The organism is Phytohabitans aurantiacus (assembly GCF_027923225.1).
GTDB lineage: Bacteria > Actinomycetota > Actinomycetes > Mycobacteriales > Micromonosporaceae > Phytohabitans > Phytohabitans aurantiacus.
Genome location: NZ_BSDI01000082.1, coordinates 1 through 57671 on the forward strand (window position 1 = coordinate 1; position 57671 = coordinate 57671).

Below are 57671 nucleotides of genomic sequence, written 5' to 3' on the forward strand. Positions count from 1 at the left end.
ATGCCAAGACGACCGCTCCTATGTGGACCCCCACCCCCGAACACGACAAAAATCACAAACAGATCCTTAAATCCCCAGCGCCCGCCGATCAAGGGCAAACACACGTGGTTCGATCTCATTTCCGCGTGCATTCGCCCTTGATCCATGCACATGCCCTTGATCGGCGGCCTTCTGCGGGTCAAGTTCAGAACCAGGACCAGGATCTGAGCTACCGCGACGTCCGCCGCGCGGCAGACCGCCGCTCCCACGGCCTCGCCGTCCGCGATCCACGACCCGACCCCCGTGCCATCATCCGATGTGGACGGACAAGTCCCCCGAGGAGCTACGGCGCCAGTTCGTGCCCGGTGGTGCTGTCGACATGATCGGGTATGTCGCCCTCATGCCGGTCGCCGGTCGTCGACGTACCGGTCGGCTCGAACATCAGAATCGACCCGCCGGGCGACGACGGCTTGTGCTCGGTGCCACGCGGCACCACAAACGTGTCACCCGCCCGGAGCACGACCGTCCTCTCGGTACCGTCGGCGTCGCGCATCGCCACGTCGAACTGCCCGTCGAGCACCAGGAAGAACTCGTCGGTGTCCTCGTGCACGTGCCAGACGTGCTCCCCCAGCGTGTGCGCGATCCGCACGTCGTAGTCGTTGACCCGCGCCACGATGCGAGGACTGTAGATGTCGGTGAAGGACGCGAGCACGTCGGTGACATTGACTGGTTTCATACCCATGCCCCCAATTGTCCACCAGCCTCTCCACGACCGTCTTGACGATCTTGATGTGGGCGAGGAGATACCCGACTCCTGCCGGGTCGTGGCCTGGCGCCCACCGTTCCCGGGGATCTCCGAGGCCTGACCACCGGCACCGCTGCGCGCTGTCGCCCGGACCGCGCCCTCAGCGACGTCGATCAAGGCGATGTGCATCGATCAAGGGCAAACGCACGCGAAAAAGAGATCCAACCACGTGCATTCGCCCTTGATCGGCGCGCACGGCGGGGCGACACACCGGGCAGGCGCGGAGCGTGGATGCGGCGCGGCGGGCGGCGGCCGGCTGAGTGTGGGACGTCTCGGCCCTACAGGACAACGATTCCGTCGTCGTCGCTGTGGAGCTCGGCGCCGGGGGTGAAGGTGCAGCCGCCGAATGACACGGGCACGTCCCGCTCGCCGGCGCCGGTCTTGCCGCTTTTGCGCGGGTTGGAGCCGAGCGCCTTGACACCCAGGTCGAGCGTGCGCAGTACCGCCACATCGCGGACCGCGCCGTTGATGACGACGCCGGCCCAGCCGCTGTCGCGGGCGATGGCGGCGATGACGTCGCCCATGAGTGCGCAGTGGACGGAGCCGCCGCCGTCGACGACGAGAACCTGGCCGGCGCCGGGCTCGGATACGACGGACTTCAGGAGGGCGTTGTCTTCGTGGCAGCGTACCGTCACGATCCGGCCGTGGAACTCGGCGCGCCCGCCGTACTGGCGGAACTGAGTGTCGCAGGACTGTAGCTTCTCCCCGTACTCGTCGTACAGGTCAGCGGTGTTAGGCACGGTTTTCTCCTCCTGTTGGCGGGTTCTGGTGCAGGCGCCGGGCGGCCACCCCGACAGCGGCGAGACCGGCGGCGGTGACCGCGAGTACGCCCGCCGCCCCGGTGCCGGCGGCGAGGAGGCCGGCGGCGCTGGGCAGCAGGACCTGGCCGGCGCGGTTGCCGGTGAGGCGCAGCGACATCGCGCGGCCGCGCATGCCGGGCGGGGCGGACTCGGCGAGCCACGACATGGTGAGCGGCTGGCCCGCGCCCAGACCCAAGCCGGCGACGGCGACGGCCACGGCAAGGGCCCACAGCGGCAGCGGCACCGGCATGACGGCCAGGCTGGCGGCGGACAGCGCGACGCTGCCGACGAGCAACCGGCGCCGGCCGAGGGCGGCGGCGAGGCGGCCGAGGAAGAGGCGGGACGCCATCGAGGTGACCGCGCGCAGGGTCAGCAATGCACCGATCGCGCCCGAGGCAATGCCCCGTTCCGCACCGAGGGCTGGCAGGTACACGAGCGTGATGTCGACCGCGGCGAGCACCACGCAACTCACCGTGAGGGCTCGGAGCAATCCTGGGCGGCGCAGCAGTTCGCGTACACCTGATTGCGCGGAGCTCTCCGACGCCGGACGCCGCGCGGTCCGCGGCAACAGCAGCGCCGCCACCAGCGGCACCGCGGTCAGCGCCGCGGCACCGGCGAAGATCGCGCCCGTGTGAGGAATGGTCCTGTCGCCGCCGAAGGCGAAGATCAAGCCGGGCCCGAGGGCCTGCCCGAGCGAGGCGGCGAAGGTGTAGTACCCGAAGGCCGCGTCGTACTTGTGCGCCGGGCTGTTGTTGGCCACGAGGGCCTGCTGCCCGACGACCGAGCAGAGGTGGCCGGTGCCGAGCACGACGCTGGCCGCCACCAGGCCGGCGACCGCGTGCCCGAACAGCAGGAACGTGGCCGCGCTCGCGCACAGCAGCAGCGCGCCGGCGACCATCACCCGGCGTTCGCCGAGGCGGTCGACCGCCTGCCCGGACGGCACGGCCAGCAGCAGCGGCGCGACGGCGAAGCTGGCGGACAGCACGCCGAGCCACAGCGCGGGCACCTCCAGCTCGATGGCCCGGTAGGTGGCGGTCGGCCGCAGGACGAAGGTGACGGACTGGACAAGTACCGTATGTGCCAGCAGCGCCGCGCGCGTCGCGCCGGTCACGGCTCGTGGCGGACGGTCGCCGAGCCGGCGCTGAGCCGCGAGGCCGCTTTCGCGCCGAGGCTGGCGTCGACGTGGCGTCGCATGACCTCGGTGGCACCGGCGGCGTCGCCGGCGGCGACGGCCTCCAGGATGGCGGCGTGCTCCGCCGAGATCCGGGCGCGTTCGTCGGCGCCGCGCTCGACGACCAGGCCGAGGCGGCGGTACCGGTCGGACCTGTTCCACAGCCCGTCGAGCGTGCCGATCAGTAGTTCGTTGTGCGACGCCAGATGGATCGCGCTATGGAAGCGCCGATGCGCCGCGAGTTCACCGACCGTTGGCTCGGTGCGCAGCGGCTCCAGCTCCGCGAGTGCCTCGCGGATTGCACGGATGTCGTCGTCGGTGCGGCGCTCGGCGGCGAGGGCGGCCGCGAGCGGGTCGAGCGACCGGCGCACCTCGAGCAGGTCGCGCGCCTCTTCCGCGCTCAGCTCCGTGACCCGGGCGTCGCGGTGGGCGTCGAGCTCGACCAGCCCTTCCGCCTTGAGGCGGCGCAGCGCCTCGCGCAGTGGAGTGGTGCTGACCCCGATGGCGGGTGCGAGGGTCGCCTGGTTGAGGACCGCGCCCGGCGCGAGATCACCGGAGAGGATCCGGTCGCGCAGGGTGAGGTACGCGAACTCGCTTTTGGTAACGAACAGCTCCACGGGAACAGCTTATAACCTACAAAGTTAGGGCCGTTCCTTCCGGTATCTGCCGGGGGCGGTGCCGTGTTGGCGTTTGAAGGCGTTGGCGAAGGCGAACTCGGACGTGTAGCCGACGTTGGTGGCGATGGCGCTGAGCGGTGCGTCTGATTCTTGGAGGAGCCGGGCGGCGGTGGTCATCCGCCACCAGGTCAGGTACGTCAGCGGCGGTTGGCCGAGCAGGGCGGTGAACCGCCGGGCGAACGGTGCCCGAGACAGTCCGGCCTGCGCGGCGAGGGTCGCGACGGTCCATGGCCGTGCCGGTTCGCGGTGGATGGCCTGTAGCGCGGCGGTGGTGGCTGGGTCGTTGAGCGCCGCCGCCCAGCCGGTGGTGGTCGCGGGTGTGTGCTGCTGGTCTAGCCAGGCGCGCAGGATGTGCAGCAGCAGCGTGTCCAGAAGCGCGGGGACGATGGCGTCGGTGCCGAGGCGGGGTCGTTCCAGTTCGGTGGCGAGCAGATCCACGGTGGCGCGTAGCTCGGGATGCCTGCCGAGGTGTGCGGGCAGGTGGATGAGCTCGGGCAGGTCGTGAAGCAGCGGATGAGCGCGGGCCGGATCGATCTCGTAGGCGCCGCAGAGCGTTACGGTGGCCGGCGCGCCGGTGGGGGTCCCGACGGTGTCGGCGGCGTAGCGCTGGAGTACCTGCGGGGCGTTCGGGGCGCACGTGGGTGCGGTCGGCGTTGTCGATGGGTTGTCGGCCAGCGCGTGTCCGCGTCCGTGAGGGCGGAACACCACGTCTCCGGCGGCCAACGGCACCGGGTCGGCTTCGGGCAGGAGGAGCCAGCACGGTCCCTGCAGGATGATCTGGAAGCCGGCGGCTCCGGGAACGGATGCGAACTGCTGCGCCCACGGGGCGTGCCACGCCACCCGCGCTGAGCGTGGTTGGCCGGTTCGCATGACCGTGATCACGTCGCTGAGTACGTCCACGCGGCCACAGTATCGCGGCGAAGACGATCAGATATGAACAAGGGACTCTGGCGCATGGTTCGTCTCCCCGCGTCGCCCTAAGTTCGTGGTGTGAAAGAACTCCCAACGGCCACGCGGATCCAGCGCGGCGCACTCGCAGGCGGCGGCGCTGTTCTGGCCACGGCGCTTCTGTGGACCACCGCCCAGATCCTGGACGTCGACCTGCGGGTCGACCCCGGCAACGGTCAGCCGCCCCAGGTCATCGGACTGCCGTTCGCCGCCGCCGTCACGCTCGCCGTCGCCCTTCTCGCCTGGGGCACGCGCGCGCTGCTGGAACGGCTGACCCGCCGCGCCGCGGTCGCCTGGACCGTGCTCGCCGCGATCGTGCTCCTGGCATCGTTTCAGCCCTTGTTCTACGTCGAGGCGACCGGCGCGACCAAGGCCATCCTCGCCCTGATGCACATCGCCGTCGCCGCCGTGCTGATCTCGGTTTTGGGTCGGCGGCGGCGGTGACCATGTAGCCCGGGACTATTGACATATATCGATACTGAGCGTGACGATGGCAGGGTGAACCTGACTCGGTTGGCGCTCGTGGTGACAGTGGCGTTGGCTGCGGCCCTCCCGGCCCGGGCGGCCGCCGCTGACACCCCGGACACCGTGCCACCGGGTCCGCCCGGCCGGCCCGTCGTCACCGGCATCACCTACACCGACGCCACGATGACGTGGGCGCCGGCCGTCGACGACCGGGGCGTCGTCCAGTACGGCATCTGGCAGCGCACCCCGGACCGCGGCGACATGTTCTACAACGCGACCAGCGCCACGACGTTCCGCTTCAGCGGCCTGGCGCCCGGCACGGCGTACACGTTCTTCGTCGTCGCCTCCGACGGGCGCAACAACGGTCCGGCGTCGCCGTCGGTGACCTTCCAGACCCGCACCGCGCCAGTCGAGTCCCAGCCGCCCAGCCGGCCGGGCACGCCGACCGTCACCGCGATCTCGCCCACCACCGCCGAACTGGCCTGGACGCCGTCGACCGACAACGTCGCCGTCATCAGATACCTCGTCTATCGCGTGGTCGGCACCACCCGCACCCTGTTCACCTACGGCGACGCGTCGGCGACCACGCGGCTCCAGTTCCTGGTGCCCGACCGCGACTACACCCTCGTCGTGGTCGCCGAGGACCCGGCGGGCAACCGCTCCGAGGCGTCCGCTCCCGGGCGCCTGCGTCCGCCGCCCGACCCGGGCGCGTCGTGCCGGGTGAGCTTCGCCGGACCAAGCCCGGGAGCGCCGGGCATGCACCGCGTCGCCGTCACCTACACCGGCGCCGCCGCGGTCATGCACTGGTCGGCCCGCTTCGCGCTGCCCGCCGGCACGACCGTCAGCTGGGCCTGGACGGCGTGGGAGCACACCGGCGGCGACCTGGTCTTCTACTACGAAGGCTGGGCCGACACACTCGTGCCCGGCGAGACGATCAACCTCGACATGGCCTTGACCGGTCCGGGCCGGCCCGACCCGGCGACCGCCCGCCTCAACGGCGTCCCCTGCACCTAGCGGATCCGGTTCCAAAGCACGAGCTGAGCTACCGCGATGCCCGTCGTGGCCCAGACCGCTGCTCCCGCGGCCTCACCCACCGCGCCCAGTCACGCTCACCCCAACGCCGCGCCGCGTACGCGACGACAAAAACGCTGATTTTGCCGCCTCAACCGCACCCGGAAGCCGCAGTATCAGGGATTTCGCCGCTACGCCCCGCACGGGTCGTGAAACCGCGGAGGGTGAGGCCGCGGGAGCAGCGATCCGGCGCCCGACGGACGTCGCGGTAGCTCAGCCCTCGATCCTGGTTCTGACCTCGCCCGCACGGACCGTCGATCAAGGACATGTGCGTGGATCAAGGGCAAACGCACGCGGAAATGAGATCGAACCACGTGCATCCGCCCTTGATCGGCGGGAGAGGGCCCCGGGTGTGAGGCGGCGCGCCGTCGTCGCCGGGGCCAGCCGTCGGGTTTGAGGGTTGGCGGCGGTGTGCGCCGCGTCCTGCGCGGTGTGTCGCCGCGCCCTGCGCGGTACGCGCCGCACCCTGCGCGGTACGCGCCGCACCCTGCGCGGTGTGTCGCCGCGTCCTGCGCGCCGATCAAGGGCATTCGCATGGATCAAGGGCAAATGCCCGCGGAAAAGAGATCCAACCGCGTGCGTTTGCCCTTGATCGGCGCAACCGGCGTGGCGACACGCCGCACCGGGCCGGCCTGGGAGCGGACGCACGCGGAGATAGAGATCCAACCACGTGCATTCGCCCTTGATCGGCGCGCAGGGCGCGGCGGGGCGGGAGAGCGGCGCGCGGGCGAGGGTCAGGTGTAGTAGCCGTCGACGGGTACGCGGGCCTCGTCGAACAGCGCCGGCCCTTCCTGCGGCACCGGCGGGAACCCGCCGGACGGCTTGAGCGTCGACAACTGGTCGCCCGACAAGGCGAACACGACGCGACCGAGACCGGAACGCGCCAGGGCGCCGCCGCACATCGGGCAGGGCTCGCAGCTCGTGTACATAGTGGACTTCGCCGCCGCGTCCGGTGCGAGATGCTGCGCCGCCCATCGCGCGATCTTCAGCTCCGGATGGGCCGTGATGTCGTCACCGGTGATGGTGGTGTTGCGCTCTTCGAGGAGCACGTCGCCGTCCGGCCCCACGAGCAGCGACCCGAATGGCGGGTTTCCACCGGCGCGCGCCTCGGCGGCGAGCGCGATGGCGCGGCGCAGGTGGCGTTCGTCGTCCTGGTTCATGACTGCTCCGTCCGGATGTGTGAAAGGTGTGCGGCTACGGTGGCGAGTGCCTGCCACGCGGTCTCGGGATGGCGGGTCTCCTCCGGGTCGCCGCCGAACGTGTCGAGTACGACCGCCTCCGCACCGAGCTCGCGCAGCGCGTCGAGGTCGCCGATGACCTGTTCGACGGTGCCTTCGCCGGCGACCCGCCCCGGATCGCTGATCGGCGAATCGGTCAACCGCAGCACGATGCGGGGCGCCAGCGCCGGCGTGGGCCGCTGCCGCTCGCGGGCGATCACCGCCATGCGGTCACCCGCCGCGCGCAGGTCCGCGACGGTCAGCGAGCGCAACGGATGCCAGGCGTCGCCGAGCCGCACCGCGCGGCGCATGCCGGCCTCGCTGTTGCCGCCGACCCAGATCGGGATCTGTCCACTGTGGTAGTCGTCCTTGTCGCTCCACGCGGCGCGTATCGTGCGCAGGTACTCGTCGGTCAGCGCGCCGCGCTTGTGAAACGGTACCCCGAGCGCCTCGAACTCCTGCTGCGCCCAGCCGACACCCACACCGAGCACGAGCCGGCCGCCGCTGAGGGCGTTGAGGTTGGCGGCCATGCGCGCGACCAGCAACGGGTGCCGGTACGGCACGATGAGCACCGTGGTGCCGAGCTGGACCCGTTCGGTGACGCCGGCCAGGTACGACAGCGTGGTGAACGGCTCGTAGAACGGCGCCGGGTACTGCTTGGCCACGTCCGGGGTGATCGCGACGTGGTCGGAGACCATCAGCAGGTCGTACCCGAGCCCCTCCACGGTGCGCGCCCAGGCCCGCAGCGCGTCGGGGTGGGTGCCGGGCCCGAAGTTCGGGACGTTGACGCCAATCCGCATGACTACAGGCTATCGACCGGAGAGGCTCTTCCGAAGGGACTTCTCCCGGCCTTGGTGGCGATCCGCCGGGGATCTGCCGGTATCTTGGCAGAATGGCCGAGAATCTCGATGACGTCGATTGGTCGATCCTCACGGAGCTCCAGCGCGACGGCCGCGTCCCGTTCACCGAGCTGGCCCGCCGGGTCAACCTCAGCGCCTCCGCGACCACCGAGCGCGTCAAGCGCCTGGAGGCCATCGGCGTCATCAGCGGGTACCGGGCCGACGTCGACCTGGGCAGGGCGGGATACGCCGTGCTGGCCGTCGTGCGGCTCAAGTACCCGGGCAACCAGCACCAGCCGCTGCACAAGCTGCTCGCCGAGCGCACCCAGATCCTGGAGTGCCTGCGCACGACCGGCGACGACTGCTACACGCTGAAGGTGGCGGCGACCTCGATGGGCCACCTCGAGCAGATCGTCGACGAGCTGGCCCAGTTCGGCAGCACCACCACCAACGTCGTGTACAGCCAGACCCTCCCCTACCGGGGCCCGCGCCCGAGGTGAGGGAGCACCTCGCTCGCCACCTTCTCGACGACGGCCTCGCTGCCCGCGTACCAACTGCTCTCGCGCGGCCAGTGCGTGACGACGTCGGTGAAGCCCAGGTCGCTCGCCCGGCCGACCGCGTCAGCGAAGAAGTCCACACTGGACAGTGAGAAGACCGGCGCGGCGTCGAGCGAGAGCACGCGGTCGATCTCGCCGGGCCGGCGCCCGGCGCCGGCCTCGGCCGCCGCGAACCGCTCGGCGAGCGCGGCGACCGACCGCCACCAGCCGTCGAGGTCCTCCGCCTTCTCGCCGGTGGTCACCCACCCCTGCCCGTGCCGCGCGGCGAGGCGCATCGCGCGTGGACCGTTCGCGGCGACGATGAACGGCGCTCGCGGTGCCTGCACGCATCCCGGTGTACTGCGGGCGTCGACCGCGCTGTAGTACTCCCCGGCGAAGTCGGCGCGGCCGTCGCGCAGCAGCTCGTCGAGGAGCCCGAGAAACTCGCCGAACCGGTCGACGCGCTGCCGTGGCGTGAGCGCGGGCCGCCCGAGCACCGCGGCGTCGTACGATATGCCGCCCGCGCCAAGCCCGAGCGTGAGCCGCCCGCCGGACACGTCGTCGAGCGCGGTCACCTCGCGGGCGAAGTGCACCGGGTGGCGGAAGTTGGGCGACGCGACCATCGTGCCCAGGCGGATCCGCGACGTGACCAGCGCGGCCGCGGTCAACGTCGGCACGGCGTCGAACCACGGGCCGTCGACCAGGTCGCGCCACCCAATGTGGTCGTACGTCCACGCCTGGTCGAACCCGTACTCCTCCGCCAGCCGCCACCGCCGCGCCGCGACGGACCACCGCTGGTCAGGAAGGATCACAATCCCCACCCGCATGATCACTACGGTACTCAGTGCGGGGGTAGTTCAGTGCGCGACCGCCAAGGCGAACGGCACCGGGCCCAGTGCGGCGACCAACGGCCGCACCATCAGCACGAACGACTCCGGCCACCACGCGTTCGCCACGCCACCGAGGTCGATGATCGACCGCTCCGGCCAGCCGAGGTCGGCGAGCAGGCCCGCCACCACCTTCTTGGCGGCCGGGTCGTCCCCGCACAGGAACGTCGAGGGCGGCGCCGCGAGGCTGCCCGGGTCGGCCATCAGGGGCGCCGGCCCCACGGTGTTCAGCGCCTTCACCACCCGCGTCTCCGGCAACGCGCGCTGGAGCTCCTGCGCGAGGTTCGGGTACCGCAGGCGCGCGGCGAAGCCGTCCGGTCCCTGCTCGACGGCGTTACCGACATCGACGAGCACTTTGCCCGCCAGTGCCCCGCGCATTGCTCCGAGCACGTCCACCGACACCGCTCCGGGCAGCGCGTTGACGGCGATCTCCGCCGCGGCGGCCGTCGAGGCGAGGCTGTCGCGGGTACCGATGGCGACGCCGTGACCGGCGGCGGACAGTGCGGGAGCCAGCGCGCGGGCGACGTTGCCGGCGCCGAGGATTCCGATCATGCTCATGCCCCGACGGTAGGCTGGCGGCCGGCATCACCGGCAGTACGCACTTTGAAGTGCCTGGAGGTCTCATGGCGCCCAGCGCGGCGGTCCAGCGGCGGGCGCGCGCCCGCACCACCCACCTCACGGCCATGGCCGGCTGCCCGACCCACCGCGTCCTGGACCGGATGGGTGACCGGTGGGTCAGCCTCATCCTCAAGGAGCTCGCCGCCGGGCCGCGCCGGCACGGCGAGCTGGCACGGTCGGTGGCCGGCGCCACCCAGAAGATGCTCACGCAGACCCTGCGCGTCCTGCAGCGTGACGGCCTGGTGGCGCGGACCGCGACCGACTCGGTGCCGCCGTCCGTCCACTATCGACTGACACCGCTGGGCGAGAGCCTGCTTCCCGTGCTCGCGACCGTGACCCGTTGGGCCGAGCGGCACATCGATGACATCGACGCGGCCCGCGCAGCCTACGACCGGACGCCGTAGGCCGCGCCGCGCGCTACGTCCGCGCACGCGAACCGCCCGGCAGCGCGTCCGCGCCGCGCCGTTCAAGGCCATGTGCGCCGATCAAGGCCCTTTCCGTCGATCAAGGGCGAATGCACGTGGTTGGATCTCTTTTCCGCGTGCGTTCGCCCTTGATCGACGCACATGGCCTTGATCGACGGGCCTTCGCGGGGCAAGGGCAAGCCCAGAACCAGGGGCGAGTTCCGAGCTACCGCGACCTCCGCCGTGCGCAAGGCCGTCGCTCCCGCGGCCTCACCCTCCGCGACTACACGACCCGCCCGGCGCGTAGCAGCGAAATCCCGGATGTTGCGGCCTCCGGGCGCGGCCGGGGGGGACAAGAACAGGGATGTTGTTGGGTGGGCGGCGAAAGGGGTGAGCGTGACCAGCCGCGGTGGGTGAGGCCGCGGGAGCTACGGTCGTGCGCACGGCGGGCGTCGCGGTAGCTCACATTCGTCTAGATCTACCGGTGCGGCGGCGGGTCCATGTTCGCTGCCTGAGCACGACGCCGCCGGTGGGCGCAGGCCGCGGCTGCGTGCGGGCGTGCCCGCGCCGCGCCCGCGCCCGCGCCCCCGCCCGCGCCCCGCCCCCGCCCGCGCCCCGCCCGTGCCCGCGCCCCCGCCCGTGCCCGCGCCCGTGCCCGCGCTCGTCGATCAAGGCCATTCGCATCGATCAAGGGCAAACGCACGCGGAAAAGAGATCCAACCACGTGCATTCGCCCTTGATCGGCGGGAGAGAGCGGGCGGGAGAGAGCGGGCGGGCGACGGCGGCAGCCGGCGCGGGCAGCCGGCAGGCGGGCGGCGGGCGCGGGAGCGGGCGGGTGGGGGCGGGGTGGCAGGAATTCCGTGCTTTGTGGCGGGGCTACCTCTGGTTGGTGCGGCGCCCCGGTGGCGAGTCTTGTCGTGGATGTGGGTGCGGATGTGTCCACAATGGAAGATGGGGGAAACGTTGCGCAAGTTGACGATGCGCGCGGCAGCCGTCACCGCCGCTCTGATCGGGGCGATGGTCGGCACTCTGGTCGCGGCCGGTCCGGCTCAGGCGGCGCCCGCTGACCGGATCAGCGAGTATCAGGTCACTCAGACCACCGGCCGGTTCAGCCCGGTGGGCGGGGTCTGGTTCGACAACTCGTTCGTGGAGTTGCGCGCCGGCCGGTACGGGGGCTACCAGTACGGTTGGGCGGAGCTGACGGGCGGCCTCCAGAACTGGGGGGACGGCGACGCGATCGTGCTGCAGATCAACCGGGGCGACGGCAACGGCTGGCAGTGGGGGCCGTCGCGCGCCTACACCGGTGACGGCGTGCAGCACACCGGCGGCGCCCTGACCTACGCCTCGACGTCGTACCGGTTCCGGGCCTGCCTGTTCACCCGCGCGGGCTACGGCTGCACGAATCCCTGGTAGGAGACGGTAAGTGATGGGGAAGGCCCGCGGTGGCCTTCCCCATCGGCGTCAGCGCCGTGAAAGTGAGATGTAAGCGCGCCGATCTAGCGTGCCTATCCGTGACCGGTTTCTCCTCCATCGCCGTCTACGTGCCCGATCGGGTGCATACCTCGAGTCTCGGCCAGGTGACAGACGTCTTCGGGGACGCCGGCGCGCCGGGCCTGCCCGCGTTCGACCTGGTGTCGTGCACCGATCGGCCCGGCCGGCTGGCGACCGATCTCGGCATGTCGTTCACGGTGACCGAGGGTCTGGACCGGCTGGTCGAGGCGGACCTGGTGGTGGTGCTGCCCTCGGATCGGCCGGCCGAGCCCTCCGGCGCGCTCACCGCCGCGATCCGGGCCGCGCACCAGCGTGGTGCGATCGTGGCGAGCCAGTGTGTCGCCTCGTACACCGTGGCCGCGACGGGCCTGCTGGACGGCCTGCCCGCCACGACGCACTGGAGGTACGTCGACGACTTCGCGTCCCGGTACCCGGCGGTGGAGGCGGTGCCGCACGTTCTGTACGTGGACGCGGGCCAGCTGTTGACGGGCGCCGGCGGAGGCGCGGGCATCGACCTGTACGCGCATCTGGTCCGCCGGGAGCACGGCTCGACGGTGGCCAACGCCGTCGCCCGCCACATCGTCGCGCCCTATCGCGATGGCGGTCGGGCCCAGTTCGCACCGGTGCCAGCGCCCGCGGACGGCGACGAGGAACAGGTGTCCGCCGTCCTGACGTGGGCGACCGCCAACCTGCATCGACCGCTGCCGGTCAGCGAGCTGGCGCGGCGCGCGCTGATGAGCACCCGCACGTTCAGCCGCCGGTTCAGGGCGGTGACCGGCACGACGCCGCACGCGTGGGTGCTACACCAGCGACTGCTCCGCTCCGAGGAACTCCTGGAGTCGACGACACTGCCGATCGAGGAGGTGGCCCGGCGGGTTGGGTACGCCAATGCCACCGTGCTGCGCGAGCAGTTCGTCAGGCGGCGAGGCGTCCCGCCGCGGGCCTATCGTCATGCCTTCCGCCGGTGACGCGGCCGCCTATCCTCTGTCGATCTGCTGCATGATCACCGTGTCGGGCGCGTAGTCCTTGACCGACACCGTCAGGACCATCCGGTCGTCGACGGTGTTGTTGTCGGGGGCGCCGCCGAGATAATAGGTCTGCGGCAGGTTCCAGTTCGATGAGTTGAAGTAGTAGACGATGGGCTGTGTGATCCAGATGCCGCTGCCCGTTCTGGTGAAAATGGCGTAGTGGTCCGGCCCGACGGGCGGCTGGCTCAACCGCATCGTAAACGCCGCTTGCATGCTGGTGTTGCTCTCGGAGTACGTGACGAGATCGGGTTCGACGATCACGTGCGGCTCGCCGGCAAGCGCGCAGTAGACGCCGTTGACCTGGATGTTGGCCGGCGTGCTGGTCGTGCCGGTGTGACGGCCGACGAAGCCGAGCCGGACGGACCCTCCGGTCGGCACCGGCCGCGCGCCCGCCTCGCTGCTGATCGTCACGTTCGGTCCACTTTGGACGAAGCCGTGCTGCCACGCCCTCGTGACGGTCTCGCCGCCCCGGAACGAGAACCGAAGAGCGTAGCTGTCCCAGGCGTCGCCCGGGTTTGTGAGCCGGATGGACGCGGCGAACCCGTCCGACCAGGCGCTGGTCCGGTAGGTGACCTCGCAGTTGACCGCGGCGTGCGCGGCGGTCGCGGGCACGACCACGGTGATCGCCCCCGCGAGCACCGCGACCATCGCGCGGCGCACAATCCTTAGAAACATGGAAAACAATATATGTTTGCCCAACCCGGAACGGCCAGCGAATTGCGCTTTTCGGCAAAGGGCAACTGATTCCGCCGGCTCGGGCGTTCTTATCGCATGGGTCGTTATGTGCTCAGGCGGCTGCTCGAACTGATTCCTGTCTTCTTTGGAACGACGCTTCTGATCTACTGGCTGGTCTGGGCCATGCCGGGTGATCCTTTCGCCGGCAAGTGCGGCGACCGCCGGTGCCCTGACGACTACATCAGGCAGATGACGGAGAAGTACCACCTCGACGAACCACTGCCCATCCAGTACGGCCATTACATGGCGAACCTGCTCACCGGTGACTTCGGCGAGACGTACGGGGGGCGGGACATCGCCGGCATCGTCACCGCCGCGTACCCCAACACGGCGAAGCTCGCCGTCGTCGCCATCGCCATCGAGGCGGTGATCGGCATCGTCGCCGGCGTGCTCTCCGGCCTGCGCCGCAAGGGTTTCCTCGACAACCTCGTATTGGTCTCCTCACTGTTCCTGATGTCGGTGCCGCTGTTCATCCTCGGCTACGCGCTCCAGTTCCTCCTGGGCGTCGAATGGAGAATCATCTCGCCGACGGTCTCCCCCGAGGTGCCGCTGCACCAGCTGCTCCTGCCCGGGTTCGTGCTCGCGAGCGGCTCGATGGCCGTGGTCTCGCGGCTCACCCGCACCAGCATCGCGGAGAACTACCGGTCGGACTATGTGCGCACCGCGTTCGCGAAAGGACTCCCGTTACGCCGGGTCGTGGGCGTACACCTCCTGCGCAATTCGCTGATTCCGGTCGTGACGTTTCTGGGTATCGACTTCGGCGGCCTGCTCGGTGGCGCGATCATCGTCGAGGGCATCTTCGCCATCAACGGGGTCGGCAACGAGCTGTACCGGGCGGTCGTCACCAAGGAAGGCGCGACGGTGGTGGGTTTGACGGTGATTCTGATGATGGCGTATCTGTTGATGAATCTGGTGATCGATCTGCTCTACGCCTGGCTCGATCCGCGGATCCGCTACGAGTGAGCGCGGGTCACGTCGTCGAGCGCCACGTCGGGATCGGCGAGTTCGGCCAGGTCGACGGGCACGCCGTCGCGGATGAGCTGTTCGATCGGTTCGTTGACGTCCCAGACGTTGACGTTCATGCCGGCCAGTACGCGCCGGCCCGCGGTCCAGAACGCGATGAACTCGCGCTTGCCGATGTCGCCCCGCACGACGACGCGGTCGTAGGAGCCGGGCGGGGCGTGCCCGGTGTACTCCATGCCCAGGTCGTACTGGTCGGTGTAGAAGTACGGGAGCCGGTCGTAGCTGACGGTCTGGCCGAGCATCGCGCGGGCGGCGGCCGGTCCAGAGTGGAGCGCGTGGGCCCAGTGCTCGACCCGCACCCGGGTGCCGAGCAGGGGGTGGTAGGCGTTCGCGATGTCGCCAGCGGCCCAGATTGCGGGGTCGGCGGTACACAGGCCGTCGTCGACGAGGACGCCGTTGTCCACCGCGAGGCCGGCCTCGGCGGCGATCTCGGTGTTGGGTTGCGCGCCGATACCGACGATCACCGCGTCGGCGGTCAGGACGCTGTCGTCGGCGAGTTCGACGGCCGAGACCCGGCCGGTGCCCATCATCCGCCGCACCTGTGCGCCGAAGCGGAAGCGGACGCCATGGTCACGGTGCAGGTCGGTGAAGACGGCGGCGATCTCGTCGCCGAGCACATGCCGCAGCGGGGCGGCGGCCGTCTCCACGACAGTGACGGCGGCGCCGCGGGCGCGGGCCGCCGCGGCCACCTCCAGGCCGATCCAGCCCGCGCCGACGACGACCAGGTGGGCACCCTCGCTGAGAGCGGTGCCGATGCGGTAGCTGTGGGCCAGGTTCCGCAGGCTCAGCACGCCGTCGAGGTCGGCACCGGGTACCGGCAGGGCGCGGGCGCGCGACCCGGTGGCGAGCAGCAGGCGGTCATAGTCGAGGTGCCGGCCGCCGCCGAGTTCGAGCCGGTGGCTGGCCGGATCGATGGCGACGGCGCGGGTGCCGGTGCGCAGGTCGATGTCGTGCTGGGCGTACCAGCCGGCCTGGTGCAGGTAGACGTCCTCGGGCGCGGTGGTGCCCAGCAGCAGCCCCTTGGACAGCGGCGGCCGCTCGTACGGCGGCTCGGTCTCGTCGCCGATCAGGATGACCGGGCCGTCGTGGCCCGCCTCGCGCAGGGTCTGCGCGGCCCGGCCTCCCGCCAGGCCGGCTCCGACAATGACGAACGGTCGATGCGTGCTCATGGCTACTCCAGGTTCATGTCCGGGGGCTTATGCCGGCGAGAGTGAAGAACTCGGCGCGCGAGCGGGGATCCTCCCGCAGGGTGCCGAGCAGGGTGGACGTGATGGTCCTGGCACCGACGGCCTGCACCCCGCGCAGCGTCATGCACAGGTGTTCGGCCTCGATGACCACGCCGACACCCGTGGGCTGCAGGTGCAGGGTCAACCAGTCGGCGATCTGCTTGGTGAGGCGCTCCTGCACCTGCGGTCCGTTGGCGAACAGCTCGACGACCCGGGCGAGCTTGGACAGGCCCAGGATCCGGTCGCCGGGCAGGTAACCGACGTGCGCGACGCCGACGAAGGGCAGCAGGTGGTGCTCGCACACCGACCGGATCGGGATCGAGCGCGCCATCACCAGCTCGTCGTAACCCTCGTCGTTGTCGAAGGTGGTGAGCCGGAACTCGCGCGGCGTGAGCAGCTCGGCGTACGCGCGCGCCATCCGCCCCGGCGTATCGGCCAGGCTGTCCGAGCCGAGGTCGACGCCGAGCGCGGTGAGGAGCGCCGCGGCGGCCTGCTCGGCGGCCGGCAGATCGGGGCGCGGCCGCTTCCGGGTCACGCGCAGCGGGGTGACTGACACGTCACCTGTCTCCCGCCCCGAGCGCGGCCAGCAGCACCAGTACGAGGGTGGTGGCCGCGAACAGGCCGTGGGCCGCGACGACCGGTACGGGCAGGCGCGAGTCGACGGTGCCGGCGCGGCGGGCCGGCAGCCACCGGAACAGCATGGTGAAGCCGAGCAGCGCCACCGGCAGCAGTACGGCGAACGCGGCCCACGCCAGGCCCGCCTCGTCGGTCGCGAGGAAGCCGATCCACAGCAGCAGGCCGGCGACCGCCAGCGCGAAGTGCCCGAAGACGAGCCCGGGCGCGAGGCGGCTGCCCCCGCCCGGCCGGTGGCCGCCCTTGGACAGCCAGATTCCCAGCATCACGAACCCGCCACCGGCGGTGACCAGCCAGGTGATCAGTGCGGCGACAGCCATCAGGAGTCCTCCTTCTTCGAAAATCCGGTTACTCGCGTCTCGTCGTCGGCGACGCGGACGCCGTAGCGGTACGCCAGTTCACCGCCGAGGTAGCCCGCCGCGGAGAGCGCGGCCAGCGCCGTCACGGAGAGGACGAGCGGACCAGCCGGTACCGGCGCGGTCGGCTGGTCGCCGCGGATGGCGAACCCGATCGCGTACATGACAGTCGCCGTCAGGTTGAGGGTCATGTGCACGAGCGCGACGCGGAACGCGCGGGTGCCGGTCGGGATCGCGAACAGGTCCACGAAACCGACCGAGGCGGCCGCGAGCGCACCGAGCACGCCGAGGCCGATCAGCCACCGCGAGCCCTCGGCCAGGAACCGCCCGTCGGCCACGACGTGCGACGCCACGTCGAAGACGATGCTGGCGATCCAGGCACCGATCGGCACCGCGACCAGGGCGGGGTGCAGCGGGTGCCGGTACTTCGCGCGCTCCATATTTTTACCAATCGGCGTTGTTGTTATTCGCCCATCCTGTACCCCGTCACCGAGAATTTCAACAGCCCATGTTGGTGATAATCTGGCTCGAGTGGAGGACCGCTGGAACGCCGTGACCGCGCTGGCCGACCCGTCACGCCGCGCGCTGTACGACTACGTGCGGCGCCAGGCGCACCCGGTCAGCCGCGAGGAAGCCGCCGACGCGCAGGGCATCTCACGCGGCCTGGCAGCGTTCCACCTGGACAAACTCGTCGACGCCGGGCTGCTGCGCGCGCACTACGAGGCGCCCGCCGACCAGCCGCGCGGCCGCGGGCGGGCGCCGAAGGTGTACCAGCTGGCCGGCGACGGCCTGTCGGTGACAGTGCCGGAACGCCGGTACGAGCTGATGGCACAGATCCTGGCCGACGCCGTCGCCAGCGACCCCGGCAACGCCAGCGACGCCGCCCACCGCCACGCCGGGCAGCGGGGCCGCGAGATCGGCACTCAGCTGGCGGGCGAAGGCTCGGACCTGACGACGGCACTTGACCTGCTGGGCTTCGAACCGCAGCCCGACGGCGCCGGCCGCATGCTGCTGCACAACTGCCCGTTCCACGCTTTGAAGAACCGGCACACGGCGCTGGTGTGTGGCCTCAACCGCACGTTCGTGGCGGGCCTTGTCGAGGGGTTGGGCGCCACCGGCGTAGAGGCCCACCTGGTCCCCCGCCCGGGCGCCTGCTGCGTAGAACTATCCCCGTAACTCCCGTCCCCGCCCCGCACCGCTGCGCGGCCTGCCGCGGCCTCCGCCGGCGGCGCGGCCTCCGCGGGCGGCGCGGGCGGCGCGGGCGGCGCGGCCTCCGCCGGCGGCGCGGCCTCCGCGGGCGGCGCGGGCGGCGCGGGCGGCGCGGCCTCCGCCGGCGGCGCGCTTCCGCCGATCAAGGGCGAACGCACGTTGTTGGATCTCATTTCCGCGTGCATTTGCCCTTGATCCACGCAATCGCCCTTGATCGGCGAGCGCCGACCGCGCCGCCCGCCGGGGTAAAGCCGGACAACGCCGCGCGCGCGACCAGGGCCCGGGTCGTGGTCGCCGCCGACGACGCGCGGGCGTCCCGCGCCAGTGGCCGGGCCGCCCTACGCCGAGGTCGCGGGCGCTGGCTCGGGGACCGCGGCCGGGGTGCTCGCCCTGTAGTGGTCGCTCAGGCGGCGGTACGGGCGGCTGCGCAGCGCGATGCTCGTGGCGATCAGGCCGATGACGCCGGTCAGCATGAACACGAGCGCGATGCCGCGGTCGACGCCGGTGCCGAACCAGTCGCCGACCGCCCGCGCCCCCGCGCCATCGGTCATGAACGGGATGAACAGGAACTGCGCGATCGGCGAGATCAGAAACGCGGTCAGCGGCGACGCGGCCTGCTCGACGCTCTGCGCGAACCCGAACACCCGGCCCTGCCGCTCGTACGGCACCACCTTCTGCAGGACCGTCTGCTCGGCGGCCTCCGCGTAGGGCATGAGAATCATGTACGCGTACATGCCCACCATCAGCATGATGATCGAGGATCGCAGCGGGAACAGCACCATCACCGTCCACAGCACCACGTTGATCAGCAACAGCAGCCGGATCGGATTGCTGCCCAGACCGGTGCGCGAGATGAGCAGCCCGCCGACGATGAAGCCGGTGCTCAGAACGCCCCACAGCAATCCCCACGTTTGCACCGACACAAGTGACAGGCCATACGCGTCCATCAACGCCATGAACACGCCACCGAGGAAGTTGTTGAACGCGGAGAACAGGATCAGCGCCATCAGGCCCGGCACCTCGCGCACCACCCGCACGGTGCCCTTCAGATCGACCCGGCGTCCGCCGGCCTCGCCCGAATCGTCCGGCGCCGGCTCCGCGGGCCGTTCATTCACCGGTACTAGCGCCATGTGCACCACCGCGACGGTGAGCACCACGATTGCCATGACCAGTACCCAGAACATGCCCCCGATTGCTACGAGCACGCCGCTGATGACCGACGTGACCAGGAAGGTCACGCCCGACGTGGTGCCGACCAGCCCGTTTGCCTTGTCGCGCGTCTCCTCGGCGATCAGCACGGTCACCAGCGTCGGCAGCGCGATCGTGCGAATGTTGCCGGCGATGACGCCCACCATCAGCAGCAGGATGAGTAGCCACAGCGAGACGCTCGTCGGATCCTTGAAGGACTCTTTGGGAGTGGCCTGGTAGGCCACGAACGCCACGGCGTACGCCACGAGCGAGACGGTCGCCGACGCCTGCATCATCGTCTTCTTCGAGTGGTGGTCGACCAGGCTGCCGAACCAGATGCCGGTCAGCGCCGTCATCACCAGGAAGAGCCCGGAAATCACACCGGTCGCGAACACCGACTTTGTCTGGAGGTACACGTAGAACGTGATCGCGAACCAGACGGTGAAGTTGATGACCGATACCAGCAGCGTACTGACCAGCAGCTGGAAGAACGTCCTCCGGTCTCCCTGAATCCCCATGGATCACGACACTACGACGTGAACCGTGCTTCAAGTCCAACGAAAATCGCGTGATGCGGCCGACGCCGGCGTGGGACCATCGCACGATGATCAAGGTCGAGCGGCACACCGAGCATGGTGACCGGGAGGCCGCCATGGGCGGGGTGTACGCGCCGGACGACGCCGTAATGGTTCGCCGCCCGCTGGGCGAGCAGCTGCGATCCCTCGCGCCGTCGCTGCTGTCGCAGCGGGCGGTGCACCGGTTCATCGGGTACATGGACGCGCAGCGCCAGCGGTTGACCCGCGAGGGCCGGCGCGGCCGGATGCCCAACCGCCCCGAGCTCGTGGCTCGCTACGGATACGACGTCAAGTACGCCTCGCACGCGTTGCGCCTGGCCTACCAGGGACTGGAGATCGCCCGCGACGGCCGGCTCACGCTGCCCATGCCCGAAGCCGAACGGCGGCGGGTACTGGAGGTCAAGCGCGGCGGCGTGCCCGTGATGGCCGAGGTGCTGGCCGAGATGGACAGCGTGCGGCGGCAGATCGAGGACATCCTGGGAGCCGGCCGCACGCCGCTGCCGCCCGAGCCGGACTGGGCCCGGATCTCCGCGTGGTCGACCGGCGCCCACCGCGAGCACTGGGGCTGGGCGGCGATGCCCGGTCAGCGCAGCCAGGCGGCGTAGACGCGCGCCGGACCCGTGGCGTACACGGTGTCGCGTTCGTGGCTGAGGCCAATCTTCTCGGCGACGCGCTGGGATGGCACGTTGTCGGGATGGATGATCGCGATCAGGCGCGCGATGCCGAGTACGTCGCGGGCGTGGTCGCGGCAGGCGGCCGCCGCCTCGGTGGCGTACCCGTGGCCCTGCAGGTCGGCGCGGACGTGATAGCCGACCTCGACGTCGACGGTGCCCTCGACCTCCTGGGGCGTCAGGCCGCAGTCACCGACGAACTCACCCGTCTCCCGCAGTGCGATCACCCACAGGCCGAAGCCCTCGCGCCGGTACAAGTCTTGGTTCCATTCAATCCAGCCACGTGCCTCGGAGCGGTCCTTGGGGCGCGGGTAGTAGCGCATGACGTCAGGGTCGCCGAGCAATCCGGCGATTGCGTCGAGGTCTTCGTCGGTCATTTCGCGGAACACCAGCCGGGCAGTGCCTGGCGGCGGGCCGGTTTTGCGGCTCACGCGCGCCAGTCGGCCGGGCCGACGCCGCGGGTGGCCTCGATGACGCGGACGGTGGCGCGGGTGAGCGGCACCAGGCCCGCCCGGTCGACCTTGTCGAGCGTGTCGGCCCTGTCGAACAGGTAGAACGGCGCCGCCAGGAAGTTCACGATGGGCACGCCGGCAGAGTAGTAGAACGCCGCGTCGGTGGGCGGCCTCTCCCCCAGCGCCGTCGGCGTCAGGATGAGGGATCGGTGCACCCGCTCGGTGACCAGCGCGGAGCGCACCGCCGCCTCCAGCGCGGGCACCTGACTGGTGAAGAACCAGCGCGGCACCGGCAGCCCGGTCGGTGCGATCGTGCCGTCTCGGTCGGTGAACTCGCGCGCGGCATGCTCAAGGTGCACCTCGAGCACCGTCCGGTCAATCTCGGTGCGATGCGCCGCGATGAACCCCAATTGCCCCGTGAACCCGGCGACGTGTGCCGCGTGCAATACGAACACCAGCCGGTGGGGACGTTCGTTCGCCGGTCGGGACGCCCAGTACCCGGCCTGCGCCAGCACGAGTGCGATCCCGCTGGCGTCTTCGACCGCCGATGACCACGGGCCGTCGTGGTGCGAACCGACGATCACGAGGTCGTCGTCGGCACCCGGCAACTCCCCGACGACGTTGTGCGTCGTGACGGGGTCGACGGTCGCGGTGGCCGTGAGTCGGATCCGCACCAGCCCGGCGGCGAGCCGCTCGCGCAGCCACTGCCCGTCACTGCCACTGATCCAGACACCCGGGATCGGTCGCCGCACCGCGTCGTACGGGACGAAATAATGATGGGAGTCGCCCGGGTAGCCGGGAAGTGCCCCGATGAACGCCGCCGCACCCGCCCCGATCGACGGCTCCATCACCGACAGCAGCTCCGCCCCGAACGGCAACACGTGCTCGGCTCCCGCCAGCGTGCCGCCGGGATCCACCACCCGCTCGGGCGCGACCGCGCTGAGCCCGAGGTCGGCGGGGAGCCGCAGCAGGCGTAGGTCGTAGAGGGATGCCTTGCCGGCGACGGCGGCCGGCGCGGACGCGTCGAAAGCGGCCAGGTCCAGCTCCAGGCCATCGGCCGGCGCCGCATACGGTACCGGATAGCAGCGCACCATTGTGGACGGTCCGTCGGCGGGGGTGACCCGAAGTGACCACCGGTGCGGCCGCCAACGCAGCGCCGTGACCGGCTCCAGACGGACCCGCTCCAGCCCGAACCGGCGGAACCGCCCCGCGATCCACCGCTCGACCCACACATCGGCCGGATATCCGGGCCGGCGCACTCCCCGCTCGTACACGGTGCGGATCCAGCGAAACATCGTGCCTTCATCGGGAATGCCGCCGGGCCGGCCGACCCGAATCGGCAGCGCGGCGCCCAACCCGGCGTACCCGCCGGATCGCAACAGGCGGCGCCGCGTCCACCGCATGCATCGACTATAGTCACTCCCCTTCGTGCGGCGCACCATGCCACTCACCCCCACCCCCGCCGCTCAAGGCCGAACGCACGCACTTTGATCGCAAACCACGTACGTTCGCTCTGACGACGAAAGAGGTCCCAGGGTGTGAGGCGGCGTGCCGTCGTGACCTGGGCCAGCCGCCGGGGTTTGAGGGTTGGCGGCGGTGTGTCGCCGCGCCCCTGCGCGTCGATCAAGGGCAATCGCATGGATCAAGGGCGAACGCACGCGGATCTGAGATCGAACCACGTGCGTTCGCCCTTGATCGGCGCAGGCCGGCGCGGCGCGGGCGGGCGCGGCGCGGCGCGGGCCGGCGCGGGCCGGCGCGGCGTGGGCGCTGTCAGCGGGCTGGCGCTGTCAGCGCACCGGGCGGAAGCGGCGTAGGCGCAGGCTGTTCGCGACCACGAAGACCGAGGAGAACGCCATCGCCGCGCCCGCGATCATCGGGCTGAGCATCCCCGACGCCGCCAGCGGCAGGGCCGCCACGTTGTAGGCGAACGCCCAGAACAGGTTGCTCCTGATGATCCGCAACGTGCGCCGGGAGAGTCGGATCGCGTCGGCGGCGACCGTCAGGTCACCGCGTACCAGGGTCAGGTCGGATGCCTCGATGGCCGCGTCGGTGCCGGTGCCCATGGCCAGTCCGAGGTCTGCCTGGGCGAGCGCGGCGGCGTCGTTGACGCCGTCGCCGACCATCGCGACGACCTTGCCGTCGGCCTGTAGCCGTTTGACGGCGTCGACCTTGCCGGCGGGTAGCACCTCGGCGATCACCTCGTCGATGCCGACCTCGGCGGCGACCGCGCGGGCGACGGTCTCGTTGTCGCCGGTCAGCAGCACCGGGGTCAGACCGAGGCGGCGCAGTGCGGCGACCGCTTCCCGGCTGGTCGGCTTGACCACGTCGGCGACGGCGAGCACGCCGCGCACCTCGCCGTCCCACGCGGCGAGCACCGCGGTGCGGCCGGCGGCCTCGGCCTCCGCCTTCGCCCGGGCGAGATCGTCGGGCATCGCGTACTCGCTCAGCAGGGCGCCGCGCCCCACCGTCACCTCGCGGCCCTCGACGGTGCCGCGGACGCCGAGGCCCGCCACGTTTCCGAACCCGGTCACCGCCGGAAGCGCGCCACCACCGGTCTGCGCGACCGGCACTCCGGTCAGGGTCGGCTGCGGGTCGGCGGCGGCGCGGACGATGGCCTGGGCGATCGGGTGTTCCGAGGCGGCTTCGACGGCGGCGGCCAGCCGCAGCGTGTCGGGGTCGCCGGTCACGTCGAGCAGGGTCATGCGGCCGGTGGTGACGGTGCCGGTCTTGTCCAGCAGCACCGTGTCGACGCGGCGGGTCGACTCCAGTACCTCGGGTCCCTTGATCAGGATGCCGAGCTGGGCACCCCGGCCGGTACCCACCAGCAACGCCGTCGGCGTCGCCAGGCCCAGCGCGCACGGGCACGCGATGATCAGCACCGCCACCGCAGCGGTGAACGCGGCGGTCCAGCCGCTGCCGGTGCCGAACCACCAGCCCAGGGTGCCGACCGCCAGCGCGATGACGATCGGTACGAACACGCCGGAGATCCGGTCGGCGAGCCGCTGCACTGCCGCCTTGCCTGCCTGTGCCTGCTCCACCAGCGTCGCCATCTGCGCCAGCTGGGTGTCCGAGCCGACCCGGGTGGCCCGTACGACCACGCGGCCGCCAGCGTTGACGGTGCCGCCCACCACGTCATCGCCGGGGCCGACCTCGACCGGCACGCTCTCGCCGGTCAGCATGCTCTGATCGATCGCCGAGGAGCCGTCTTCGACCACGCCGTCGGTGGCGATCTTCTCGCCCGGCCGGACGACGAACCGGTCGCCGACAATTAGCTGCGCGATCGGCAGGCGCACCTCGGTGCCGTCTCGGAGCACCGCGACGTCTCTCGCACCGAGTTCGAGCAGCGCCCTCAGTGCACTGCCGGCGCGGCGCTTCGAGCGTGCCTCGAAGTACCGCCCCGCGAGGAGGAACATCGTCACCCCGGCAGCCGCCTCGAAGTAGATCGCGCCGGCGCCGTCGGTGCGGGCGATGTCGAGGCTGAACGGGTGCGTCATGCCGGGCTCGCCGGCGGTGCCGAAGAACAGCGCCCACAGCGACCAGCCGAACGCGGCGAGGGTGCCCATCGAGATGAGCGTGTCCATGGTCGCGGCGCCGTGGCGCAGGTTGACGGCCGCCGCCCGGTGGAACGGCCAGCCACCGTAGACGACCACCGGAGCGGCGAGCGTGAGCGACAGCCACTGCCAGTACGTGAACTGCCACGACGGCACCATCGCCAGCACGATCACGGGGACGGTGAGGACGGCGGAGACCACGAGGCGTGTGCGCAGGCCGTCCGAAGCCGGTTGAGGAGCCACGGGGGCGGGCAGCGCTGCCGAGTACCCGGTCTTCTCGACCGTCGCGATCAGGTCCTTCACGGTGACGCCGCCCTCGACGGTGGCCGTGGCCTTTTCGGTGGCGTAGTTGACCGTGGCGGTGACGCCGTCCATGCGGTTGAGCTTCTTCTCGATCCGCGAGGCGCAGGAGGCGCAGGTCATGCCGCCGATCGCGAGCTCGATCCGCTGGGGCGCGCTCTGGAGCGCCATGATGACCTCCTGCTACTCGTGGCTGTGGCCGGGCGCGCCGTGCCCGGTGGGGCTCGGCGAGGCGGACTGCGCGGGCGTGGTCGTGACGGGCTGCGGCCCGACCGTGACGGTGAACTCGGCGGTGCGGACCTTGCCGCCGTGCTGGAAGTCCAGGTACAGCCGGTAGGCGCCGGCCGACGGGACCTCGGCGAAGAAGGTGACCGCCGGTCCGGCGGCCGTGCGGCCGTCGCCGGGGGCACCGTCGGGGTGCACGTGCAGGTAGGCCAGGTCGCCGTCGCGCAGCGCCACCAGGTGCCCGTAGGCGCCCAGGTACGGCTGCAGGTCGGTGACCGGCGCGCCGCCCTTGCTCACCGACAGGGTCAGCTTCGACGAGGTGCCCGGCGTGAGGTCGCCGGCCAGGGTGACGGTGTATCCGTCGACCTCGGCGACGCGGTCCGGCGCCGGCAGCGGCCGCGGCTGGTAGTCGCCGGCCGCCGGCACGTCCACGCCGAGGGTCAGGCCCTCATCGCGGGCGGCGGGCTGGAAGTCGGCGAACACCCGGTACTGCCCCGGGGTGGCCACCGACAGCGGCAGCGACCAGGTGCCGTCCGCGCCCAGGGTCGGGTGCACGTGCTGGAAGCCGGACAGGTCGCGGCGCACCACGATCAGGTGCAGGTCCTTGTCGTGGCTGGTCGTGTACTTCGTGACGGGCTCGCCGTCCGGCCCGAGCACACGGAAGGCGAACGGCTGCTCGCCGCCCACCGCCAGGGCGCCGGTGACCGGCACGAGCCGGTACCCGTCCTGCGCGACCTGCAGCCCGCCCGGCACCTGCGCCGTGGCCGTGCCCTCGGCGCCGCCGTCACCCGAATGGGTGTCATGGGATGCCGGCGGTGCGGCCTCGCTGGGGCCGACCACGTTGCCGACGCCGGCCGCGGCGGCGAACACCGCCACCAGGCCGAGCGCGTACGCGCTGAGCTTTACCGGAGTCCTCATGCCGGAGACATTACCCTTACCCCCCAGGGGTATGCAACCGGCCGACCGGCGGGAAAGCCCACGGCCGGGTACGTTGTGGCCGATCATGGGGTGGACCAGGGAATTCACCTGGCCGAAACCCAGGAAAGACCGAGCATAGGTAGAGTCCCGCCATCCTTGACGATATCGACCCGTTCATCGGGACAGCCGCGACCGACCTGCCCCGCGCGCATGGCCTGGCCGCCACCTGGTGGTGGCCCAAGCCCCAGGTGGGAAACACCCATCCGGGCGCCACGTCGCCCCTGGGCATGGTGTCCGCGTGCGCCTACTCGGGCGCCTACCCGACCGGCTACGGCAGGTACACGAAGAACACCGAGGGCGTGCCCGAGGAGATGTTCGACCAGGTGCAGGCGTCGGGGTTCACGCACTTCCAGCAGTCCGGCACCGGCGCCATCCGCAAGTACTACAACTACGTGCGGGTCACCCCGATGGTCGAGCCGCTCGACGAGCTCGGGCAGGCGTGGGCGCTGCGTGACGAAATCGCCGAGGCGGGTTACTACGCGGCGACGCTCGACACCGGGGTGCGATGCGAGATCACGGTCGGTGCGAAGGTGGCGGTGCATCGGTACACCTTCCCGGAGCATCGCAGCGCGCGCGTCGTGATCGACCTGTCGTGCGGCGGCCTTGACATCGAGCTCGGCCGCACCGTGCCGCTGCGGGCCCAGGTCGAGAGCATGGGTCACGGCCGCGCGCAGGGCACGGTCGTGATGGAGGGCGTGCCGCTGTCGGTGTACCTGGAGGTCGACAGCCCCGGGTGGCGGCAGATGCTCTGGTACGACCGGCGCCTCATCGACGGCGGCACCCGGCTGGACTTCGACAGCATCCGGCACACCAACCTGCGCCCGTTCGGCATGCTGTTCATGGGGCCGGCGGTGGCGGGGCAGACCGTCGAGGTGCGGATGGGGTTCTCGCTGCGCGGCTGCGACCAGGCGCGGCAGAACCTGGAACGCGAGTGCTGGCCGGCCCAACCCGGGTTCGACGGGGTCCGCGTCGCGACCCGGGCCCGCTGGGCGGCCCACCTCGGCCGCGTCCACGTCGAGGGCGGCACCCCGGCCCGGCGCACCGTGATGGCGACGGCGCTGTACCACTCGCTGATCAAGCCGTGCTTCGCCGACGACGAGAGCCCGTACTGGCCGTCCTCCGGACCGTACGCGTTCGACATCTGCACGATGTGGGACATCTACAAGACGCAGCTGCCGCTGCTCGCGGCCATCGTCCCGGACCGGGCCACCGACCTGCTCGAGTCGCTCATCCGGGTGTGCGAGGAAGAGGGCAACTTCCCCATCGGGTACCGGATGGCGCGCGGCGCCGACCGGTTCTTCCGCCAGGCCAGCTCGCTCGCGCACACCGCGCTGGCCGACGCCCACGCGCTCGGCCGGCCCGGCATCGACTGGAGCTGGGCGCTGGTGCACATGGTCGACGACATGCGCCGGATGTACGGCGAGGACTTCTTCGAGCACGGCGTGGTGCACCCGATCGCGCACACCCTCGACCTCGCCTACGCCCACCATTGCACCGCGCAGGTGGCCCGAGCGCTCAACGACAAGCACCTCGCCGACGACCTCGAACGGCGCAGCCGCCAGTGGGTCAACGCCTTCGACCCCGGTACCGGGCTGCTGCGCGACTCGGAGTTCTACGAGGGCGGCAAGTGGAACTACTCGTTCCGGCTGCTGCACGACATGGCCGCCCGGATCGCGCTCGCCGGTGGTGACGCCGCGTTCATCGACAAGCTGGACCGGTTCTTCGGCTTCGGCGCCGCGCCGGTCACCCAGCCGGGCCGGCGCCCCTCGCCGTCGGAGATGGCGGCCGGCTTCGCCCTGAACCGCTTCGAGGGGCTCAACAACGAGCCCGACATGGAGGCGCCGTGGGCGTACCACTACGCGGGCCGGCCCGACCGCACCGCACGGGTGGTGCAGTCGGCGCTGACCTGGCAGTTCGGCACCGGGCCGGGCGGCCTGCCCGGTAACGACGACTCCGGCGGGCTCAGCTCCTGGTACGTGTGGGCGTCCCTGGGGCTGTTTCCGGTCGCCGGGCAGAGCCTGTTCCTGGTCAACGCGCCCGCGTTCGAACGGGCCGTGCTGCGGGCCGGCGACGCCGAGTTCGTCATCGAGACCAGCGGCCACCGCGAGACGCCCATCGGCGTCGACGGCCTCGACCGCGATCCGGCGCCGCAGTACGTGCAGTCGGCGACCCTCAACGGCGAACCGCTGCACGCCACCCACCTGAGCGCCGCTGACGTGCACCGCGGCGGCCGGTTACACCTTCGGTTGGGCCCGCAGCCGTCCGGCTGGGGATGCGAAAGCCGCCCACCGTCCCTATCGGACCCACGCGCCATCCCGGAGGAAGCCCGATGAGCCAGCCCACGCGCCGTCTCGTCATCGTGGTCAGAGCCGACCCCGTCATCTGCGGCCATTCCGGCGAGGCGCGCAACCTCGCCGAGGTCGCGCTGACCCGCGGGTTCGACGACGTCCGGCTGCTGACCTGGACGGTACCGACCCTTCAGGCGGCCGGGTTGCCGCTCAAGCCCCTCGACCGGCTGCTGCCGTACAGTCCCGGGATCACCGTCGAGCGGCCCGAGGCGGTCGGCGACTACCGGGTACCGGACGGGCGGCACCTGGCCGGCCTCACCGGCCGCCTGGTCGAGCTGCTCGCCGAGCCGGTGCCCACCACGTGCCTGTCGATGTACCTCGTTCCACACACGACGGTGGTCAACGACGCGGTCGCGGCGGCGCGGGCGGCGGGTTTCGCGCCGGACGTCCACACGGTCGCGAAGGCGGTGGGCTCCGACGTCACCAACGTCATCAAGTCGTGCCTGCGCGAAGGCCGGTTCGGGGCGGCGACCGTGCTGTTCACCACGTTCCTGGCCAGCGACGAGGTGGTCGCGGTGTCCGAGTACACCCGTGACGAGATCGTGGCCTCGGCGGAGCAGGTCGACGCGCACTGCGGCACCCGGTTCGCCGAGGAGTGCCGGCGCCGGGTGACGGTCAGCTACCCGCCGATCGACGCGTCGGCGTACCTGGACCTCGATCCGGCCGATGTGGACGCCGCCCTCGCCCGGCGCGGCCTCCAGCGCGACGGCTACATCCTGTTCCTGTCCCGGGTAGCGCGCGCCAAGGGCATCTACGACCTGGTGATCGCGTACGGCCAGATGGCGTGCCGCGACCGGGTGCGGCTGATCGTCGCCGGCAACGGTCCGGCGCTCGACCACGTGCGTGCCATGTCCAAAGAGGACGACCGGATCACGTTCCTCACCGACGTCGACGACAGCGAGAAGCCGTTGCTGATGGCCGGCTGCGCGGCGTACGTGCTGCCGACCAAGCCCGAGCCGGACTTCGTCGAGACGTTCGGCATCGCGCTGGCCGAGAAGATGCTGGCCGGCGGCGGGCCGATCGTCACCACGCTGACCGGCGGCACCGGCGAGGCGGTCGGCGACACGGCCGTCATCGTCGAGCCCGGCGACATCGCCGGGCTGGCCGCCGCGGTCGACCGGGTCGTCCTGGAGATGCCGGCGGCGCAGCGGCGCGAGCTGGAGGTGCGCGCCCGCGCGCGCGCGATGGACTTCGACCGCGGCGCCGTCTTCGACGGCCTGTTTCCGCCGGCCGCGCCCGCCGCCGTGGTGGGTCAATCGGTGCGGGTGGAGCGGCGCAGGCAGGCGTCGATGGTGGACTGATCGTCGCGGGCGGCGGCGTCCGGCACGGTCTCCAGGCAGTGCGCCAGCTCGACGCAGTACGCCGTGCCGCCCTGCTCGCCGAAGACCAGGCTGTAGAGGCTCCGGCTGTGACCGTGTAGCGCCGCGCCCGGCTGCTGCCCCGCAGCCGCACCAGCGCGAAGAATGCACCCACAGGACGGCCGGGTCTTCCAGGAGGCTGATGGCGATCAGCGGGACCAGGAACGGCACCGCCGTGATCACGTACGGCGCATCCTACCCTCGGACCACACGCGTTCGGGGCTTGCCCGATGGATCTACCTTGACTGCCAGATAGCCAGTCGCGGCACGAGGAGAGTCCATGTCGGTACCACCGGAGGGGCCAGCGGGCCAGGGCCCCACCGAGCCCACCGATCCCATCGATCCGCCGGCCGCGGTGCCGCAGGACGGGTACGGGCCGCCGTCGCCATTTGTCGGATACGTCTACACGCCGCCACCGGCCGGTGGCTATCCCCCTGACCCGCTGATCAGCCCCGACTTCGCCGGCTGGTGGCAGCGCGGTGTCCTGGTGGTCAGGCGGTCGTGGCGCCAGCTCGTCATCCTGCAGCTGATCCTCGGGGGCTTCACGCTCGCGGCGCAGGGTGCCGCCGCCATCATGCAGTCGCTGGCGCTGCGCGATCTGGACGGTTTCTCCGATACCGAGATCCCTCCACTGGGGACGATGCTCGGCGCCAGCGCGGTCGGTTTCGTCGCCACCGTGGCCGCGTTGCTGATGTCCACACTGGTCACGCTGGCGGCCGTCCGGGTCGTCGTCGTGACCGCGACCGGCGGGCAGCCCAGCGTCGCGGATGCCTTGCGCGGTGCGATCCGGCGGCTCTTTCCCATGGTCGGATGGTCGCTGCTCGCCGGATTGATCATCATCGCCGGCATCTGCGCCTGCATCCTGCCCGGCCTGTACTTCTGGGCGGTCTTCACCGTGCTCGCGCCGGTCGTGGCGTTCGAGCGCGGCGGTGCCATCGGCCGCTGCTTCAACCTGTTCCACAGCGATCTCGGCAGGTCCCTGGCGCGGATCGCCACCATCGTCGGGATCCTGTTCGCCGGCACCATGGTGGCCGCCGTGGTGGCGGTGGCCGGCGACGTGGTGGCCGATCCCCTCACGGCGTCGACGCCCGCGCTGGTGACCGCCGCGCTCGTGTCGACGGCGGTCAGCGTGGTGGTGACCGGCGTGCTCCGCGTCCTGACCGATCCGCTGACGGTCGGCGCGTACGCCGACATGCGCGCACGGCTCGAACCGCTCTCCTCGGCCGCGCTCGCCAACGAAATCAACATGCGCTGAAGGCGCGTAAACCGCCGCCCGGCCGTCACCGGGTTTGTATGCCCGACAGGGCGCCCAGCCCTATGGTGGCGCTCGTCGCGCCGGCCGCGACCACCTCGTCGAGGACCAGCTCGATGGCCAGCGACCGAGCCGCCGCGCCCGCCGCTAGCTCGGCGTCGCCGAGCCGGCCCACGCGGCCGTGCCGCACATCCACCAGCAGACCGCCGGCGGCGAGCAGCCCGGCCAGCCGCACGGTATCGGCCGAGACGGGCAGCATGACGCCCGGGTACGCGTTGACGCGGGCGATCTCGCTGCGTGGCCCGTACGGCGACCACTTCTCGTTCAGCTCGCGCAGCCGCTCCTGGCCGGCGCGCAGCGGGCCCGGGTCCGCACCGAGTACCACGAGGCTGGCCTGCTCTCCCAGAGCGGACCCGTACCAGCGAAAAACCTGACCGGCGGCGATGGTGGCGATGCTCATGCCCCGAGCATCGCCACCGGTTCTGTGTCCGGCCTGTGCGCTACCTGTCAGAGCACAGGGCGTTCTCGACGAGCGTGTCGGCGGCGCGCTGCTGGCGGGGGTAGTCGGGCAGCGCGTCATGAGGATTCGCCTGACAGAAACGCTAGGCGACCTGGACGCGCTGCCAGTGCTGGTTGGTGCCGCCGTCGCAGGCCCACTGCACGGCCTGGGCGCCGTCGTTGGTGCCGGCGTTCAGCACCTCCAGGCACTTGCCGCTGTGCCGGGCGATCAGTTGCGTGTAACCGCCGCCGGCGTCCTGGAGGCGCCACTGCTGGTTGGTGCCGCCGTGACAGGTCCACTGCGCGACTCGTACGCCGTCGCCGGTCGCGCCGGTGCCGCCGTACACGTCCAGGCACTTGCCGCTGTTGGCGCTCACCACCGTGTAGTAGCCGCCGCCCGCGTCCTGGAAGCGCCACCGCTGGTTGGTCTGCCCGTTGGCGGCCCACTGCACCACATCGGCACCGTCCGCTGTGGACGCGTTGTAGACGTCGAGCAGCTTGCCGCTGTGCCGGGCCGCGAGGGTGTACGTGGACGGCGTCGGCGTGGTCGTCTGCGGTGCCACCCGGTACAGCCCGGCGCCGTGCGCGGGAAGGGATCGGGTGAACGTGCCGGTGCCGGTGCCAAGGCCCGCGCCGGACCACAGATCGGTGACGGTGGCGGAGCCGATGCCGAGGTCGGCGAGGTTCACCGACACGTTGGCGGCCGCGCCCTCCCGGTTGAACAGGGCGACGTACCGGTGGTCGGTGCCCGGCACGTCGGCGACCCAGACCTGGCGGGTACCACCGACGAGCTGGCGGTTGTTGGCGCTGTTCTGGTCGACGGCGAGTACCGCGGCGTTGGTCATCAGCGCCAGGTCGGCGGCGCGGTTCTCGACCGGGTTGCCGCCCCACATCAGCGGCGCACGGTTGATGGCCCACAGCGTCATGAGCGTGCGCTGCTCGTCGGCGGTGAGTCCGGAATACCGCGGCGAGCCCACCGGCCCGAACTTCGACAGCCGCCCGATCGGGATCATGTCGGGGTCGGGCCAGGCGCCCCGGGTCCGGTACGGCGTCCAGTCGCGCAACCGGTCGAAGAGCGCGTCGAGTGCTCCCCAGTTGTCCCACAGGTCGTTGACGATCCGCCACATGTGCGCGTTGTCCCGCACGTGCGCACCGCTCGCGAGAGGCGTCGGGCCGGGCGACAGGCTGAGCACCATGGGCCGCCCGCTGCGCTGGATCGCCAGCCGGTACCCGTCCACTTCGGACTGCCGGTACGTCGGCGCGGCGATGTCGTCGACCTTCACGTAGTCGACGCCCCAACCCGCCAGGAGCTGGAACACGGAGTCCAGATAGGACTGCGCGCACGAGTTGGACATGTTGAGGCCCCACATGAGGTTGAGCCAGGCCGCGGTGGTGCTGTTGTTGATCTGGTTGGCCCGGCAGCTCGTGCCGAGGATCGGCACGTTGTCGGCGACCGCCTGGCGCGGGATGCCGCGCATCAGGTGGACACCGAACTTCAGCCCCTGAGCGTGCACGTAGTCGGCGAGCGGCTTGAACCCGTTGGAGCCGGCCGCCGACGGGAACCGCGTGGTGTCGGGCAGCAGCCGCCCGTTGGCGTCCATCCGCAGCCGCGGGTTGAGGTTGGCGTCCTGGTTGGGGCTGTTGTTGTGGCGCCCCGGGTAGTACCACGCCCAGTCGATCACGATGTACTGCCAGCCGTGCTGCCGCAGGTTGTCGCGCATGTAGTCGGCGTTGGCGCGCACGTCCGCCTCGGTGACGCTCCAGTTGAACGCGTCGTAGCTGTTCCACCCCATCGGCGGCGTGTTGGCGGTGCCGTTGTCCCAGGCCAACGCCGCTTTCTGGGGATGGACGACGAGACCGATGGCGAGCAGGAGCAGGGCGACAGCGAGGACGCGTCTCATCGGATCCCCCCAAGCGAAATGATGGAAGTGTGTCGATGTTACCGGTCACATGACGCGCGTCAAGGGGCTACCCCAGCGGAGGTACAGGGAAGCGCCTCCGTGGAGGGACGAGACCGCGCCGCCACGTACCTACCTTCACCGCATGACCACTGCCAAGTTCGCCGCCCTGGGCATCACCGGCGCGCTCGTGCTCACGCTCGGCTACCTGAACCTGCGCTCCGAGGAGACCCTGGCGGTCCCGGCCGGTGCGCGCGCCGGTGCACTGGAGATGTCACCGTGCACGTACGACACCGAGGCCGGCAGCGCCGCCGCCGACTGCGGCACGCTGGTCGTGCCGGAGAACCGCCGCGACCGCGGCTCCGACCTGATCGCGCTACCGGTGATCCGGATCCGGGCCGCCGGCGGGCAGCCAGCCGAGCCGATCTTCCGGCTCAACGGTGGACCAGGCGCCACGAACCTGGAGTTCCCGCAGGCCAGCCGCCTCACCGGCAAGCACGACGTGGTCCTGGTCGGATACCGGGGCGTGGACGGGTCACGAAAGCTGGACTGCCCCGAGGTGACCGCGGCGCTCAGGCGCTCCGCCGACCTCGCCGGCGACGAGTCGCTGCGCCGCACCACCGAGGCTTTCGCCGGCTGCGCGAAGCGGCTGACCAGCGACGGGATCGACCTGACCGGGTACTCGATCGCGCAGCGCGTCGACGACCTCGAAGCGGCCCGCACCGCGCTCGGCTACCAGCGGATCAACCTGATCAGCACCAGCGCCGGCACCCGCACCGCGATGGTGTACTCGTGGCGGCACCCCGCCTCGCTGCACCGCTCCGCGATGATCGCGGCGAATCCGCCGGGGCACTTCCTGTGGGACCCGCGGATCACCGACCAGCAGTTCACCCAGTACGCCGAGCTGTGCGCCCGGGACACGACGTGCGCCAGCCGCACCGGCGACCTCGCGGCGACGATCCGCGACGAGGCCGGCGACATCCCCGGCCGGTGGGGCGTCCTGCCGATCAAGGAGAGCAACGTCCGCATCGCCGGCATGTTCGGCATGTTCCACAGCACCGGGGCGGCCGCCCCGTTGAACGCACCGACCACTGTGGACGCCTGGCTGGCGGCGAAGGAGGGCGACGCGGCCGGGATGTGGGCGATGTCGGTGCTGGCCGACCTGACGATCCCGACCTCGTTCGTGTGGGGCGAGTTCGCCTCGTTCGGCATGATCGACGCACCGGCCGCCCAGCGGTACTACGCCGCCGGCGGTGACCCGGGCTCCACATTGGGCAACGCCGCCACCGACGCGTTGTGGGGCGGCGCGGACGGCTTCCACAAGGTGTGGCCAGACAGCCCCGACAACGCCGAATACCAGACGCTGCGCCGCTCCGACGTCGAGACGCTCGTGATCAGCGGCACCGTCGACTTCACCACCCCCGCCGAACTGTCGACCGGCGAGCTGATGCCGTCGCTGGCCAAGGGCCGCCAGGTGAAGCTCGCCGGCGTGGGCCACTCCGCCGATTTCTGGGGCAACCAGCAGGACGCCGGCACGCGCCTGCTCACCGGGTTCTTCGACAGCGGCGAGGTCGACGAGTCCGGGTACCGGGCACAGGCCGTCGACTTCGAGGTCGGCTTCGCCACGATGCCGCGCATGGCGCGGATCCTGGCCGGCGCCGCCGTGGGCGGTGCACTGCTCGCCCTGCTGCTGCTCGCGTGGATGGCTTTCCGGGTACGCCGTCGCGGCGGCTTCGGTCCGCGGGCCGGCGTGTGGCTGCGGTTCCTGACCCCGCTGCCGCTCGGCATCGGCGGCTGGCTGCTCGCGGTGCTTCTCATGTGGACGGTGTGGCCGCGGCTGTTCGTCGGCGACGCGGTGCTGGCCGTACCGTCGATCGCGCTGGCCGTCGGGCTCGGCACCTGGCTGGCCTGGACCCGCCCCGACCGCCCGCGCCGGCTCGGCCTCGTGGCGGCGCTCGCCGGGGCGTTCCTCGGCGCGGCCCTCGGCTTCGGCGCCGCCACCGACCTCGCCTCGCTGCTCACCACCATCGCGGGCGCCGCGGCGACCGCCAACCTCGCGCTCCTCGCCCTCCATCGCCGCGCTCCGCACCACCACCCCATCCCGTGATCAGGGCGTCCCTCAAGTCGTTCTAGCGACTTGAGGGACGCCCTGATCACGCCCACGGTCAGCGGGACGCTGGCGGGCTGCCGCCGGGACCGCCGCCGCTGGGCGCCTGGCCGCCGCCGCCCGCCGAGGTGGTCGTGTCGACACCGACGGCGAGCAGCACCGTGTATCCCGAACTGGTGTCGCCGGACACGGTGGCGAGCTGGCTGGCGCCACCGTCGTCGCTGAAGACGTTGTCGGTGGACAGCGAGACCTTCGACAGGTTCGACACCGAGTCCTCGTAGCCGGACGTCGCGTACACCTTCTCGCAGACGTCCTTGGGCAGCGCCACCTGAGAGGTCGCGATCGCGTTGCCGGAGTCGGTGATGCTGGCCTGGTCGGGATACACCTCGAAGTGGATGTGCGGCCAGCGGCCGTCGTAGCAGGCCGGGAAGATGCTGGTGAACTTCACCTTGCCCGAGGAGTCCGCGATCTGCACGCCGCGCAGGTAGTTCTGGTCCGTGACGCCGTCGGAGTACATCGAGTACCGGCCCTCGCGGTCGCAGTGCCAGACGTAGACCGCCACGCCGGCGAACGCGGAACCGCCGTTGGCCAGGTCCTTGATGTCCAGTTCGAGCGTCATCGGCACGCCCTCGGCGGTGCCGCTCGCGTCGCCGAAGCTCTTCGTGATGTCGGCGCGCACGATGCCGCTGTCGTCGAGCACGTTCGGGCCGTTGGAGCCGTCACCCGGGTACGGGCCGGCCGTCTCCTCGGGAATCTCGGTGGTCGCGCCGGCGGCGGTGGTCGCGGCGGCGGACGTCGAGGTCGCCGACGACGCGGCAGCGGAGGACGAGGACGAGCCGTTGTTGGACCCGCACGCCGCGAGGCCGACGCCCGCGATGCCCAGGCCGAGCGCCTGAAGCATCCGCCGGCGCCCCATCACGGTGCCGAGGTCGAAGCCGAGCCCCTGGTCGACGAGCTCCTCGTCGGGCCTCGGCAGAGGGCGGCCCTCGTACGTCGGGACCGGCTTTCGCGGCTGGTGCGGCATGACTCCTCCGATCATGGTGGTGACGCCACCTGGCGTCACGACTCACTCTTGGCGCCGCGTCGATGAGCCAGTTGTGGCCTACCTGTGAACGACCTGTGCCCGTCCGGTCACACACACCCCCTAAAGCATCCTAGGACACCAGGCTTCCGGGTAGGTTTCTCGGGTGACCGCCTGGATCCAGCGCTTCGACCCGCCGCTCGGAGCGGCCGGCGGATCGCCCCGCGTCGCCGTCAAGGACGCCATCGACATCGCCGGCTTCGTCACGACCGCGGGGTCCGTCGCGGTCCGCGACCGGGCGGTCGCGGCCACCGCCGACGCCGCGTGCCTGGCCGGGGTACGCGCGGCGGGCGCCGCCATCGTCGGCAAGACGACACTGACCGAGCTGTGCACCAGTCCCACCGGCGACAACGCCGCGTTCGGCACCCCGGTCAACCCCATCGCCCCGGACCGCATGCCGGGTGGCTCGTCGAGCGGCAGCGCGGTCGCGGTCGCCACCGGCGAGGCCGACATCGGCATCGGTACCGACACCGGCGGCTCGGTGCGGATCCCGGCGGCCTGCTGCGGGATCGCCGGCCTGAAGACGACCTGGGGACGGGTGTCCACCGCCGGTGTCTGGCCGCTGTCGCCCACATTGGACACGGTCGGCCCGATCGCCCGCACCGTCACCGATGTCGCCACCGGGATGCGCCTGCTCGATCCGGGGTGGACGGTCGCGCGGGATCCCGCCCGCACCGCCGGCCGGCTGCGGATCGACGGCGTCGACAGCGCCGTCGAGGAGCCCGTCGACGCCGCCCTCGACGCGGCGGGGCTGAAGACGCGCGAGGTGCGGCTGCCGGGGTGGGACGCCACGAACTGGGCCCTGCACTGGATCATCACGGCCGAGCTGTGGCGGGCCCACCACGCCCTTGTCGACGCCGACGGCCTGGGCGCCTTCACCAACCAGGGCCTGCACGCGGGCCGGGCCGTCACCGAGGAGCAGCTGGCCGAGGGCATGGCCATCCGGGAGCGGTGGCAGTCGGAGATCGCGGCCGTACTGGAAGAGGTCGACGTGCTCGCCCTGCCGACGCTGGTGGGGGTGCCGCCGCTGGTGACGGAGTACGAGGCGTTCCCGTTCACGCAGCTCACGGCGCCGTTCAACCTCGCGGGCGTACCGGCCCTGGCGATGCCGGTGCCCTCTCCCGGCCTGCCGGTGCCCGCCAGCCTGCAACTCGTCGGGCCGATGGGCGGCGAGGACCTGCTCTGCGCGACCGGTCTCGCCATCGAGGCGGCGATCTCGGAGCGCTCCTAGGGACTGGCCCCCGTTGACGTGCGTCGCTACGGTGGCGCCGTGCTCGGATACACAGCGTCGTCGCTGGGCATCGATCTTGGTACGACGCATACGGTCGCGTCCCTCGCGGTGCGGGGTACGCAGGTACAACAGCTGCTGTTCGACTCCAGCCCGCTGCTCTCGTCGGCTGTCTTCGCCGAGGAGGGCCGGCCGCTGGTCGCCGGACGGGACGCCGAACGCGGCGCCCGGCTCGACCCGACCCGCTTCGAGCCCAACCCCAAGCGTCGGATAGACGACGGAACAGTCCTGCTGGGCACCCGGGAGTACCCGGTCGCCGAGCTCCTGGCCGCGATCCTGCGCCGGGTCGCGAGCGAGGCGGGCCGGGTCGGCGGCGGGTCGCCGGGGGCGACCGTGCTCACGTACCCGGCCAACTGGGCGACGACGCGGCGCACCGTGCTCGCGGAGGCCGCTCACCTCGCGGGCCTGCGGTCCCTGACCCTCGTGCCGGAGCCGGTCGCGGCGGCGGCCTACTTCACGACGGTGCTCGGCCGCCCGGTGCCGGCCGGCGCCGGGCTGGTGGTGTACGACTTCGGCGCCGGCACGTTCGACACGAGCGTGCTGCGGCGCCGCGCCGACCAGGGCTGGGACGTGCTCGCCAGCGACGGCGTCGATGTCGGCGGCCTCGACCTCGACGCGGTGCTGGTCGACCTCGTGGGCGAGGCGATGTCCACACGCGACACCGCACTGTGGACCCGGCTGCGACAGTCCGATGAGGAGAGCGCGCGGCGGGCGCGGCGAGCGCTGTGGGACGACGCGCGGGCGGCCAAGGAGCAGCTGTCGCGCGCGCCGAGCGCGGCGGTGCACGTGCCGCTGTTCGACACGAACGCCCACGTGACCCGGGAGCAGTTCGAGGAGCGGGCCCGGCCGTGGATCGCGCGCACCGTCGAGCTGACCGAGGCGCTGCTGGCCCGCACGGGGCTGGCGGCCGGCCAGGTCGCGGGGCTGTTCCTGGTCGGCGGGTCGAGCCGGATCCCGCTGGTCGGCACGATGCTGCACCAGCGACTCGGCATCGCGCCGACGGTCATCGAACAGCCCGAGTTGGTGGTCGCGCTCGGCAGCCTCGCGGCGGTACCGGCCGTCGAACCGCCGCCGGCGCCGGTGTCGGCCGCGCCCGCGTCACCGGGCCCCGCCTACCCGGTACCGCCGCCGCTGCCGGTATCGGCCGCGCCCGCGTCCCCGGCGCTGGACGCCCCCACCACGCGGTCCGTGCCGCTCGCGCCGGTGTGGCCGGAGCCGCCCACCCAGCCGCACCTGCCCGGTCGGGCACCGCGCCGGCGGACCCGGCCGCTCGCCCTGGTCGCCGCCGTGACCGCGCTGGTGATGATGGCCGCCGGCGGGGTCGCCGGGTACCGGTGGCTGGCTGACCGCACAGGCAGCAAGGAGCAGGACCGCGATCCCGGCAGCACCACCGCCCGCGACAATCCACAAGAGAATGGGGCGGACCGGCAGACCGCGAAGGTCGGCAAGACCGTCTGGTATGGCGGCCGGAAGATGACGTTCGGGACGGCGGAGTACGACGCGTCGAAGGACCCGCCGCTGACGGTCGGCGTGACCGTGCAGAACCTCGCTGACCGGGGTGCGCACCCGGGCATCGACATGTTCCTCACAGTGGACGGACAGAACTACGAGGGCTACACCGACCGGTTCGAGCCGGTGCCCGGGCGGGCGACCGGCAACGTCACGTACGGCTTCCGCGTCGAGGAGCCGCCGTCCCGGCTCGCCGACGCGGTGCTGACCGTCGGCCGGGCCGGCGAGCTCCAGGCGGTGCTCCCCTTCGGCGACAAGGGCACGTTCGTCCCGCTGGAGCCGAAAACGGTGCTGGAGAACAAGACCGTGTCGGTCGGTGCCCTGACGATGGCGGTCACCCGGTGCGAGATACGCGCGGACGAGCTCGACAACGGATACCAGGTCAAGGACGGCATGCGCTACCTCGCCTGCCTGGTCACCATCACCTACCACGGCGCCGGCGGCCGGCCCGGCGGCCAGAACATCGACGACCGGAACAACCGCCTCAGGCTCCCCGACAAGGTGACCGTCGAGGCGCCGACCGACGGGGCCAACGACCTGCTCAGTCCCAAGCAGGTGGCCAGGGACAAGGTGGTCCTGTTCACCCTGAAGTGGCCGGCGCCCGGCGAGTACGCCCTGCAGCTACTCGACCTCGGCTGGCTCAACGGCGACCCGCCGACGGCGAAGAACACCCGCGAGATTCCGTTCACCATCGGCGCCGCCTGAGGCGCCGGCCACCCGCCCGTCAGGTCAGCATCGGGTACCAGCCGTCGCGGTACCGCACGCCGCGACGCTGGAGCCGGACCTCGTCGTGCGAGGTGCCGGGCCACTGTTCGGTGTGGACGGTCTCCGGCCGCTCCACCACGACGCACACGTCGTCGCCGGGCCACCACCAGCCGCACGAGCGCGCCACGGCGGCCCAGTCACCGAGTTGACCCAGCGCGTCCGGCTCGTACCGTGCCAGTCCCAGCCGGCGCAGGACGTCGTAGTAGGCGACCCACGCCACGTCCTGCTGCCCGTACCAGCACACCGGCACCGGACCGTCTTCGGCCAGCGCGTCCCGAACCCGCAGCGCGAAACCGGTGGCCAGACTGCGGTGCAGCGCGCCGCGGACGCCCTGGTGCAGGACGACGCCCAGCGGTACGCCCGCGTCGAGCGCCCGAAACGGTGGCAGCTCGGGCCACGGCTCCTTCTTCTTGCCCCGGCGCGCGGGAGACAGCTCCGGGTCACTGTGGACGACGCCCGCGCTCAACGCGGCCCGCAGCCGGGACACCACCATCGCGAGGGCGCTGGCCAGGGGCGGCGGGCCGGATGGGCGCGGTTCCCGTACCCAGCCGTAGAGCTGGTCGAGCGTCGGCAGACCGTCCACCATGGGCAGTGCCTTGGCCGGCGAGTCCACCCACTCGAACCGGGGTCGGGGGCGGGACATGGTCGCGTAGATCGCCGTCAGGCCACGTTCGGCGGTGGTCTTGTCGGCCGGTTGGGTGCACAGCCCGTACTCCAGCCACTCGAGCCTGATGCGGGCAGCGCGCTGCCACAGGTCATGAGCGGTGGTGTTTCGGAGGCCAACCAGAAGCGGTGCGGCGTCACTGCGCCGCACGGGCGCGGTCATCGCGCGAGGGCGTGGACGCCCTTTCGGTTGAGGATCATCCCACGATGATGGACCACACACCCGGTCGCGCGCAACCCGCCACCGCCTTCGGCTCCCACCCGCCACGGCCTGCCCGGACGAGCGGTGAAGCCGAAATGAAGACGAATTGAAAGCGGCACCCGCCACCATCCACTCGGACTCGCGTCGCCCCTCGACGGGCGGCGTTCGCTGTGGCGCGGGGAGGGTGTGCGGCGATGAGAGGGCGACGGGCATGGATCAGCGCGGTAGCCGTGATGATCGTGTGGGCAAGCGTCTTGTCGGTACCGGAGGCGGCGGTCGCCGCGCCGAACACCGCCGCGGTCGCGGGCGAGCAGTCGCCTGAGGAAGCCGCTACGGCGGCGGCGGAGGCCAGCGGCGAGCGCGTCGAGATCCTGACGGCACGGACCGAGGACCAGCAGGTGTTCGCGAACCCGGACGGTTCGTTCACGATGGAGATGTCGGCCGGGCCGGAACGGGCACGTAAGGGCACCGGCTGGGTCGACCCCGACCCCACGCTCGTACGGCGCGCCGACGGCACTATCACGCCCTCGGCGCCGGTCAACCCGGTGGAGTTCTCGGGCGGCGGGACGGCACCGCTCGCGCGACTGTCCGAATCGGACCGGTCGATCGAGCTGACCTGGCCGACCCCGCTGCCGGCGCCCACGCTGTCCGGTGACACCGCCACGTACGCCGAGGTGATTCCCGGCGTGGACCTCCAGCTGACCGCGCACGCCCAGGGCTTCTCCCCCGTGCTGGTCGTCAAGACCGCCGCGGCGGCCAGCGATCCGCGCCTGGACGAGGTGGATTTTGGGCTCGCGGCGCAGGGCGTGACGGTGATCAAGGAGTCCGACGGCAGCCTCGCCGCGCGCGACGAGGCGGGCGGCGTGGTGTTCGCCTCGTCCCGAGTGGAGATGACCGACTCGCCGGAGCCGGTCGCGGCGACCGCGAAGGCGGACGACGAGGAGCCCACCGAGCAGCCGACCGTCGGAGACCTCGCGGCGGTGGGCGAAATCGAGCTGTCCGGCGACGAACTGACCCTCATCCCGGACCAGGAGCTGCTGGACAACCCGGCGGCCACCTACCCGGTGCGGATCGATCCATACTGGTCGGCGCCCGGCAACGCGTGGGCCAAGGTGCTGAGCGGCAAGGCGGGCTCGGCGTACTGGTTCGGCGGTCAGGACGGTCCCGAGGCAAAGGTGGGCTACTGCGGCTGGGGAGGCTGCAACGGCATCGGCACCGCCCGGTCGTACTTCCAGTTCAGCACGCACGCCTTGGCGGGTGCCCACATCCTCGGTGCCGAGTTCAACGTCCGCGAGAACTGGTCTCCCTCGTGCACCGCGACACCGCTGGAGCTGTACCGGACCGATCCGATCGGCCCCGCGACCACATGGAACCACCAGCCGGGAATGTCCGGGCCGGGGACTGGTTCCCTCGGTTCCCGCACCGTCGCGTACGGCTACAACGCGAGTTGCGGCCCGAACTGGATCGGCTACCCGGTGGGCGGCGCGATCAGCCCCGGCGGCCTGACCACGTTCATGCTGAAGGCGTCGAACAACGACGAGACGCAGCGCAACAAGTACTCCTGGAAGAAGTTCGACAGCTTCGCTAGCCGCGACTTCGCGCCCCGGCTGATCGTCACCTACAACTGGCCACCGAACGTGCCGTCCGACCTGTGGGCGAACGCGGGGCGCGGACCGAGCCTCGGCTGCCCCGCCGAGCGGGACCGCGCCTTCACCTACTCGACGCGCCCGAACCTGCACGCCACGCTGACGGACCCGGACGGGCAGAACCTGGCGGCTCGCTTCGAGTGGTGGCACTACGGCGGCAGGGCTCCGGTGGGCAGCGCGCAGACCGCCGGGCAGGCGTCCGGCACGCGGCACCAGGTCACCATCCCGTCCGGCGCGTTCACCAACGACAGCCGCATCTCGTGGCGGGTGCAGGCGTTCGACGGCACCGACTGGAGCCCGTGGTCACGCTTCTGCCAACTCACCGTCGACACCACGAAACCCGGCCGGCCCAAGGTGTCCTCTGCCGACTATCCGGAGAACGGATTCAGCGGCTACGTCGGCAAGACGGGCGAGTTCCAGGTGACGGCCGCCGCCGGTGACAAGGACGTCCTCGGCTTCCAGTGGAGCCTCAACTTCCAGGACCTGCCGGCGGTGGTGAACCCGAACTCCCCGCATTTCGTGCCGGCGAAGGACGGTAAGGCAACGTTCACCGTCACACCCATGCGAGGCGGACCGAACGAGCTGTACGTCCGGGCGGTCGACCACGCGCTGAACGTGTCCGATGTGTACCGCACACCGGACAGCGACGGCAGCCTGCCGCCCGCCGGCGGCTACCACTTCCTGGTCGGCACCAGCGTGCCGCCGCCGACCGGACACTGGCCGCTCGACGGCGACTTCCACGCCGACCCGCGCAACGCGGCACCGGACCTGTCCGCCGGCAAGAAGCACGCCACCGTGTCGGGTACCAGCCCGGCTTCGGGAGCGCGGTGGACGTTCGGTCGGGCCGGGGAGTCGCTGCAACTCACGGGCGCCGACACCGGCTACGCCACCACGGGCGCGCCGGCGGTGAACACCAACGAGACCTTCAGCGTGTCGGCGTGGGTGATGCTCGACCGGCAGGACGCCGGCTCGTACGCGGCGGTCTCGCAGGACGGTTCGAAGGTCTTCGGGTTCTTCCTCGGCTACGTCGGTGACGACCAGCGGTTCGCCTTCCGGATGGTGCCGCAGGATTCCGAGACGGTCTACACAGTGCGGGCCCTGTCGACCGCGCCGCCGCGGCCCAACGTCTGGTACCACCTGACCGGCACGTTCGACTCCAGTACCAAGGAGCTGCGGCTCTACGTCAACGGCCAGCATCAGGGCACGGCCAGCATGCCCACGAGCTGGCACGCGACCGGCGCCCTGCAGATCGGGCGGGACTGGTACGACCTGCGGTACCGGGAGTGGTGGCCGGGGCGCATCGACGACGTCAAGGTCTGGAACGGGCGGCGGCTACCCGACGCCGAGATCCAGGCCCTGGCGAACACGCCGGTGGTCGAGGAGGCGTTCTATCCGCTCGACGAGGGCGTCGGCACGCGTACGGCGGACGTGTCCGGCAACTACCGGCTCGGCACGCTCACCGGCAGCGCGATCTGGCAGCCTGGCGTGGTCGGTGATCACGCGCTCGAGCTCGACGGCAACGACGACGCGGTCGTCACCAGCCAGCAGGCGGTGCGCACGGACGGCAGCTTCACGGTAACCGCGCGGGCCAGGCTCGACCAGAACGCCCGCACGACCTGGCAGACGGTGGTGAGCCAGGACGGTCCGAACTCCGCCGGGTTCGCGCTCCAGTACCGCGACGGGAAGTGGGCTTTCATCGTCTCGCCCGCAGACAGCGCGAGCCCGAACTACCTGGTGGTCCAGTCCGCGGACCCGGCCAGGACGGGGCGCTGGGTCGACCTTGCCGGCGTGTACGACGCGGCGACCGGATCGGTCCGCCTGTACGTCGGTTCCGCCGAACACACCGCACCCGGCCGGGTGACCGCGCACGTGCCCGGCAATGTCGTGATCGGACGGTCCAAACACGCCGGTGTCAACGCGTTCCACTTCGACGGCCGGGTCGACGACGTGCACCTCTACACCGGCGCGCTCACCAAGCGGGACATCACCAACGGCAACGTCAACCCCGTGACCACTCGCCCGAACCTGTACTCCGGGCAGCTGAGCCGGTTCGTCAACCACGACGGGCGGCACTTCGCGAGCAACGGGCCGGTGCCGCCGGGCACCCTGTTCGAACGCGGCCTCGGCATGATGGCGCCGCTCGACGCGAGCGACACCCGGATGCTGTACTCCTGCCAGTACAACGGTGGCTGGTTCACCTCGACGGCCGCGAACTGTGAGAACGCCACGCACACGGTACTCGGCGAGATCGGCCCGATCTACAAGAATCCGCCGCCAGGCAGGCCGTCGTACGCGTTGCACCGGTGCATGGTGCCGGACAACGGCGACCACTACAACGCCATCGGCGGTAGTTGCGAGAACGCCGCGCACACCAACGAGGGCCTGCAGGGGTACGTCCTGGCCTACCGGCAGCTCATCCGGTACGTGTCCGACCTGCCGCCGCATGACCGCCTCACGACGATCACGCTGGGCGTCATGCCCGCCGGATACCGGCCGGAGGGCACGCAGGGCATCATCGCGATGACCGGTGAGGCCGGCACCATCCCGATCCGCTCCTGTGTGGACGGTTCCGACGAGTTCCTGTCCACTCACGCGGCGTGCGACGGCGCGTCGGTACGCCGCGTCGAGGGCTCGATCTGGACCGCGCCACCGGCCTTCGCCGCCGAGAGCGCCCCGCTGTTCTCCTGTCGCGTGACGACATCCGGTGAACGATTCACCTCGCTCGACGAGTTCTGCGAGAGCGAGACGGTCGCGGGCCAGCTCGGCTTCGTCATCACCAGGCTCCACTGAGAAAGGGAGAACCGTCATGCGCAAGCACCCGACCCGGTGGCTGGCGGCGGGACTCGCCGCGATCCTGATGGTGACCCTGGCGGACCCGGCCGCCGCACACGCCGTGCCCTCCAACGCCGCGCCCGCCGTCGTGCCGAACGCACGGCAGAAGGAGCCGGTGGTACCGGTCACTCCGGTGCCGGTACGCGGAAAGCCGGCCGCGGCGGCGCCCGCCAAGACGACCGCCCTCCCGGCGACGGCCTGGCCGACGGCTGGATCGGCCGAGGTGCGGCTGCCGGCCTTCGGCGCCAAGGCCGCCGCCGCCGGCAAGCTGCCGGTGCGGGTGGCGAGCGCCCAACGCGGGACGCCCCCCACGGTGCGCGTCGACGTGCGGGACCAGAACGCCACGCGCAAGGCCGGCGTGGCGGGCCTGCTGTTCGACGTGCGCCGCACCGATCGCGTCGCCACGAAGGCACGGGTGTCGCTGTCCGTCGACTATGGACGCTTCCGGTACGCCTACGGCGGCGACTGGGCCAGCCGGCTGCGACTGGTGCGGCTGTCCGACCGCGCGGTGATACCGAGCCGCAACGACCAGCGCGCCGGCACGCTCAGCGCGCAGGTCGACGTCGGAGCCGACCCGGCGGCGTTCGCCGTGACAGCGGCGGCGTCCGGACCGGCGGGCAACTACGGCGCCACCCCGCTCGCCCTGTCGTCGTCGTGGCAGGTGTCCACCCACACCGGCGACTTCAGCTGGAGCTACCCGCTGCGCGTCCCCCCGGTGCCGGGCGAGTTGGTGCCGCAGCTCTCGCTCGGGTACTCGTCGGGCGCGCTCGACGGCCGCACGTCGGTCACCAACAACCAGCCCTCGTGGGCCGGTGACGGGTTCGACCTGACGACCGGCTACATCGAACGGTCGTACAAGGGCTGCGCCGACGACCTCGGCGGCAACAACGGGCAGCGCAAGACCTACGACCAGTGCTGGTTCAACGAGAACGCGACACTGTCACTGGCCGGCCACTCCGGGCCTCTGCTGCGGATCAGCGACACCGAGTGGAAGCTGAAGAACGACGACGGCTCGCGCATCCAGCGGCTCACCCGGGCCGCCAACGGCGACAACGACGGCGAGTACTGGAAGGTCACCACGCGCGAGGGCATCCAGTACTTCTTCGGCGTGAACCAGTTGCCCAACTGGGCCGCCGGCAAGGCTGAGACGAACTCGGTGCAGACCGTGCCGGTGTTCGGCAACAACACCAACGAACCGTGCAACACCGGCACCTACGCCGGGTCGGTCTGCACCCAGGCGTACCGGTGGAACCTCGACCACGTGGTCGATCCGCGCGGCAACACGATGAGCTACTGGTACGAGAAGGAGTACAACTGGTACGGCCTCGATCTCGGCCGGCAGACCGTCAGGTACGACCGGACCAGTGTGCTGAAGCGGATCGACTACGGCACCCGGCACGGCGAGGAGCTGGCCGGCACCGCGCCGGCGCGGATCGTCTTCGGCAGCGCCCCCAGGTGCGCTCCTGACAAGAACTGCACGCTGGAGAACCCGGACAGCTATCCCGACGTGCCGTTCGACCAGAAGTGCGCGGCCAACTGCACCGACAAGGTGTCGCCGACGTTCTGGGCGACCCAGCGGCTGGCCAGCGTCACCACATACGTGGGCGCGGAAGACGTCGACCAGTGGACGCTCACGCACAGCTTCCCCCCGCCGGGCGACCACGAGGCGCCAGGGCTGTCGCTGGACCGCATCGTCCACACCGGACTGTACGGCGGCGAGGCGGCGATGCCACCGGTGACGTTCCGCAAGGAGGCGTTCGCCAACCGGGTCAACAACGACAGCGACGGCATCGCCCCGCTGGCCAAGTTCCGCGTGACCGCTGTGGACAACGAGTACGGCGGCGTGGTCAGCGTCAACTACGCGCCGACCAACTGCACCGCGAACGCGTTGCCGAGGCCGGAGTCCAACCCGCTGCGCTGCTTCCCGGTGTACTGGCAGCCCGAAGGCGGGCAGGCACGCACCGACTGGATGCACAAGTACGTCGTGGCGAGCGTGACGCAGTACGACGGCGTCGGTGACGCGCCCACGGAGGTGATGTCGTACGAGTACCGCGACGGCGGCGCCTGGCGCTACACCGACAGCGACCTGATCAGCCCGGACCGGCGCACCTGGTCCGAGTGGCGCGGCTACGCCAACGTCGTGGTGCGCCACGGCGACGACCGCGGCGTGCGGTCGGTCAGCGAGTACCAGTACTTCCGCGGCATGAACGGCGACCACCAGCCCAGCGGCACCCGCACCGCCTCCGTCCCGGACAGCCAGGGCGGTTCCGTGCCGGACGACGACCAGTTCGCCGGACAGATGCGGGAACGGCGCATCCGCGACGACGAGGGCGGCCCGGTCGCCAGCATCACCATCAACGACATGTGGTCGCGCCACACGGCTACGCACGGCAAGCTGCGGGCGTACCAGGTGGACACCGCGGCCGTGCGCGAGTACGGCGCGCTGTCGTCGGGCGGGTGGCGTCGCAGCCAGGTGAACCGCGTCTACAACGACGACGGCCTGGTCGAGAAGGTCGACGAGCAGGGCGACCTCGCCGTCACCGGCGACGAGGAGTGCACGCGCACGTGGTACACCGGCAGCCGGCCCACGCGCACCGAGACGGTCGCCGTCTCCTGTGCCACACCGCCCGTGTACCCGCGTGACGCGATCTCGGACCTGCGCACGACGTACGACGACGCCGGCAACGCCATCAAGGCCGAGCAGGTCGTGGAGTACGCCGGCGGCGAACCGGTCCTCGCCACCACCAACAGGGCCACCTACGACCGGTACGGCCGTCCACTGGAGACGTTCGACGCGCTGGACCGCAAGACGACGACCGGATACACCGAGACCGGCGGCCTGAACACCGAGATGACGGTCACCAACGGCCTGAACCACACCACCACGACGGAGGTGTCACCCGCCTGGGGCGAGCCAGTGGCCACCGTGGACCCGAACGGCCGCCGCACCGACGTCGAGCACGACGCCCTTGGGCGGGTGACCGGCGTGTGGCTGCCCGGGCGCCGGAAGGACGTCGGCGAGGGCCCGAACCTCGCCTACCACTACCAGCTCCGCAACGACCGCCCGAGCGCGGTCTCCACGGAGACCCTGCGAGCCAACGGCAACTACGTCACCAGTTACGTGCTGTATGACGGCTTCCTGCGCCCCCGGCAGACCCAAGGGCCGGGCTGGGGCGACGGCGGCGTGGTCGACGGCCGGGTCATCACCGACACCATCTACGACTCGCGCGGCCTCGTCTCCCAGACGAACGCCAGCTACTACGCGGAGGGCGCACCCGGCACCACCCTGGTGGCCGCCGGCGACAACACGATCCCCTCGCAGACCATCACCGTCCACGACGGACTCGGCCGTCCCACCCACTCCATCCTCCAGTCGTTCGGCGTCGAGAAGTGGCGCAGCAGCGTCACGTACCACGGCGACCGCACCGACCAGACGCCACCGGCCGGCGGCACCGCCACCACCATGTACACCGACGCCGAGGGCAAGACCACTGAGCTGCACCAGTACCGTGGCCCGGCGCCCACCGGTCCGGCGCAGATCACCCGATACACGTACACCAACGCGGGGCAGCTGGCCACGGTCACCGACCAGGACGGCCGGCAGTGGCGTTACGAGTACGACCTGCGCGGCCGCCGCCTCAAGACGCACGACCCCGACACCGGCACGTCCAGTTCCACATACGACGCCGCCGGCCAGGTGCTGACCACGACCGACGCCCGCGGCCAATCCCTCAAGTTCGTCTACGACACACTCGGCCGCAAGACCGAGGAGCGTGCGGTCACCGCCGACGCCGAGCCGCTCCGTGCGAAGTGGACGTACGACGTCCCCCTCAAGGGGCTCCCGACGTCCAGCAGCCGTTTCGAAGGAGCCAACGAGTACAAGACGACGGTGACCGGCTACGACGCCGCGAGCCGGCCGACCGGCAGCAGGCTGACGATCCCTTCCGTCGAGCAGGGGCTCGCCGGCAACTACGACAGCAGCGTCACCTATCGCGTGGACGGCAGCGTCGCCTCCACCACGCTCCCCGCCGCCGGCGACCTCGCCAAGGAGACGCTCACCTTCGAGTACGACGACCTCGGCCTGCTCAAGACCACCAGCGGGGCGGATTCGTACGTCGACGACACGTTCTACAGCCGCTTCGGTGAGCTGTCACAGCTCTCCATCGGCGACGCCGGTGCGCACGTCTGGAACACCCTCTACTACGACTACGCCACCCGCCGCCCGGCCCGGTCGCTCGTCGAGCGCGAGAAGGCCACCGGCGTACAGGTCAACGACCTCCGGTACCACTACGACCCGGCCGGCAACCTCCACAAAATCGAAGACGTGCCGGCGGGCGGCACCGCCGACCGGCAGTGCTTCACGTACGACCACCTGCGGCGGCTGACCGAAGCCTGGACGACGGCCGGCGACTGCACCCTCGGCACCGTCGCCGGCAACAGTCCATACTGGACGTCGTACCGGTACGACACCGACGACGACACCAGCGGCAACCGCACCAGCGAGACCCGCCACGGTCTCGGGGGCGTCGCCGACACCACCCGCACCTACCGGTACGAGCAGGCCAGCCACGCCCTCGAATCCGTCATCACCAGCGGACCCAACGGGTCGATGGAGGACCGCTTCGGGTACGACGAGTCCGGCAACACGACCACGCGCAACCTCAACGGCTCCACGCAGACGCTGACCTGGGACACCAGCGGCCGGCTGGCCAGGGCCCGCTCCGCCGACGGCAAGGACACCAGCTTCGTCTACGACGCCAACGGCAGCCGGCTGCTGCGGCGCGATCCCACCTCTGTCACGCTCTACCTCGGCGGTCAGGAAATCAAGCTGGACAAGACCAGCGGCGTCGAGACCGGCACCCGCTTCTACTCCCATGGTGGCCTGTCCGTCGGTGTACGGACGGCGGCGGGGTTGCACTGGCGGGTCTCCGACCACCACGGCACCGCCATCAGCACGCTCAAGTCCGACACCCTCGCCGTCACCCGGCGCCAGTCGATGCCGTTCGGCGAGACCCGCGGCACCGCGCCCAACAGCTGGCCGGACGACAAGGACTTCGTCGGCGGCACCCGCGACGACTCGGTCGGCCTCGTCCAACTCGGCGCGAGGTCGTACGACCCGGCACTCGGCCGGTTCATCTCGGTCGACCCGATCATCGACCCGAGCGATCCGCAGCAGCTCAACGGCTACGCGTACGCCAACAACAACCCGATCAGCATGAGCGACCCGGACGGCCTGAAGGTCTTCGTCGACGTCGACGGCCAGGTGTCCATCCCGTCGCTGAAGTACGCGACGAAGGCTCAGATCAACAAGGCCGCCGCCAAGGCCAAGAAGATCCAGCAGGCCAACAAGAAGATCAAGCAGAAGCGGGCGGCGGCCATCAAGGCCACCGGCCACACGCAGGAGGAGTACGAGAAGGCCAAGCTGATCCAACAGAAGAGCGTGCTCGACGTCGTCATCGAGGCCGGCGGCATCATCCTCCAGGAGTTCCTCGGCATCAACGACATCAAGGACTGCTTCGGCGGCGGCAGCATCGGCGCCTGCATATCCATGGTCATCGGTGTCATCCCATGGACCAAGCTGCACCGGATAGGTGACCTGATCGGCGCCGTCAAGAAGGCGTGGAACGCCGTCATGAACTTCGACAAGATGAAGGACTGGGCGAAGGGCGTCACCTCAGCGGTCGAGAAGGGAATGAAAGACTTCAACGACTGGCTGAAAAAATCCGGCTCGCCCAGCGCACCCGCGTGCACGACCGCCGGCGCCGCCCACAGTTTCCGGGCCGATACGAAGGTCCGCATGGCGGACGGCTCCCGCAGACCGATAGCCCAGGTGAAGCTGGGCGACAAGGTCCTCGCCACCGACCCCGAGACCGGTAGGACGACGGCGCAACGGGTCACCGCTCTTCACGTCAACCGCGACACCGACCTGACCGACGTGACCGTGACGGTAACTGACAAACGAACGCCAGCAAGGCGCGCCGCCGGGCCACAACTGGCGCTGGCTGGACTGGCGGCGGTCGGCGCTCTGGCCGCGGGCACCACGACGGTCCTGCACACGACCGACCACCACCCGTTCTGGGACGAGACGGCCAAGGTCTGGGTCGGCGCCGGCGACCTGGCAGTCGGCCACGAGCTACGCACCGCCGACGGCCGCGTGGCCACGGTGACCGGCGTCCGCTCGTTCCCCGGCCCCCAGACCATGCACGACCTGACGGTCGACGCCATCCACACCTACTACGTCCAGGCTGCCAACACGCCGGTACTCGTCCACAACTGCGGCAGTGCTGTCGAAGCCGCCTCGATTGACGATTTGACAGACCTGGCAAAGGGCAATCCGGGAGACGCCTTAAGCCCAGCGGGAAGGGCCTACCAAAAACACACCAATCCTGCCACTCGCACGCCGGCCCACATCGAGAAATATGACGTTGGACCGGTCACTACCAACGCCGATAGAACGCTGATCGGCAACTACCACGTGGAAGACATCATGACGAACCCCAGCGTCGTCGAGACTGTGAATCACAGTGCGAGCGCGCACTATGGCGGCATCACTCGAGACTTCAAACTGCCGGGCGACGGGCGAGGCGTAAGATGGAGCATGCGAGGAGGCGTCGCTACGTTCGAAGGATTCCTGTGATCGGGCCAACGTATCGCTACAGCGAGTTCGCTCCGATTTTCAGTGACGAGTTCGGCGCGGTGCGCGACATCTACGTGCTGGGGAGCACCCTGGAAACGTGGGATAGCCTGCTGGTCGGGCTGCTGGATTCAGAATGGGAAATGGAGTTCCGTCTAGGGCAACAAGCAGTCGAACTCGTATCTGCGGTGCAGATCTTCGAACAGGTCCGCCGTGAGGCGGAAACCTATACGTTGCGCGTCACGGTGGGAGGGTCGTGGATCTGGTGCCACTTCTACACCGTAGAAGAGATCGAGTTGAGCTTCCAGGCCAGCCAGATCGATTCCGACTCCGCCTTCCAACACCTGGTGTCGTTCATGTTCTGGTTGGCCGACACCTTGAAACGAAACGTCAAGCTCACGCTTGAGGCACCCAGCGGCCAACGGGCAGATCCACTCATGCTTGCGCGTCCAGGCTCTCCGCGACTAGAGGTATTCGAGATCTAAAATCCGGTGGGGGTGTGGGGCGCGGAGGGTGAGGCCGCGGGAGCGGCGGTCTTGCGCACGACGGGCGTCGCGGTAGCCCGGAAGGCATCTGGAGATCATCCGGCGTGATCTTCTGGGCTCTTGATCGTTACACCACGTAATTGGTGATCAGAGCCCAGGAGCCGCCTTGTCCTCGTTCCTTTACCGGTTGGGCCGGACGGCCGTGCGGGCTCGCGGGCTCGTCCTCGCGATCTGGTTGTTCGCGCTGCTCGCGATGGGCACCCTCGCGTCCACATTCAACCAGGGCACGGACGACACGTTCGCGATACCGGGATCGGAGTCGCAGGACGCGCTGGACTACCTCGGTCGGGTGTTTCCGGAGGTCAGCGGCGCGCTGGCGCAGCTGGTACTCGTCGTGCCGGAGGGCCAGCGGGTCGACACGGCGCAGACCGAGGCCGCCGTGTCGGCGGCGGTGGAGCGGGTCAAGGGCGTGTCCCAGGTGGCCACGGTGGCTGACCCGGCCGTGTCCGCCGACAAGCGGGCCACGCTCGTCGCGGTACCGCTCACCGTGGATCTCGCTCAGGTTACGCCGGCGACGAAGAGTGACCTGTCGGCCATCGCCGCCGACCTGGCGGCGACCGTCGGTGACGGGGCTCAGGTGTACACCGGCGGCGACGCGTTCTCCAACCGGGTACCCAAGCTCAGCCCCACCGAGGCGACCGGCCTGGTCATCGCGCTGATCGTGCTCCTGTTGACGTTCCGGTCGATTGTCGCCGCCGTGATGCCGCTGTTGACGGCCGTGCTCGGCGTGGGCATCGCGATCGGGGCGATCTACCTGGGAACGCTGGTCACGCCGATCTCGTCGACCGCGCCGATGCTGGCGGTGATGCTCGGCCTCGCGGTCGGCATCGACTACGCGCTGTTCCTGCTGTCTCGGCACCGCGACCAGCTCGCCGAGGGGCTCGACGTCGAGGAGTCGATCGCGCGGGCCACCGCCACCGCCGGGTCGGCGGTCATCTTCGCCGGCCTGACCGTGGTGATCGCCCTGCTGGGGCTCGCGGTCGCCGGGATACCGTTCCTCACCACGATGGGCGTCGCCGCCGCGGTCGCGGTCGGGCTGGCGGTCGCCATCGCGGTGACGCTCGTGCCGGCGCTGCTGTCGTTCGCGGGCGGGTCGCTGCGCCCGCGTACCAAAAAGAGGGCCCGACGGCCGCGGATCGCACAAAGGTGGGTGCGCGCGGTCACGCGCGCGCCGCTCGTGACCGTGCTGGTCGTGGTCGCCGGCCTCGCCGTGTGCGCGCTCCCGGCGGCCGGCCTGCGGCTGGCGCTGCCCGACAACGGCACCGAGGCCGAAGGCAGCCAGGCACGCACGGCGTACGACGTGGTCGCTGACCACTTTGGACCCGGCTACAACGGGCCGCTGATCGTCACGGCGGACATCATCACCAGCACCGATCCCGTCGGCCTCGTCGACAAGATCGCCGCCGAGCTCCGCGCGATTCCCGGGGTGGCGTCGGTGCCGCTGGCCACGCCCAACCCCAAGGGCGACACCGGAATCATCCAGGTCGTCCCAGCCAGCGCGCCGGACTCCCCCGAGACCGAGAAGCTCGTCACCGCGCTGCGGGGCAAGGAGAAGCACTTCCTCGACGCGTACGGCACCCGGACCGCGGTCACCGGCATCACCGCCGTGGGCATCGACGTGTCCGCCAAGCTCGGCGGGGCGCTGCTGCCGTTCGGCGTCCTGGTCGTCGGCCTGTCGCTGATCCTGCTGGCGATGGTGTTCCGGTCGGTGTGGGTGCCCATCAAGGCGACCGCCGGGTACCTGCTGTCGGTCGGTGCCTCGTTCGGCGCCACCTGGTGGGTGTTCGGGCAGGGGCACCTCGCCGAACTCCTCGACGTGACGCACACCGGCAGCGTCATCAGTTTCCTGCCCATCATTCTCATGGGTGTCCTGTTCGGACTCGCCATGGACTACGAGGTTTTCTTGGTCTCCCGCATCCGCGAGCACTACGTCCACCATGGAGACCCGGCCCAGGCCATCGAGTCCGGCTTCATATCCGCGTCGCGGGTCGTGGTCGCGGCCGCGGTCATCATGTTCGCCGTCTTCGCCGCGTTCGTGCCCGAGGGCAGCGCCACCATCAAACCCATCGCGTTCAGCCTCGCCGTCGGGGTGTTCGTCGACGCGTTCCTGGTGCGGATGACCCTGGTACCGGCTGTGCTGGCCCTGCTCGGGCACCGCGCCTGGGGTCTACCGCCCAAACTGGACCGTGCCCTGCCGGTCTTCGACGCCGAAGGCGACACCCTCGTCCACGAGCTGCGCCTCGCGGACTGGCCCGGCACCGACGAGGCGATCAGCGCCCGCGACCTGCGTCTACACGACGACCGCGGCCGCCCGGTCTACGCCGATGTCGGCATCCGCCTGCCGCGCGGCGCCGTTCTCGTGCTGCACGGGCCCGGCCCGACCGGCAAGACCGCGCTGCTGATGACGCTCGCCGGCCGGGTCACGGCGCACAAGGGCGACCTCAAGGTGCTCGGCCGGGTGCTGCCCCAGCACGCGCACGCCCTGCGACGGTCGGTCGCGGTCGCGCGCTGCCACGAGGATCCCGACCCGTCCACTGTGGTCAACGCCGCGCTCGACGACGGCGTCGACCTTGTCCTGCTGGACGACGTCGACCTGGTACTGCGCACCGACGCCCGCGCCGCGCTGCGCGACATCCTCGCCCGCCGCCGCACGGCCGCCGGCCGGCACGTCTCGGTCGTGCTCACCTGCCAGGACCCCGACCGGGTCCGTGACCTGCTGCCCGAGGACACGCACCTGCTCACGCTCGCCGCTTCGCCCGCGGAGGTTCCCTGATGCTCACGCCGTTCTCCAACTCCGCCCGCGCGCTCGCCTCGGGTCCGCTGACCTGGCGCACCTGGACCGGCCTGATCGTCGTACCCGTCCTCATCGCCGGCCTCCTCACGTGGGCGTACTGGGCGCCGGACACCGACCACGGCACCGCCACCGCCGCGGTCGTCAACGACGACGAGCCGGTGACGGTGAACGGGCAGACCGTGCCGCTGGGCCGGCAACTGGCCGGCGACCTCACCCACAACCCGGACTCCGCCTACACCTGGGTACTCACCGACAGCGCGGACGCCTCGGACGGCCTGGAACGCGGCGCGTACACGGCCACGGTCACCATCCCGAAGGACTTCTCCGCGCGGGCCACCTCGCCGGTCACCGGAAAGCCGCTCGACGCGACGAAGGCGGAGCTGCGCATCCACACCTCCGACGCCGCGGGTGTCGCCGATCCCGCGCTGAGCACGGAGGTGGCCGAGGCGACGCAGCGCACGCTCAACCAGCAGGTCGTGCGGACCTATCTGGACAACGTGTACGTCGCGTTCGGCACGATCCACGAGCAGATCGGCGAGGGCGCCGACGGCGCGAAGCAGCTCACCATCGGCACCGGCAAGCTCCGCACCGGCGCCAAGCAGGTCGACGACGGCGCCGCGCGGCTCGCCACCGCCGCGGGCGAGCTGGCCAGCGGCGCGGACGAGCTCGCTTCCGGTACCGCCCAGCTGGCCGCCGGATCGGCGCGGCTGTCCGACGGGCTGACCCAGGCCGAACGCGACACCGCGCGCCTGCCCCAGCTCACCCGCGAACTCGCGGACGGCGCCGCACGGGTGGCCCAGGGCAACGAACAGCTCGCCGGCACCGTGGTCCCGCTCGCCAACCGCATCATCGCCGCGATCGACGCCCTGCCGTCGGCTCGCGCGGCGGCGGCCGAGTTCCAGCGCCTCGCAGACCAATGTGGACCGAGCGGCGGCGGTTCGGCGTTCTGCGAGCGGCTCGACGGCGCGGCGAAGCGCTTCGCGCGGGACGCCGACGCGATCGACGGTGCCAAGGCGCGCATCCGGGCCGCGGCCGTCGAGGCGCGCGACTCCGTCACGGCGCTCGCGACCGGCGCGCGGCAGGTGGCCGGCGGCAACGCCCAACTGGCGGAAAGCGCCGGAACCCTCGCGAACGGTATCGCCAGCGCGGCCAGCGGCGCCCGCCAGCTCGACGACGGGATACAGCGGACGGACACCGGCGCGCGGCAGCTCTCGGACGGCGCCGACCGGGTGGCGGCGGGCGCCACCGACCTGCACACGGGCACGAAGAAGGTCGACGCGGGTGCCGGCCAGGTCGACGACGGCGCCAAGCGGCTCGCGACCGAGCTGGGCAAGGGACGCGATCAGGTACCGTCCTATTCGGACGCCGAACGGGCACATCTCGCGGCGGTCGTCGCCGACCCCAGTACCGCCACCACCGACCGCACCCCGGTCGGCACGCTCGCGATCACCCTGGCCGCCGCGCTCGCGTTGTGGGCGCTCGCGCTGGCCACGTACATCGTCACCCGGGCGGTCCCCGACGCGGTGCTGACCGCCCGCGAACCGACGTGGCGCATCATCGTGCGCGCCGCGCTGCCAGGCGCCACCGCCGCCGCCCTCGCCGCCCTCGCCATCACGGCGATAGCGGTACCCGTGCTGGACCTCGGCGCCGGCCGGTCCGCTGGCTTCCTGGCCGTCGCGCTGCTCGCGGCCGCGGCGTTCGTCGCGCTCAACCAGGCGGTGACGGCCATCTTCAAGCGGCCGGGGCGGCTGGCCTCGCTCGCGGTGCTGGTGCTCACCGCCGCCACCGGTGTGGTGTCCACACTGCCCGGTCCGCTGTACACGGTCGCCGGTCACCTGCCGACGTACGCCGCGACCCTGGCGCTGCGCTCGGTGGTCACCGGCGGTCCCGGGCTGGTCACCGGCGTTACGCACCTGTCCGTCTGGCTCGCCGTCGGCGCCTTCGCCACCATCCTCATCACCGACCGCCGCAGATACCTGACCGGCCGCCAACTCCGCCGCGGCGCACCCCTCCCCGCGACCACCTCGTGAGTCAGGCCTGCTGATCCAGGCGGACGCGGGCCTTGTCGGCGTCCGGGTGGTCCAGCTCGTCCAATATGGACGCCGCCAGGCGCCACGCCTCGCCGGCCGCGCCGGAATCGCCCTGGGCGTAACGGGCGTCGCCGAGCCGGATCAGCGTCCACGCCTCGCCGTA

44 protein-coding genes (1 of these 44 running past the window's edge) are annotated in these 57671 nt (G+C 71.0%); 20 read left to right on the top strand and 24 right to left on the bottom strand.

All coding sequences use genetic code 11. The features are described from left to right. Nucleotides 1-322: 322 nt before the first annotated feature. The 5 genes from QMG73_RS42695 to QMG73_RS42715 form a co-directional block, all read right to left on the bottom strand. Entirely contained in the window at nt 323-721 is a 399-nt protein-coding gene (locus QMG73_RS42695) for a cupin domain-containing protein (RefSeq protein WP_281905375.1), read from the bottom strand. Nucleotides 722-1062: 341 nt separating this feature from the next. Beyond that, entirely contained in the window at nt 1063-1524 is a 462-nt protein-coding gene (gene rraA / locus QMG73_RS42700) for a ribonuclease E activity regulator RraA (protein ID WP_281905377.1), read from the bottom strand. Beyond that, a complete protein-coding gene (locus QMG73_RS42705; RefSeq protein ID WP_281905379.1) occupies nt 1517-2695 on the bottom strand; it encodes an MFS transporter in 1179 nt (392 codons plus the stop codon). The genes rraA and QMG73_RS42705 overlap by 8 nt, the downstream gene beginning before the upstream one ends. Continuing rightward, nucleotides 2692-3372, bottom strand: coding sequence for a GntR family transcriptional regulator (locus tag QMG73_RS42710; RefSeq protein ID WP_281905381.1), 681 nt, complete (start codon nt 3370-3372; stop codon nt 2692-2694). Before QMG73_RS42710 ends, QMG73_RS42705 begins: the two co-directional genes overlap by 4 nt. 24 nt (nt 3373-3396) lie before the next feature. Next, a complete protein-coding gene (locus tag QMG73_RS42715; protein WP_281905384.1) occupies nt 3397-4332 on the bottom strand; it encodes an AraC family transcriptional regulator in 936 nt (311 codons plus the stop codon). A gap of 90 nt (nt 4333-4422) precedes the next feature. On the opposite strand from QMG73_RS42715, the gene QMG73_RS42720 reads away from it, so the two are divergent. Next, nucleotides 4423-4824, top strand: coding sequence for a DUF6069 family protein (locus QMG73_RS42720; protein ID WP_281905387.1), 402 nt, complete (start codon nt 4423-4425; stop codon nt 4822-4824). 54 nt (nt 4825-4878) lie between these two features. Next, nucleotides 4879-5859: a fibronectin type III domain-containing protein gene (locus tag QMG73_RS42725; RefSeq protein WP_281905389.1), complete on the top strand. Its 981-nt coding sequence runs from the start codon at nt 4879-4881 to the stop codon at nt 5857-5859. Nucleotides 5860-6650: 791 nt separating this feature from the next. Here the strand turns inward: QMG73_RS42725 and QMG73_RS42730 are convergent. Both QMG73_RS42730 and QMG73_RS42735 read right to left on the bottom strand, forming a co-directional pair. Then, nucleotides 6651-7076: a nucleoside deaminase gene (locus tag QMG73_RS42730; protein ID WP_281905392.1), complete on the bottom strand. Its 426-nt coding sequence runs from the start codon at nt 7074-7076 to the stop codon at nt 6651-6653. Further along, a complete protein-coding gene (locus tag QMG73_RS42735; protein ID WP_281905393.1) occupies nt 7073-7933 on the bottom strand; it encodes an LLM class flavin-dependent oxidoreductase in 861 nt (286 codons plus the stop codon). Before QMG73_RS42735 ends, QMG73_RS42730 begins: the two co-directional genes overlap by 4 nt. A gap of 92 nt (nt 7934-8025) precedes the next feature. Between QMG73_RS42735 and QMG73_RS42740 the strand changes: the two genes are divergently transcribed. Beyond that, a complete protein-coding gene (locus QMG73_RS42740) occupies nt 8026-8472 on the top strand; it encodes an Lrp/AsnC family transcriptional regulator (protein WP_281905395.1) in 447 nt (148 codons plus the stop codon). Here the strand turns inward: QMG73_RS42740 and QMG73_RS42745 are convergent. Beyond that, entirely contained in the window at nt 8448-9335 is an 888-nt protein-coding gene (locus tag QMG73_RS42745) for an LLM class flavin-dependent oxidoreductase (RefSeq protein WP_281905396.1), read from the bottom strand. The two genes, QMG73_RS42740 and QMG73_RS42745, sit on opposite strands and share 25 nt — an antisense overlap. A gap of 30 nt (nt 9336-9365) precedes the next feature. After that, entirely contained in the window at nt 9366-9953 is a 588-nt protein-coding gene (locus QMG73_RS42750; RefSeq protein ID WP_281905398.1) for an NADPH-dependent F420 reductase, read from the bottom strand. A gap of 65 nt (nt 9954-10018) precedes the next feature. On the opposite strand from QMG73_RS42750, the gene QMG73_RS42755 reads away from it, so the two are divergent. The 3 genes from QMG73_RS42755 to QMG73_RS42765 all read left to right on the top strand — a co-directional run bounded on the left by QMG73_RS42755 (nt 10019) and on the right by QMG73_RS42765 (nt 12876). Then, a complete protein-coding gene (locus QMG73_RS42755) occupies nt 10019-10417 on the top strand; it encodes a winged helix-turn-helix transcriptional regulator (RefSeq protein WP_281905399.1) in 399 nt (132 codons plus the stop codon). A 951-nt stretch (nt 10418-11368) separates the two neighbouring features. After that, complete coding sequence (locus QMG73_RS42760; RefSeq protein ID WP_281905400.1) at nt 11369-11830, top strand: hypothetical protein; 462 nt, start codon at nt 11369-11371, stop codon at nt 11828-11830. Between the two features lie 98 nt (nt 11831-11928). After that, nucleotides 11929-12876: a GlxA family transcriptional regulator gene (locus tag QMG73_RS42765; RefSeq protein ID WP_281905401.1), complete on the top strand. Its 948-nt coding sequence runs from the start codon at nt 11929-11931 to the stop codon at nt 12874-12876. Between the two features lie 9 nt (nt 12877-12885). Here the strand turns inward: QMG73_RS42765 and QMG73_RS42770 are convergent, their stop codons facing one another. Beyond that, nucleotides 12886-13611, bottom strand: a complete 726-nt coding sequence (locus tag QMG73_RS42770) for a cellulose binding domain-containing protein (RefSeq protein ID WP_281905402.1) — start codon at nt 13609-13611, stop codon at nt 12886-12888. Between the two features lie 96 nt (nt 13612-13707). On the opposite strand from QMG73_RS42770, the gene QMG73_RS42775 reads away from it, so the two are divergent. Beyond that, a complete protein-coding gene (locus QMG73_RS42775; protein ID WP_281905403.1) occupies nt 13708-14634 on the top strand; it encodes an ABC transporter permease in 927 nt (308 codons plus the stop codon). Here the strand turns inward: QMG73_RS42775 and QMG73_RS42780 are convergent. The 4 genes from QMG73_RS42780 to QMG73_RS42795 are packed head-to-tail and all read right to left on the bottom strand — an operon-like array spanning nt 14625 to nt 17349. Continuing rightward, nucleotides 14625-15863, bottom strand: a complete 1239-nt coding sequence (locus tag QMG73_RS42780; protein WP_281905405.1) for an NAD(P)/FAD-dependent oxidoreductase — start codon at nt 15861-15863, stop codon at nt 14625-14627. The genes QMG73_RS42775 and QMG73_RS42780 overlap by 10 nt on opposite strands. Before the next feature lie 13 nt (nt 15864-15876). Further along, complete coding sequence (folE, locus tag QMG73_RS42785; protein ID WP_281905407.1) at nt 15877-16476, bottom strand: GTP cyclohydrolase I FolE; 600 nt, start codon at nt 16474-16476, stop codon at nt 15877-15879. A gap of 1 nt (nt 16477) precedes the next feature. Next, a complete protein-coding gene (locus QMG73_RS42790; protein ID WP_281905409.1) occupies nt 16478-16873 on the bottom strand; it encodes a hypothetical protein in 396 nt (131 codons plus the stop codon). Then, the gene (locus tag QMG73_RS42795) at nt 16873-17349 is read right to left on the bottom strand and encodes a DUF2231 domain-containing protein (protein ID WP_281905410.1); all 477 of its coding nucleotides are present in this window, start codon (nt 17347-17349) and stop codon (nt 16873-16875) included. The genes QMG73_RS42790 and QMG73_RS42795 overlap by 1 nt, the downstream gene beginning before the upstream one ends. A 91-nt stretch (nt 17350-17440) precedes the next feature. Here QMG73_RS42795 and QMG73_RS42800 point away from each other — a divergent pair, with 91 nt between their 5' ends. Beyond that, nucleotides 17441-18085, top strand: coding sequence for a helix-turn-helix transcriptional regulator (locus tag QMG73_RS42800; protein WP_281905412.1), 645 nt, complete (start codon nt 17441-17443; stop codon nt 18083-18085). A gap of 371 nt (nt 18086-18456) precedes the next feature. On the opposite strand, the gene QMG73_RS42805 is transcribed toward QMG73_RS42800, so the two are convergent. After that, nucleotides 18457-19824: an MFS transporter gene (locus QMG73_RS42805; RefSeq protein WP_281905414.1), complete on the bottom strand. Its 1368-nt coding sequence runs from the start codon at nt 19822-19824 to the stop codon at nt 18457-18459. Nucleotides 19825-19910: 86 nt separating this feature from the next. Between QMG73_RS42805 and QMG73_RS42810 the strand changes: the two genes are divergently transcribed. Then, a complete protein-coding gene (locus tag QMG73_RS42810) occupies nt 19911-20486 on the top strand; it encodes a DNA polymerase beta superfamily protein (protein WP_281905416.1) in 576 nt (191 codons plus the stop codon). Here QMG73_RS42810 and QMG73_RS42815 read toward each other — a convergent pair. The 4 genes from QMG73_RS42815 to QMG73_RS42830 form a co-directional block, all read right to left on the bottom strand. Beyond that, nucleotides 20465-20983: a GNAT family N-acetyltransferase gene (locus tag QMG73_RS42815; protein ID WP_281905418.1), complete on the bottom strand. Its 519-nt coding sequence runs from the start codon at nt 20981-20983 to the stop codon at nt 20465-20467. The two genes, QMG73_RS42810 and QMG73_RS42815, sit on opposite strands and share 22 nt — an antisense overlap. Further along, nucleotides 20980-22407: a M28 family peptidase gene (locus QMG73_RS42820; RefSeq protein WP_281905420.1), complete on the bottom strand. Its 1428-nt coding sequence runs from the start codon at nt 22405-22407 to the stop codon at nt 20980-20982. Before QMG73_RS42820 ends, QMG73_RS42815 begins: the two co-directional genes overlap by 4 nt. 384 nt (nt 22408-22791) lie before the next feature. After that, nucleotides 22792-25026 carry a heavy metal translocating P-type ATPase gene (locus QMG73_RS42825; protein ID WP_281905422.1) on the bottom strand — a complete coding sequence of 745 codons (2235 nt, stop codon included), beginning with the start codon at nt 25024-25026 and terminating at the stop codon, nt 22792-22794. 12 nt (nt 25027-25038) lie between these two features. Continuing rightward, nucleotides 25039-25998, bottom strand: a complete 960-nt coding sequence (locus tag QMG73_RS42830; RefSeq protein ID WP_281905425.1) for a carbohydrate-binding protein — start codon at nt 25996-25998, stop codon at nt 25039-25041. Nucleotides 25999-26174: 176 nt separating this feature from the next. On the opposite strand from QMG73_RS42830, the gene QMG73_RS42835 reads away from it, so the two are divergent. From QMG73_RS42835 to QMG73_RS42845, 3 genes are all read left to right on the top strand, one after another. Beyond that, a complete protein-coding gene (locus QMG73_RS42835) occupies nt 26175-28391 on the top strand; it encodes a glycoside hydrolase domain-containing protein (protein WP_281905461.1) in 2217 nt (738 codons plus the stop codon). After that, nucleotides 28388-29707 carry a glycosyltransferase gene (locus tag QMG73_RS42840; RefSeq protein ID WP_281905427.1) on the top strand — a complete coding sequence of 440 codons (1320 nt, stop codon included), beginning with the start codon at nt 28388-28390 and terminating at the stop codon, nt 29705-29707. Before QMG73_RS42835 ends, QMG73_RS42840 begins: the two co-directional genes overlap by 4 nt. 337 nt (nt 29708-30044) lie before the next feature. Next, entirely contained in the window at nt 30045-31019 is a 975-nt protein-coding gene (locus QMG73_RS42845) for a hypothetical protein (protein WP_281905429.1), read from the top strand. A 25-nt stretch (nt 31020-31044) separates the two neighbouring features. Here the strand turns inward: QMG73_RS42845 and QMG73_RS42850 are convergent, their stop codons facing one another. Both QMG73_RS42850 and QMG73_RS42855 read right to left on the bottom strand, forming a co-directional pair. Next, nucleotides 31045-31476 carry a hypothetical protein gene (locus tag QMG73_RS42850; protein ID WP_281905431.1) on the bottom strand — a complete coding sequence of 144 codons (432 nt, stop codon included), beginning with the start codon at nt 31474-31476 and terminating at the stop codon, nt 31045-31047. Nucleotides 31477-31618: 142 nt separating this feature from the next. Further along, nucleotides 31619-33415 carry an alpha-galactosidase gene (locus tag QMG73_RS42855; RefSeq protein WP_281905433.1) on the bottom strand — a complete coding sequence of 599 codons (1797 nt, stop codon included), beginning with the start codon at nt 33413-33415 and terminating at the stop codon, nt 31619-31621. Between the two features lie 142 nt (nt 33416-33557). On the opposite strand from QMG73_RS42855, the gene QMG73_RS42860 reads away from it, so the two are divergent. Beyond that, nucleotides 33558-35519, top strand: coding sequence for an alpha/beta fold hydrolase (locus tag QMG73_RS42860; RefSeq protein WP_281905435.1), 1962 nt, complete (start codon nt 33558-33560; stop codon nt 35517-35519). A 58-nt stretch (nt 35520-35577) separates the two neighbouring features. Here the strand turns inward: QMG73_RS42860 and QMG73_RS42865 are convergent, their stop codons facing one another. After that, a complete protein-coding gene (locus QMG73_RS42865) occupies nt 35578-36582 on the bottom strand; it encodes an intradiol ring-cleavage dioxygenase (RefSeq protein WP_281905438.1) in 1005 nt (334 codons plus the stop codon). Between the two features lie 124 nt (nt 36583-36706). Here QMG73_RS42865 and QMG73_RS42870 point away from each other — a divergent pair, with 124 nt between their 5' ends. Both QMG73_RS42870 and QMG73_RS42875 read left to right on the top strand, forming a co-directional pair. After that, the gene (locus QMG73_RS42870) at nt 36707-37831 is read left to right on the top strand and encodes an amidase (RefSeq protein WP_281905440.1); all 1125 of its coding nucleotides are present in this window, start codon (nt 36707-36709) and stop codon (nt 37829-37831) included. Nucleotides 37832-37870: 39 nt separating this feature from the next. After that, nucleotides 37871-40102 carry an Hsp70 family protein gene (locus QMG73_RS42875; RefSeq protein WP_281905442.1) on the top strand — a complete coding sequence of 744 codons (2232 nt, stop codon included), beginning with the start codon at nt 37871-37873 and terminating at the stop codon, nt 40100-40102. Nucleotides 40103-40121: 19 nt separating this feature from the next. Here QMG73_RS42875 and QMG73_RS42880 read toward each other — a convergent pair whose 3' ends face one another. Then, nucleotides 40122-40988, bottom strand: a complete 867-nt coding sequence (locus QMG73_RS42880) for a DUF6745 domain-containing protein (protein ID WP_281905444.1) — start codon at nt 40986-40988, stop codon at nt 40122-40124. Nucleotides 40989-41221: 233 nt separating this feature from the next. On the opposite strand from QMG73_RS42880, the gene QMG73_RS42885 reads away from it, so the two are divergent. The 5 genes from QMG73_RS42885 (at nt 41222) to QMG73_RS42905 (ending at nt 57508) form a co-directional block, all read left to right on the top strand. After that, the gene (locus QMG73_RS42885) at nt 41222-45463 is read left to right on the top strand and encodes a LamG-like jellyroll fold domain-containing protein (protein WP_281905446.1); all 4242 of its coding nucleotides are present in this window, start codon (nt 41222-41224) and stop codon (nt 45461-45463) included. A gap of 16 nt (nt 45464-45479) precedes the next feature. Beyond that, complete coding sequence (locus QMG73_RS42890; protein WP_281905448.1) at nt 45480-52142, top strand: RHS repeat-associated core domain-containing protein; 6663 nt, start codon at nt 45480-45482, stop codon at nt 52140-52142. Continuing rightward, nucleotides 52139-52624, top strand: a complete 486-nt coding sequence (locus QMG73_RS42895; protein ID WP_281905451.1) for a hypothetical protein — start codon at nt 52139-52141, stop codon at nt 52622-52624. Before QMG73_RS42890 ends, QMG73_RS42895 begins: the two co-directional genes overlap by 4 nt. 166 nt (nt 52625-52790) lie before the next feature. Beyond that, the gene (locus tag QMG73_RS42900) at nt 52791-55457 is read left to right on the top strand and encodes an MMPL family transporter (RefSeq protein WP_281905453.1); all 2667 of its coding nucleotides are present in this window, start codon (nt 52791-52793) and stop codon (nt 55455-55457) included. Then, on the top strand, nt 55457-57508 hold the full coding sequence (locus QMG73_RS42905; protein WP_281905455.1) for a YhgE/Pip family protein: 2052 nt from the start codon (nt 55457-55459) through the stop codon (nt 57506-57508). The genes QMG73_RS42900 and QMG73_RS42905 overlap by 1 nt, the downstream gene beginning before the upstream one ends. Before the next feature lies 1 nt (nt 57509). On the opposite strand, the gene QMG73_RS42910 is transcribed toward QMG73_RS42905, so the two are convergent. Then, nucleotides 57510-57671 carry the 3' portion of an AfsR/SARP family transcriptional regulator gene (locus QMG73_RS42910; RefSeq protein WP_281905457.1) on the bottom strand. 2643 nt of this gene lie beyond the right edge of the window, so 162 of the gene's 2805 nt are visible here — the last part of the coding sequence; the start codon falls outside the window, past its right edge; its stop codon occupies nt 57510-57512.

What these genes read in the sequence shown, in the direction of transcription:
- QMG73_RS42855 (WP_281905433.1), bottom strand. Translation starts at nt 33,415, where the DNA reads ATGAGACGCGTCCTCGCTGTCGCCCTGCTCCTGCTCGCCATCGGTCTC.
- QMG73_RS42825 (WP_281905422.1), bottom strand. Translation starts at nt 25,026, where the DNA reads ATGGCGCTCCAGAGCGCGCCCCAGCGGATCGAGCTCGCGATCGGCGGC.
- QMG73_RS42840 (WP_281905427.1), top strand. Translation starts at nt 28,388, where the DNA reads ATGAGCCAGCCCACGCGCCGTCTCGTCATCGTGGTCAGAGCCGACCCC.
- QMG73_RS42830 (WP_281905425.1), bottom strand. Translation starts at nt 25,998, where the DNA reads ATGAGGACTCCGGTAAAGCTCAGCGCGTACGCGCTCGGCCTGGTGGCG.
- QMG73_RS42890 (WP_281905448.1), top strand. Translation starts at nt 45,480, where the DNA reads ATGCGCAAGCACCCGACCCGGTGGCTGGCGGCGGGACTCGCCGCGATC.
- QMG73_RS42730 (WP_281905392.1), bottom strand. Translation starts at nt 7,076, where the DNA reads ATGAACCAGGACGACGAACGCCACCTGCGCCGCGCCATCGCGCTCGCC.
- QMG73_RS42775 (WP_281905403.1), top strand. Translation starts at nt 13,708, where the DNA reads ATGGGTCGTTATGTGCTCAGGCGGCTGCTCGAACTGATTCCTGTCTTC.
- QMG73_RS42850 (WP_281905431.1), bottom strand. Translation starts at nt 31,476, where the DNA reads ATGAGCATCGCCACCATCGCCGCCGGTCAGGTTTTTCGCTGGTACGGG.
- QMG73_RS42795 (WP_281905410.1), bottom strand. Translation starts at nt 17,349, where the DNA reads ATGGAGCGCGCGAAGTACCGGCACCCGCTGCACCCCGCCCTGGTCGCG.
- QMG73_RS42780 (WP_281905405.1), bottom strand. Translation starts at nt 15,863, where the DNA reads ATGAGCACGCATCGACCGTTCGTCATTGTCGGAGCCGGCCTGGCGGGA.
- QMG73_RS42770 (WP_281905402.1), bottom strand. Translation starts at nt 13,611, where the DNA reads ATGTTTCTAAGGATTGTGCGCCGCGCGATGGTCGCGGTGCTCGCGGGG.
- QMG73_RS42810 (WP_281905416.1), top strand. Translation starts at nt 19,911, where the DNA reads ATGATCAAGGTCGAGCGGCACACCGAGCATGGTGACCGGGAGGCCGCC.
- QMG73_RS42860 (WP_281905435.1), top strand. Translation starts at nt 33,558, where the DNA reads ATGACCACTGCCAAGTTCGCCGCCCTGGGCATCACCGGCGCGCTCGTG.
- QMG73_RS42745 (WP_281905396.1), bottom strand. Translation starts at nt 9,335, where the DNA reads ATGCGGGTGGGGATTGTGATCCTTCCTGACCAGCGGTGGTCCGTCGCG.
- QMG73_RS42695 (WP_281905375.1), bottom strand. Translation starts at nt 721, where the DNA reads ATGGGTATGAAACCAGTCAATGTCACCGACGTGCTCGCGTCCTTCACC.
- QMG73_RS42760 (WP_281905400.1), top strand. Translation starts at nt 11,369, where the DNA reads ATGGGGGAAACGTTGCGCAAGTTGACGATGCGCGCGGCAGCCGTCACC.
- QMG73_RS42805 (WP_281905414.1), bottom strand. Translation starts at nt 19,824, where the DNA reads ATGGGGATTCAGGGAGACCGGAGGACGTTCTTCCAGCTGCTGGTCAGT.
- QMG73_RS42880 (WP_281905444.1), bottom strand. Translation starts at nt 40,988, where the DNA reads ATGACCGCGCCCGTGCGGCGCAGTGACGCCGCACCGCTTCTGGTTGGC.
- QMG73_RS42750 (WP_281905398.1), bottom strand. Translation starts at nt 9,953, where the DNA reads ATGAGCATGATCGGAATCCTCGGCGCCGGCAACGTCGCCCGCGCGCTG.
- QMG73_RS42820 (WP_281905420.1), bottom strand. Translation starts at nt 22,407, where the DNA reads ATGCGGTGGACGCGGCGCCGCCTGTTGCGATCCGGCGGGTACGCCGGG.
- QMG73_RS42790 (WP_281905409.1), bottom strand. Translation starts at nt 16,873, where the DNA reads ATGGCTGTCGCCGCACTGATCACCTGGCTGGTCACCGCCGGTGGCGGG.
- QMG73_RS42845 (WP_281905429.1), top strand. Translation starts at nt 30,045, where the DNA reads ATGTCGGTACCACCGGAGGGGCCAGCGGGCCAGGGCCCCACCGAGCCC.
- QMG73_RS42740 (WP_281905395.1), top strand. Translation starts at nt 8,026, where the DNA reads ATGGCCGAGAATCTCGATGACGTCGATTGGTCGATCCTCACGGAGCTC.
- QMG73_RS42755 (WP_281905399.1), top strand. Translation starts at nt 10,019, where the DNA reads ATGGCGCCCAGCGCGGCGGTCCAGCGGCGGGCGCGCGCCCGCACCACC.
- QMG73_RS42905 (WP_281905455.1), top strand. Translation starts at nt 55,457, where the DNA reads ATGCTCACGCCGTTCTCCAACTCCGCCCGCGCGCTCGCCTCGGGTCCG.
- QMG73_RS42735 (WP_281905393.1), bottom strand. Translation starts at nt 7,933, where the DNA reads ATGCGGATTGGCGTCAACGTCCCGAACTTCGGGCCCGGCACCCACCCC.
- QMG73_RS42885 (WP_281905446.1), top strand. Translation starts at nt 41,222, where the DNA reads ATGAGAGGGCGACGGGCATGGATCAGCGCGGTAGCCGTGATGATCGTG.